Raw genomic sequence first — 45,200 nt, forward strand, 5'->3', positions numbered from 1 at the left:
GAATACATCCAGAAAATAATAATAAAAAAACATGGCAGAAGAGCAGTAAGTGTTTTCAAGTATGGATTAGATTATTTGTCAAAATTTCTTTTGACAGGATTTAAATCTTTGGAAAACAATATGTTTTACTTTTTGTCATGTACTTAACTATTTTTGATAATATTTCAAACGATTAGCCTCACATCAACGTAAGGGTTAGAAATAAATCGTAATCATAAAGTAGGTAACTTGAAAAAGTTATTCTATGATTGTAGCACAATACGAAGAAATAACTGTTCCTGTTTCGTCGCTGCTTTTTGAAACATAAATACCCAGTACATTATCTAAATAAACAGTATTGGCGCTCGTTATTTTTACATCATCTCCGGGATAAGCAATATCTTTCCATTCAGCCAGACCAAAAGTTCCGTTTTTGTTTCGTTTCACTGTAACGAATGAAGCGCCTTCTTTAGCACCTTTTGACCAATCACCGGGCATGTTGTACCCATCATTCGTTTTGTTTATAGTGATGCCTTCAAAATGCACATTTACTGTAGGAGTGATTTCGTTATGATAGCTAAAGAATTGCAAGTTGTTGAATGTTTTGGTGCTGGAATCATAGTCAACCAGAAAGGCTTGTGATACAGTATCTCCAATTTTACGGGCTGAATTACCTCCGGCCATAGTGTAGCTGTTGCCTCCATTATGCCAAATACCATATAAGGTAGGAGCATTTAAATCGTCTATAATAAAGTCGATACATTCTTGCGTTTTGATATCATAAACAAAGGCATTAACATTAATCGTATTTTCATCTGCTGCATCAGATTGGTAATTTCCAACAGCCAGCCCGCCCATAACACTATGCATGAATACATTTTTGTTATTTCCGTTATTAGGTGTTACAGTTCGCCAGGTACCGCTGCCATCTATCGGGCCGTTATAATAAAAACCAAGATTGTTTTTTGGACTTGAACTTTTAATATATGCCCCCACAATTTCTATAGTACCATTTTCGCCATTGTTTGGTCCATAACAGGAAGTATTGAAAACAATATCATCGTCATCATCTTCGAGTTTATAATGTAGCAGATGCCAGTTTTCGAGCTTGTTTGCATCTTCTAGTTTGCCTTTATAAATAAATCCCTGCCAGATGTTTTTGACTTCAGTCTGCACTTCCTGAGGTAAATCAACACCAACCAGTCCCCCAGAAATATAGACTTCATGCTGTGATCCAGATACGGCTCTGATGCCTTCAATTATGGTGTGTCTTGATGTTAGGCCTAGTGAGGGATAGTTAAAAGGGATATAATTAACCCCTTGTACGATTGTATTACTTCTTGTATGTGACATAATGTTGGTATTTTATGAAAAAATATTTATTCTGCTATACTATTTGATTCTTATTCACTGTTTAAGATGAAGGAGTATTTACTCTTAACTTTGCAATTTCGAGATCATGTAATTGTTTTGCTAATTCCTGTTTAATTGCATCGTAATCAGGATTATAAGCAAGATTAGTGTATTCTGAAGGATCATTGACCAAATCATATAGTTCATATTGCTGAAAATAGGCATTAAAGGCATCAAAATAATAGGCATATTTCCACTTTTCAGTTCTAATACAGCGAATACGATTGGCCGCTTTTACAATGTTCCAATTACTATTTGATCCTGCTTTTATATCATCATAAGTAAACAGGATACTGTCTTGTATTGGTTTTCCGTCTTCAATAATTGGAAGTAAACTGGTTCCTGCAAGTCCATCAGGCGGATTTGAAACATTGGCTAATTCTAAGAAAGTAGGCATGATATCAGCAAGCGTGGCTAAGTTCATCGAATTTTGTTCTTCAGGCTTATCAAACAAAATTGGGTTTGAAATGACCAGAGGTACACGCAGGGCTTCCTCATAAGCTACAAAAGTTTTTTGACGCAATCCACCATGTGCTAATCCCATTTCACCATGATCCGATGTAAAGGTTACAATAGCAGTATCTGCCAACCTTTCACCGTTTGAATCTTCTTTATATAATTCATCAATAAAAAAACCAATCTCTTTATCCACTTTAGTTAAAAGGGATGCATAAAAGTTGATATAATTTAGTTTGTCTTCTGTAGAATTAATTTCACCTAAACTAACAGCCATATTTAATAAAATCTGTTCCTGCACCATTGGCTTTTTATTAAGAAGCAAATGTTCATCAACAGTATCCGGTAGTCCAACCTCTCTTTTTAACCAGCTTTCGGGATAATATCCAGAGGTTCCGGCTGTTTTGGGATACGCAAGAACATCATGCGGATTTACGAGAGACAATACCAAGAGGTAAGGCTGATGATGACCATTTTTGCGTTTCTCTTTTACTTGCTTTAAATAGGCAATAGCTTCTGCAGTATATTTAGCATCATGATTAGCAAATCCACCGCCAAAATTAAGTGGGTTAACGTCTTCTCCCGCATCAGGAGCTACCCAGCCCATAGCACCATACAATGAAATATCGGCTGCGGTAAGGTCTTCATAATTTGTTTTGGTCCCGTTTGGAGCCACTCCTTTACTCATGTGCCATTTACCACGGTACTGCACATCATAGCCATCTGCCCAAAGCGTATTCATTATATTAGGCAAAGAAGTACTAAGTGTGGGCTCCTGAGGAGATAATAAACCACCTTCTGTAAGTGTTTGGCTTACACCATGTTTTGCAGGATAAATACCTGTAAACAAAGTTGTACGACTGGGAGAACACATACAAGTGTTGCAAAAAGCCCTGTCAAAACTAAAGCCATTTTTCTTAAGAAATGTAAGTGTCTGAAGGTTTTGCTTTTCCCATCCTGGTGGAAAATGCTGGGTTGCCCGTTGTTCATCAGTTATGATGAGAATCAGGTCAGGTCTTGGACCTATACTTTTTAATTTTTGCTTAAAAGTCATTTAGAATAAGTTTTAAATGATAAAAAAAGTTCGTTATTTTATTGCTTAAGAAATATACGATTGAAAATTCCAGTATTTACAGATCCGCTTGTCGCTGTACTACAAAGATATACGTCATCATTCATACCTGGAAAAATAATCCCCATAGTAGTCTCTAAAACATCTGGAAGTTCAATATAAGCTAACTCCTCTCCAGTTGAAAAACGTAATACAACAAAATTATCATGACCATTTCTAAAATCATTAATATATAAATGATCAGTAGAAGTAACGATAGCTGGTGATGCGCTTACAAAATAATTTCTCTCCCATACTTTTTCTACAATTCCATCGTCATAGAGCATGTAAGCCGCAATTTTTTCATCGGTAGGAGTAAATGTAATTATTAAACCTTGATCCTTATTACTATAAGGATCTCCACTTACTTTCCAAAAGTTAACCCCGGGAACATTACTGACTGCATCATGTGGTTGCAAAAATGTTGTAGGATTATAAACTGAATGAAGAAAAAAATGAAGCGGTTTGGTAATATATTCACCAGGAGCAGAATTGTCAGGAAAAACAACATGATTTTTCATAAAAAGTGTTCCGTTTGCCCAAGTAGTACTGTAATCATCTTTATTTCTGTAATCGGCTGTCCATTCAGAATCCAAAATAAAATCATTATCAGTAATAAGAAAACGACGTGATTGTGAAAGCGTTGGCATATAAGCATATGCAACACCAGGCAACGGCTCATCCAACATTAATCGAGCTGATTGCACTTCTATAAATTTCGCTACAATTATTTCAAGTGTGTCGGGATCAATTTGCAATACCCAACCATTTCCAATATCACTGGAAGTAAAACATTTGGTAATGATTCTTCCATTACCAAGAACCAAAAGACCATTATAAATGGTTGATTCAGCAAGCCCTGGTTTACCTTCAACGAGCGGTAATTCTAGAGTTTTAAGAATTTGCATAGTATCTGGATCAATCTTGTAAAGAATAGATTGTGCTTGAGCATATACAAATCCATTACTATGCATTAAAGCACCTCCTGGATAATTTACTGAACGATTACGACCTAGACTAAGTTCAACTATATCGGTAGCAAGCGTTACAGGATTAATTTTAGCTATATAAGCATAATGTTTACGATTACTTATTATATCTTCACTTGGATCAGATGTGACGTAAGTACTATGAGTCATATACATTTTAGTATAAGTATCCATAAGATATGGTGTCCCCCCCATAATAAATAACTGATTTTTATCGCGAGTATACCCTGTAAATGGCTGATCCAAATTAATAGACTCATTAACAATTGATTGCTTATTAAAATCAGCAGGTAATCCTCCAACAGCCGTACTTTGTGTACGCCATATATCAGCATGTTCTAACGGCCATACAGTATTGTAAAGTCCTGCGCCTGATCGTGTATGCAAAATCAATTCATTATCACTAACATTTCTATCATTTGACATAATTCTATTTTTTAAATTTGAAATTAACAAACCTTTTTTATGTATAACTTGAGTTTCCTCATTCTTAAATAAAATTAAATCAACTTGATATTTTGTATATCATCTGTGACAAACAAATTAAAATTTACTTTATGCAATTATGTTTTTGAAAATCTATATAATTCAAAAAAAATATACTTATGTGCTACATGAAAGCAATTCACTTGCATTAATATTAACTTACATTACTACTATTTATAGTGAAATAGCTATAAACTTAATCCTAGTAATTATATATCTCATTTATTTAAAACTAATATCTAAAAAAAAAGTATTCTGCATTAACGTATAAATACCTGTTTTTTTTAATGTACTAAACAAAATGCAGCCTACAATTACTTTATTATAAATCAAACAATTATAATTACATTTTTGACATAAAAAATCAACCATATCTTATATTCAACATAAAAAGAGAAAAAACAATAAATATGACACAAAATTTTATTATATATTATTTCAAAATAGTTCACGTTTTAAATTTCAAAAAAAGTGTGAAAAATTAATACTAATTTTCTAGTGCTTGAAAAGAACAAAAAAATCTAATAATGAATATCTAAATAGTATTGAATTGGAATACTACTAGACAAGAACATATTTTTCCTAAAATTCAAAAAACTATACAAAAAACAAACAAATTCCTTTCTTTTACTAAAAAAACCAACTAATTCCTTCTGCTCTTCCCCCTTTGTTTAGCATTTATTTTTTTATTATTTAAATCTAAATGCTAATTTTTTATGAAGCTCTCAGTCAACTTGTTAAAATTGAGATTCTTATTTTAACAAAATGTTATTTAGACTAAATTCACTTAAAAAATCATATTCGTAACTAAAAATGATTTTGATTAAAGTAAAAACAAAACGAGCAAGCCATTACCCCAAAAACACTATGTATTTATGAATTTAATAACATTAACGATAACCTTTGAAAAACTTAAAGTGTGACATATATCAACAAAAAAAAGTGATTATCGTCATTTATAATTTATAGCAAGTAGGAGTAGATTTGTAAAAACACTAAACAAAAATGAACCTCTCCCCACATCATGAAAATGATTTTATAACTATAAAAACATTGATGAAATCAAAAAAAATAGAAATAAATAAAATCAGACAAGTAAAAATAATTGAAAATAAAACCTTCTACTATGTAAAACACGCAATTCTCATTACTTACATTACAACCCTTATCATTTGTTTTATATTCTTCAAAATTCATTTTAACGAGATACAGTGTTTTTTTATGATTTGTATTTTGATTTTTTTATTGTTTTACCTGCTTCGTGTAAGAATAGTTTATGCCCAAATCACAGACCATTCAAAATCACACAAGGTTATTTTAACAAAAAATAATAATAGAAAAATATACCAATTGATAACCCAACTAGAAATATCCCATTTTAAAAAAAATATTTCTAATAAATAATAAAATCAATGAACCTAAACAACCCCAACTACCTACTTTTCATTGCTATAGTTTATGGTTTTATTGTTTTGAAAAAACATAAAAAAAAATGAAAGAAATATTATATTCCCATTTCGAAAATTTTATTGATTTAACAGAATATGAGTTTGAATATATTTATTCGCATCTTAAAATAAAAAAATACAAAAAACATCAATTTCTTTTCCAGGAGGGAGATGTTGTGTCCTTTGATTATTTTATCATTAACGGCATTGTCAAAACCTACTTGGTTGATGTTGATGGTAAAGAACGCATTATCGACCTATCGTATGACAATCTATGGATTAGTGATTATCCCAACTTATTTGAACAATCAGCAACTAATTTATTTGCTAGCTGCATAGTAGATACGCAAGTTTGCTGTCTATCCATAGATGATATAGATAAACTTAGCGAAGAAATACCAAGTATCCTGAAGTACTTTCGAATGCGAGGAAGACAAGGAATAATCAAAAGAGAAAAAAGAATCACTTCTTTATTAATGCTAAACATAAAAGAGCGATTGGAAATGTTTAAAAGTGATTTTTCGCCAATTTTCAACAAACTACCCAAATCAATAATAGCGTCTTATATAGGTGTTTCTAGAGAAACCCTAAGCCGTTTAAATAAAAAAAAAAGAAATAATACCCTTTACCCATACCCATTTCTTTCTCTACAAAAATCAAGAAAAAAAGACCTTATTTTGCAATAAGGTCTTTTCTATAATTATCAAATACCGATTATTTTAAAGGTATTGAAGCTAAAATTTCTAAGAAGAATTTCCAGAATTTTTGAGATGAACTAATACTTGCTCTTTCGTCTGGAGAATGTGCTCCGTGAATCGTAGGTCCAAAAGAAATCATATCCATTTCTGGATAATTGGTGCCTAAAATTCCACACTCTAATCCTGCGTGACAAGCCACTACATTAGGTTTAGCATTATTTTGTTTTTCATAAATACCAACCAACACATCCAAAATTTCAGATTTTGGATTAGGCGTCCATCCCGGATAAGCTCCAGAAAACTCTACTTCGCAACCCATCAATTCAAAGGCAGAGCGTAAAGCATTCGCCAAATCCATTTTGGAAGACTCTACAGAAGAACGTGTCAAACATTGCACGGTTAACTGCCCCTCGCCTACCATTACTTTTGCAATATTGTTAGAGGTCTCTACTAAATTGTCAAAATCGGCACTCATACGATACACGCCATTGTGAGCCGTATACATCGAACGCACAAAATAAAACTGCGCTATAGAAGGCATTACTTTGGCAGGAACCTCGGTCAGCTTTTCAAAAACAATTTCTAAGTTAGGCTCAGTCGTTTTGAACTCTGTTTTGACCTCATTCACGATTTGTTGCATATCAAAAACAAAGGCTTCATCGTATACTGCGGCAATAATCACTTTGGCCACACTCTCTCTTGGAATGGCATTACGCAAACTTCCTCCAGCAATTGAAGCAATTTGTAATCCAAAGTTATCAAACCCATCAAACAACAAACGGTTCATTATTTTATTGGCATTCCCCAAACCTTTGTGAATATCCATACCCGAATGTCCACCTTGCAGTCCTTTTAGGGTAATACTATAGCCAACAGAACCTTCTGGCGTATCCTCTTCATCGTATTCGGCTGTTGCGGTTACATCAATACCACCTGCGCATCCAATGTCGATTTCGTCATCTTCCTCGGTGTCTAAATTCAATAATATTTGACCTTGTAAAATCCCGCCTTGCAGGTTCAAAGCACCAGTCATTCCTGTTTCTTCATCAATTGTAAACAAGGCTTCAATGGCTGGATGTGGAATATCAGTACTTTCTAAAACAGCCATAATAGCCGCTACACCTAAGCCGTTGTCAGCTCCCAATGTCGTTCCCTTAGCACGAACCCAGTCACCATCAACATACATTTCAATGCCTTGGGTTTCGAAATCAAAAACGGTATCGTTGTTTTTTTGGTGTACCATATCCAAATGGCCTTGCAACACGATGGGTTTACGGTTTTCCATTCCTGGAGTAGCCGGTTTGCGAATGATTACATTTCGGATGTCGTCTTCAAAGGTTTCTAACCCCAAGCGATTCCCAAAATCTTTCATAAATTGGATTACTTGCTCTTCTTTTTTAGAAGGACGTGGTACGGCATTCAAATCAGCAAATTGATTCCAAAGTGCTTTAGGCTCTAAATTTCTTATTTCTTGACTCATTGTTTTGTCTTATTTTAAAAAATAACAGTGTAGAATAATAATTCTTCAAAGTTACAAAGTTTACCAACTACTTATTTAGGTAATGCAATAGTATTTATATTTACATTAAAAAAAATTGAAAAGAAAACACCTTTTACCGCTATTCCTATTATTTCAAATTGTACTACTTAAAATCATTCGATTTTTTCCAGAATTCATCGAACGATGGTACAGTAACGGCATTTACATCTTTATCTCGAATAGTTTGAGAATCAGTCTAGGAAAAGTTCCTTTTTCGTTTGGAGATGTTTTGTATGGTTTGCTAATTATTTGGGCAATTCGTTGGTTTTGGTTCCTCAAAAAAAATAAAACAATCCAAAGTTTAGCACCACGACAAAAATGGAAAGCCATATCGCTTTCTATTTTAAATTTTTTATCTGTAGTTTATTTTCTTTTTCATTTGCTTTGGGGACTCAATTACTATCGAGAACCGCTGTATGAAAAAATGAAAATTGAAAGAGAATATTCAGATGCAGATTTAGCATTTTTTACTCAAAAGCTAATTGCCAAAACCAATGCGATTCAGTTGGGACTAATGAAAGACAAAAATCGTAAAGTAGTTGTTCCTTATTCCAAATCTCAATTGTTTGAAATGAATAGAAATGGCTACCAAAACTTGGCTCTTGAACATTCGATGTTTCAATACAGCCATTTGAGTATTAAGAAATCACTTTTTAGTATTCCGCTGACGTATATGGGATTTGGTGGCTATTTGAATCCATTTACCAATGAAGCACAAGTGAATAGTTTGGGACCTTTGTATAGTTTTCCGATGACTGCGAATCACGAAATGGCGCATCAAATAGGTTTTGCAAGTGAAAGTGAGTGCAATTTCATTGGTTTTTTGGCTTCGATAAAAAATAAAGATGCTTACATTCAATATTCAGGATACAGTTTGGCTTTGCGCTATTGTTTGCGAAATTGGCAAGCACGAGATGAGAAGAAAATGGCCCTCTCTTTAAAAACAATACATCCTGGCATACTAGCCAACTTCAAGGAAAGTGAAATCTTTTGGCAACAGTACGATACTTTTATCGATAAAGGATTTCATATTTTTTACGACAACTTCCTAAAAATGAACCAACAAAAAGATGGAATGGAAGGCTATAGTAAATACGTAGATTTGATGGTGAATTATTTTAAGCAGCATTCGTTGTAAGTCTTATTTCTTATGAAAACAAAACACGTAAAATAGCCCCGATAGTAGTGAAAATCCTTTTATGGCAGTGTTTGCCATAAAAGATTGTAACGGATAGCGGGACGACTCGTTTTTGTATTCCAAAAAGTTGTGCTCATTTAAAAAAATATTTTTATTTGTAACAAAAATCAGTTTTGAACCACTAATAGCTATATGTCCGATAATTTAGAACAATCCTTTGTATCGCAATTGCAGGCGAACCAGAATATCATCCACAAGATTTGTAGGTTGTATACTTCTGGTGAGGACGCGCATAAGGATTTGTTTCAAGAAATCACCATTCAGTTATGGAAAGCTTTTCCCAAGTTTAGAGGAGACAGTAAGTTCTCTACTTGGGCCTATCGAGTCGCGCTAAACACAGCCATAACCTTGTATCGCAAAGACAAACGCTCGGTCGCCACAACTGAATTTGAAGCCAGACAACATTATACTCCAGAGGTCGAATATGATTATGAAGAGGAAGAACAATTAAAATTAATGTACCAAGCCGTGTACCAATTGAACGATATTGAAAAGGCATTAATTTTTATGTATCTAGAAGACAAAGATTACACCGAAATATCCGAAACATTAGGGATTAGCGAGGTTAACGCAAGAGTTAAAATGAACAGAATTAAAGGAAAATTAAAAAAAATACTAAATCCATTAGCCTAATGAAAGAACTGGATTTGTTAAAAAAAGATTGGCAAAAGAACGATGCTTCTTTTGAACAAGTGACCGAAAAGGACATTTACAAGATGATTCATAAAAAATCTTCTTCGATTGTGAAGTGGATTTTGATATTGAGTGTTTTGGAATTGGTGTTTTGGTTTGTACTTGGCCTTGGAGTAAATATTGATGACTATTTCAAGAAAATGAAGCATGAAGAACTGACCATTTATTTCACAGTCTATAATTTTGTTAGTTATATAGTTTTGTTTGTTTTCATTTATTTGTTTTATAAAAATTATAAAATCATATCCACGACTGCTTCTACGAAACAATTAATGCTAGACATCATCAAAACAAGAAAAACAGTTAACTATTATGTTTATTACAATCTTGGTCAATTAGTATTATCGTTGTTTATTGGTTTTTATATTGCCTTCAAATACAATCCAGAAACAGTTGTACTTACTGATAAAATAGGCAGCAATTTTACGGTAATGATCATTACTTTCTCAATCTTAATAATTTTTATTATATTGATATTGGGAATTTTTTGGTTATTCTATCGTTTGATTTATGGTAGATTATTGAAACGTCTATTGGACAATTACAAAGAATTGAAGAAAATAGATTTATAAAAAAAGCGGTCAAAATTTTGACCGCTTTTTTTATATTAATAATCCCATTTTCGCATTTTATCGAGTTCTTTTTGAGCTTCCAATTCTTCCGCAGGAATAACTTTTAAAAAGGAAGGATGCTGCTCGATTGCGTATTCTACTTTTTCTACAATCTCTTCAATTGTTTCGTTATCATAATCAATTTCTAAAGGTTCTTTGATGATGAACGATTGCAAGATTCCCTTCTTTTTTAATCGCAAGCCCTTTTTGTCAAAAGAACGTCTAAACCCATCAATTACTATTGGAACTACAATAGGTTTATGTTCTTTGATGATATGCGCAGTTCCTTTACGAACAGGTTTAAAGGACTTTGTTGTTCCTTGAGGAAACGTAATCACCCAGCCATCTGCCAAAGCAATCTTGATATTCTCCGTATCATTAGGATTTACTTCTCTTTTTTCAGTAACGTCTTTTCCTTTGGATCGCCAAGTTCTTTCTACAGTTATTGCACCTACATAGGCTAAGATTCTTGGAAGTAATCCCGCACGCATAGTTTCTTTGGCAGCAACATAGTAAATGTTCATTTTTGGTTGCCACAAATAACAAACGTTTTTGATGGTATCATCTCTTCCGCTTAAACTCGCGTTAAACACATGAAACATAGCTACAACATCGGCAAAATAGGTTTGATGATTGGAAATAAAAAGCACATTAGTGTCTGGTAAATTACGAATGACTTCTGAACCTTCAATTTGCAATTCATTGAAACCACGATACCTTCTATGGGTAACAACACCAAAAATTCGGATTAACCATTTCTTTATAAAAAGTATGTGACCAAAAGGATTCCTTTTAAATAATCCCATAATAATTCTTTTTTGAAATTGGAGTGCAAAGATACGACATATTTTCTTAACGTTTAGAAAACGCTAAACTTGCAATAAATTTACAATAAATCAAGAAAAACAGCACTTATTTATGATTTTTTAAGTACAAAACGCAAGACTTCTTTTAACTCACTCAGCATCATAGCCGTAGCCCCCCAAACTATATGTTCCTTAATTTTGAATGCAGGAATTGCAATATTAGTAGCATAAGAAGTTGTTAGTTTCGTCTCATGTAAAAGCGCATCACTTAAAAAATCAGACAATGGTAATTCAATTATACTCGCCACCTCTTTCGGTTCTAATACAAAATTTAGGGTCTCTTTTGCAATTCCTAAATAAGGATGCACTAAAAAATTACTAGGCGGAATATACAAAGGTGAAAAAGGTCTGATTACTTTTATTTGCTCACGCGAAACTCCAATCTCTTCCTCGGATTCTCTCAAAGCAGTAGTTTCGTATTCCAAATCTTCTTTTTCAAACTTACCACCAGGAAAAGCAATTTGAGCCGAATGAACGCCTTCATAAGAATTTCTTTCAATCAATACCAGATGCGTTTGCTCTTGTTTGGGGTACAACAACATCAAAACCGCAGCTTTTCGAGGATTTTTATCTGCATAACTAAACGCTTTCAACGATTCGATTCGTTCTTTTGGTGCCATTTTTATATGTGAAGCAAAAGCAGGAAGCGGAGCCTCAAGTATTTGAGGGATATATTGCTGAAAATCTTGAAAATTCATAGGTAAAACTTATTTTTGCAAGCATTCAATAAATATACTATAGTTTTGTTTGGAATACAAACCAAACTTTCTAAATTCAATTTAAATGTACAGTAAAGCAGAAAATCAACGGTTAAAACACGATTTTTGGGTGGCCTTCGCCGAGAAATACCCAAGAAAATGGGTATTGTATGATACAAAAATTAAAGATTTCTCTTTTAAATTTTTTGCAGATAATAAAAAAGCCCAAGTACTCATTGATATCGAGCACCGAAATGATGACTTACGTTCTCAATATTTCGAAAAATTCGAAGCTTTGAAAGCTATTTTGGAAGATGAATTCATCAAAGATTTGGTCTTCGAAAAAAACTATACTTTAGAAAATGGAAAAACCATCAGTCGTATTTGGGTAGAAAAAAGTGGGTACAGTATGAGTAATCGCAGCCACTGGGAATACATTTTTGACTTTTTCTTCGAAAAAATGAATGCTTTAGAACTTTTCTATCTCGAATATGATGAGTTTATAAAAGACATTGAAAAAGAATAAGGGCTTTTGGTTTGTGGTTTATAGTTTGTTGCGTCTAAGCAAATTACTATCCACTAGAACTAAGGACTAAGAACTGAAAACTAAAATCACTATTCACTAAATATTATACAAATAAATCCTATTCTCATAGTTGATATACAACTGCTTGCGATTCCCTTGTTGTTTACGGGTAATAATCATCAAAGTACAAGCATCGCCATTTTCATCTTTGCATTCAAAAGAGTAAATAATATCTGTTTTGTTTTCTTCAATTTCTGCATATGAAAGAATGTTATACAATTGAAGCATTGGGGTGTAGACTACAATTCGATGTTTAGAAGTATCTAACGTAATTGGGATATTGATTAAATCCAATTCGGACCAATCTCCCCATTTTCCCTTCTCATTTTTCTGCAAAACACTATAACCAGAAGTTTGAAACTTATAGGTTTGAGCGTTCGACAGCTGAAAACAAAAAAATAGGACAAAAGACAAAAATAAAATAGTAGGTTTTGACATGAGGAGGCGTTTGGGGTTGGAGTTAAAATTGGAGTTGTCCGATTTCAATTTGGGCTTGTTTGAACTCGGCAATCATAGTATCTATTATTTCTTTTACAGGTTGAATCTCGGTAATTAATCCCGCAATCTGACCAATTTCTAATTCGCCCTCGACCAAATCACCTTCAAACATCCCGCGTTTGGCTCGAGCTCTACCTAGCAATGCCACTAACTCTTCTTTGGTAGGACATTTTGCATACAATTCTTGTACATCATTATAAAACTTATTTTTTAACAAACGAACAGGCGCTAATTCTTTTAATGTCAATTGGGTATCCCCTTCTTTTACATTCACAATTACTTCTTTAAAATTATCATGAGCTGAAGATTCTACCGAAGCAGCAAAACGACTTCCTACTTGAACACCATCGGCGCCCAAAGCCATTGCCGCAAGCATTCCCCTTCCTGTGGCAATTCCGCCAGCAGCAATCAATGGAATGTTTATTTTTTGCTTCACCATCGGAATCAAAGTTAGTGTAGTCGTTTCCTCTCGCCCATTGTGCCCTCCAGCTTCAAAACCTTCGGCAACAACAGCATCTACTCCTGCTTCTTGTGCTTTCAAAGCAAAGACCGAACTACTTACCACATGCACCACTGTAATTCCTTTTTCTTTCAAAAATGCGGTCCAAGTTTTGGGATTTCCAGCTGAAGTAAAAACAATTGTAACACCTTCTTCTACTATGATATTCATTATTTCTTCCACATTCGGATACAACATCGGAACATTGACACCAAAAGGCTTATCTGTGGCTTTTTTGCATTTTTGAATGTGTTCTCTAAGTACCTCAGGATACATAGAACCAGCACCAATGATGCCTAATCCTCCCGAATTACTAACGGCGCTTGCCAATTTATAACCACTGTTCCAAATCATTCCTCCTTGAATAATTGGATATTGAATGCCAAAAAGCTTTATAATTGAATTCATTGAATTGTAAATTAATATTTGATGATTTTTCCTTGAGCAGAAAAGCTTTTCCCCTGAATAGTGTACAAGTATACGCCATTCCACAAGGTTTCTACAGAAAAAGAAGGTGTTGATTTTGTAAAAGGGACCTCCATTATTTTTTGTCCCAATAAAGAATAAATAGTAAGCTGCACCTCGTCTACTGTCGAAGGTAAAGTCACATAAACAGTTCCCTTGGCAGGATTGGGATACAACGAAAATGAAGCATTCTGAATGTCTATTGTCGCTAGAAGTCCTTTATTTACAGCCGCACTAAAATCAGGAATTCCATAGCCTAGTTGCGGCGTTGGAGTCGTATACTTATCCGAAGATTGGATAATCAAATCTCTGATTTCTTTATTGGTTTTATCGGGTAAAGCTTGCCATAAGCACGCCACAATCCCAGCCAAAATTGGACTCGAAAAAGAGGTTCCATTGGCTGTACCAATATTTCCAAATTCATCCGAAACTACAGAAGCTTGTCCTTGCGCCATCACTTCTGGCTTAACCCTACCATCAAACGAGGGACCAATCGAACTAAAAGAAGCTCTGGACTTACTGGCTGTTACTGCTCCAATCGTAAGAACAGAAACTGCATCTGCTGGAGCAGCAATATTGGGATTAGTTGTGTTCCCTGAATTTCCCGCAGAAGCCACCACAAGCATACCTCTACTAAAAGCAATCTCGGCTCCTCGGCTAATAAATGTTGTGGCGCCATTCATGTCGGCGTACGTATAGTTGTACTTGGGATTATCAAAATCAAAATACCCCAACGAACTATTAATGATATCCACACCCAAACTATCTGCTTTCTCTGTAGCTTCTACCCAGAGCGTTTCTTCAATAGGATTTTCTGAAGCATCATTCTCAGTAACAAAAAGATAATAAGACGCATCAGGAGCCGTTCCTACCAAAGCTTGATCTTGATTCCCGCCCATAGTCGAAAGCACCAACGTACCGTGATTGTCTCCAGTATAGTAATTCGCACTTCTATTTACATAATTATAACCACCCAAAATCTGATTATTATCTCTCAATTTTTTAAACGGCAATTGAGTGTCCACCCCAGGAAATCCAGCATCTAAAACCGCTATAATTTTACCGCTACCCGTGTAATTTTGTTGATGCAATAAATGCCCATTCAACATCTGAATTTGATTAGCTGAAGTGCCATAATTATACGTAATTGCGGTGTTGTATTTTTTTTGAACCTGCTGTGATTTTGAAGTAACAATTGTTTTTCCAGTCGTATTTAAGGTCTTATCCGCGAAGCTGATTTTAGCAACAAAAACTAAATTTTTAAGGAAAGTAATGTCCGCTTGACTACCGCGAACATGTAACGCATTTAGCCATTTTGATTGCCCCATGACAGTGATTCCCGCCGACTCTTTTACCGCTTTTATATACGAAGCCGGAATCGGAACATCCTTACTGTCAAAGGCAATTTTTTGTCGCGTTCTTCTATCAATAGCCCGTTGTGAAAGCATCAATTGAGGATTGTCCAAATAGTTTTGAACATTGGTTTTATCACCAAAATACACCCAAGCATCTTGTTGTGAAAAAACCAAAAAAGATTGGAATAAGAAAAATAAAAAAACTATTTTTTTCATGCCGAAATGTACTCAAAAAATCATTATAAATTAAAATTTTAAGTATTTTTAGGAGCACAAAATTTGGGATTTCATCACGTTTGGTCCCGCTGTCCTTCCTATCTTTTTATCCCGAAAAAGGATAAAAAGGATATTCCCTCCCATCGGGGCTAGGCGACACTATCTTTTTTTCAGAAGATTTTTTTATAGTTTTTACTAAAGACCAATCACTAAGGCCTAAGAACTAATCACTAAGGACTAAGGACTAATTACTAAGAACTAAAACTAAGCTATAACCCCAGAACCTAACAATTCGTCCTCTTGATACCAAGCCACAAATTGTCCTTCAGTAATAGCCGACTGTGGTTCATCAAAAATCACATACATTCCTTTTTCTTCTTGATGTAACGTAGCTTTTTGCAACGGCTGACGGTAACGAATTCTCGCCATTACTTCTTTAGACTCACCCACTGACAAGGCTAAATCGGTACGAATCCAATGTGTTTCAGAGGCATCAATAAACAGTCCTCTTCTAAACAATCCAGGATGATTGCTAGATAAACCAGTATAAATTGTATTGGTCACCACATCAGTAGCAATAACAAACAAAGGCTCTGTTGTACCGCCAACGTTAAGCCCTTTTCGTTGACCCACCGTAAAATAATGAGCGCCTTGGTGTTTCCCAACTACCTTACCCATTTCTGGAGTATAAGTAATTTTATGAGACAAAGAATCAAGAGTCTCAGTTTCATCAGAGGATGAATACACACTGTGATTTTTGTCTATTTGAATAATTTGACCTTCTTTGGGTTGCAATTTTTGTTGCAAAAACTCTGGCAAACGTACTTTCCCAATAAAACACAAACCTTGGGAATCTTTTTTCTCTGCGGTAACCAATTCCATTTCGGCCGCTATTTCACGAACTTGAGGTTTTGTTAATGCACCAATTGGAAACAAAGATTTAGCCAACTGTTCTTGCGACAATTGACATAAAAAATAAGATTGGTCTTTGTTATTATCAGCTCCTGCGATAAGGTGATACAAGGGTTTCCCGTCTATTTCAGTAGTTCGCTTTTGGCAATAATGTCCAGTAGCAACATAATCTGCTCCTAAACTCAAAGCAATTTCTAAAAAAACAGCAAATTTAATTTCGCGATTACACAATACATCAGGGTTTGGAGTACGTCCTTTCTCATATTCACTGAACATATAATCCACAATTTTTTCTTGGTATTGTTCACTAAGATCAACTGTTTGGAAAGGAATCCCTAATTTTTCGGCTACCAATAAAGCATCGTTGCTATCTTCTAACCAAGGGCATTCATTGGATATCGTTACTGAGTCATCGTGCCAATTTTTCATAAATAGCCCAATAACTTCATATCCTTCTTGTTGCAACAAATAAGCAGCAACACTAGAATCTACGCCTCCTGATAGACCAACAACCACTCTCTTTTTCATCAAAACCCTTTTTTAAAATAGGGTGCAAAGTTACAAAACATTTAGCACAGAAATTATCTAAGCAAAAGTTAATTCTTTTTTCGCTTAGTAAGGCCTTCAGGATAGCTCATGTTTCGCTTTTTAACCAACTTATCTTTTTCGTAAAATTCCCAAACACCTTCTTTTTTACCCAATACAAATTTTCCTTTGGAAGCAATAAAACCATTAGCATCTCTAAAAATTGAGAAGCCATTATACTGTCCCTTTTGATAAATTGTTTCTTCTAAAACGATACCTTTATCAGAATAAATTTTGCAACTCCCGTGTTTAAGTCCATCTACGTAGTGAGTTTCTTCAGCTACTTTACCATCAGGAAAATAAACCGTTCTCAATCCTGACAATTTCCCTTTTTCATAAAATTCTTTGGTCATTATCTCTTTCGAATTGAAGTGATAATAAATCCATTCTCCTTCAAAGAGTTTATTAACCACCTTGCCTTCACTTACCTTAAACTTATTTTGATTGTAAAAAATAGTATACGCTGAATTGTCTTTTTCGTTAAACTCGCGAGTGGCAATCACATCTGTTGCTTTCGTATCATCAAAATATTTAAAAACACCTACTTCTTTACCGTGAGAAAAAGTACCTTCATAACGCAACCTTTTGGATTCTTCATAATACCCTCTCCAAAGTCCATTTTTCTTTCCATCACTATCAACTTGATTAGTTATCGTGGTTTGTGCTACCATAACTGAAACTTGCATAAATAAAATCAAAAGCCATTTATTCATAATCATGTTTGTAAAATTTATATATAAAAAATTGTATTGCTTTTCAAAGTAAAATTAACACAAAACGGGAAATTTTAATCATTAGTGTTATCTGTAAACAAAAAACTTCCGTTTAGACGGAAGTTTTTTGTTTACAGATAATCTAAAATAATTATTTTTTCTTTTGTTGAGCCGCTTTTTGAGCTTCAGCTTGTTCCATTGCTTCTTGTAATTTGCGTTGGAACCTTCCTTGTTTTTTAGGCTCTTTCAACTTGTTTTCTTGGATTTGAGCGTGAATTTTATCTCCATCGATAAAATATCTTTTGATTACCAACATAATTAAAATAGTAACCAAGTTGGAAATAAAGTTATACAAACTCAAACCTGCTCCATAACTATTGAAGAAGAATAACATCATCAATGGTGATACATAGATCATAATCTTCATCATTTTAGCCATATCTGGCATACCTTCTTGTTGTGGTGCAGCCATTTGTTGATCGCCAGATGTCATTTTCATATAGAAGAAAATTGCAATCGCTGCCAAAATTGGAAACAAACTAATATGATCCCCGTACAATGGAATATGAAACGGTAATTTTACAATTTCGTCAAAAGAAGACAAATCATCTGCCCATAAAAACTTTTGTTGTCTTAACTCAAAAGCTGAAGGGAAAAACTGAAACGAAGCCATCAAGAAAGGCATTTGTATCAATGCTGGTATACAACCTGCCATAGGATTGACTCCCGCTTTGTTGTACAACTTCATTGTTTCTTGTTGCTTTTTCATTGGGTCTTTTTTGAATTTCTCACCCAATTCAGCAATTTCTGGACGCAATACTTTCATTTTGGCTTGTGACAAGAACGATTTGAAAGTAATAGGCGACATTGCCAATTTGATTAAAATGGTAAAAAGAATAATCGCAATACCATAAGCTATATAAGAACCTAAGAAACCAAATAAAGGCACGAAGATAAAACGGTTGATCCAACCGATGATTCCCCAACCTAAAGTGATGATTTTTTCTAGATTTTGATCGTAACTAGCTAAAGTCTTATAATCAGATGGCCCTAAGTACCAGTTTAATTTATAATCTAATTCACCATTGGTAAAAGCCAAAGGTAAGTTCGCTTTGAATGATTTTGTAAAAGTAGTATCAACTTTTTCATCATTCATAAGATTAGTAGAAACCAATTGTGCTTTCTCAAAAGGTGTTTTTGAAACTAAAATTGAAGTAAAGAAATGCTGTTTGAATGCAATAAATGTAGGCTTTTCAAGAGTTTCTTCTTCTTTAGCACCTAATCCAGCATAATCAACTTTACCTTCTTTATGTTCAAAATAAATCTCAGTATATTTATTTTCATAAGAAATGCTCTTTTCATTTCTGAAAGCTTTCAAATCCCATTCTAAATCCAAAGGTTTAGCTGTATTCAATACTTGGTTCAAGCCTTGAGAACGTACATCAAAACCAATCATATAATCGTTTGGTTTCACTACGTATTTATATTCTAAAAACGAATTCGGACCTGATTTTAACTTCATAGACAACACTTGATCAGCTCCTATTTTGGTTAAAGTAGGTTCGAAAAACAAATCTTTGGTATTCAATGTTCTGTTATCATTGGTTTGCAAAACAATATTCAAATTAGCATTATTGTTTTTTATCAATTCTACCAACTGACCAGACCCTTTTTTGAATTTTTCAAAGTTTTTCAAAGTTGCCTCAGCGATATAACCACCTTTATTAGCAATTTTTAATTTTATCACTTCATTTTCAATCGTAGTAAAATCATTTTTTGCAGAAGGCAAAGTCGCAGAATAAGCAAAATTTCCTAATGTTTTTTGCAAAGCTACCAATTGAGTAGAATCGCCAGTGGCTACTGCAACAGTTGCTTTTTCAACTGCTTTATTTGCCAATTCTTTTGCTTTTTGAGCTTTCAAAACCAATTCTTTTTGGGCTTTTTCAGCCGCAACAACTTTAGGATCGGGTTGGTTTTGGTACATAATCCAAACCAAAATTCCAAAAATCAATATAAAACCGATAATTGAATTAATGTCAATCTTTTTTTCTTCCATTATTATCTATGTTCAAAATTCAAAACTGAAGTAGTTTACTCCAGTTTAGTGTTAGAATACAACTTAAATGCTTTGTTACAACTATTGTATTATTTCTTTTTGGCTTTTACTGCTGCGGCAACAAAACTCACAAAAATTGGGTGAGGATTCGCAACCGTACTTTTATACTCTGGATGGTATTGAACACCTATAAAGAAAGGATGATTTTCAATCTCAACGATTTCTACCAAACCAGTATCAGGGTTCACTCCAGAAGCAATCAAACCAGCTTTTTGCAATTGCTCTACATAAGCACTATTGTACTCATAACGGTGACGGTGACGCTCAGAAATCTCGGTTTTACCATATATTTTGTGTGCTAATGAGTCTGGTTTTATTTCACATTTCCAAGCTCCTAAACGCATTGTACCTCCTTTATCCGTTACTGTTTTTTGGTCTTCCATCAAATTGACAACCGGATGAGGCGTATTCTCATTCATTTCAGTAGAATTGGCGTCTTTGTAACCCAAAATAGTTCTTGAGTATTCTATAATCGACATTTGCATTCCTAAACATATACCAAAAAATGGAATGTTATTCTCACGAACATAACGCACTGCTTCAATTTTACCTTCAATTCCTCTTTCACCAAAACCTGGTGCTACTAAAACCCCATCCAAACCAGCTAATTTCTCAGCAATATTTGAAGGGTCCAAATGCTCTGAATGAATCGAAATCACATTTACTTTTGTTTCATTCGCTGCTCCTGCGTGAATAAAAGCTTCCAAAATAGATTTGTAGCAATCTTGCATTTCGACATATTTCCCAACCAAACCAATATTTACGGTATGCTTAGGATTTTTTAAACGTTTCAAGAACGTGTTCCAATTTTTTAAATCTGGAGCTGCTTTTTTAGGTAAGTCCAATTTCTTTAAGGCTACTACATCTAGACCTTCTTCCAACATTAAATTAGGTACTTCATAAATAGTAGAAGCATCAATAGATTGAATAACTGCTTCTCTTTTTACATTACAAAACAAAGCCAATTTGTTGCGAATATCATCTGCGATTTCGTGTTCTGTTCTACAAACTAAAATATCAGCTTTAATTCCGCTCTCCATCAATGTTTTCACAGAATGCTGAGTAGGTTTAGTTTTCAATTCCCCAGCTGCTGCTAAGTAAGGAACTAACGTCAAATGAATAACAATAGCATTATTTTCACCTAAATCCCAAACCAATTGACGAACTGACTCGATGTATGGTAAAGATTCAATATCCCCTACAGTTCCACCAATTTCAGTAATCACAATGTCATAATCGCCTGACTTACCAAGCAATTGCATTCTATCTTTAATTTCGTTGGTTATATGAGGAACTACTTGAACCGTTTTTCCTAAAAATTCCCCTCTTCTTTCTTTCTCGATAACCGAAAGGTAAATTCTACCCGTAGTAACGTTATTCGCTTGAGAAGTAGGAACGTTTAAGAAACGTTCGTAGTGACCTAAATCTAAATCTGTTTCGGCTCCATCATCGGTTACGTAACATTCTCCGTGCTCGTAAGGATTTAGCGTTCCTGGGTCAACATTAATATACGGATCGAATTTTTGAATAGTCGTTCTGTACCCTCTTGCTTGTAATAATTTCGCCAATGATGCCGCTATAATTCCTTTTCCTAATGAAGAAGTCACACCGCCAGTAACAAAAATATATTTCGTTTGATTCATTCTGTTGTTGTTTGTAATGTAGTTGTGTAAAAAAACGTGGCAAAAGTACAAATTTAATTGGAATACTTACCCGCTTCAATCGGTAGATTTTTAGAATTTAACCACAATAAAAAAGACACCTCAGGATTTAGAATACTAACTAAAGTATTGCTCTAATTCCTGAAGTGTCATTTTTAAGGTTTAGGATATTTCTTTTTTATATTCCGAATTAACTCTTCTAATCCGTTGGCTTTTAACTCATAAATTAATTGTAGTTGCTCGCCTAAAATACCTTTAGGAAAGCCTTTATTTCTGTACCAAACAATATAATATTCTGGGATATCAATAAGATACCAACCTTCGTATTTTCCAAAAGGCATTTTAGTGTGTGCCAATTGAATCAAGTGTTTTTGATTTTGATCCAAAACAATAACTAATTGGCTTGCTTGATTGTCATATCCGAATCGTAATACAAGATATAAACGCCTTTATTCGTATACCCGCCATTTTCTTTTTTGTAGTATTCAAAACGGTTTTCTACTTGTTCCGTTGCAGCACTTTCAATAGTTTCTTGAAACGTTTTGTCCTGAGCCATTCGCATTAGTGTATCAAACGTAAGATCAAAACCTCTTGTTGCAAATGAACTAGGATATACTTTGTTTTCCTTACGGTATTTTTGTTCAAATATTCGGGCTTCATCCGTTTCATTTTCACGAGTTGCCGATGGATACATCAACTTTAATTTTACCAAATTATCAAATGAAATTTCGTCTGTATCCAAAGTAGGATTAGTTTCTAGGGTAACTAATTGTACTTTGTAGGTTTTCATTACAGACAACAAAGTTGCTATAGTTGCTTTGATCATCATGGTACTACCCGTTTCAATGATAACATAATTCATTTTATCTTTTTGCAACAAACCTTTCAACGCCTCAGCATTTACACCACCAGTTGGAGTAAGTGGTGCAATTTTCACCTCTTTTTGGAACTGATTAAAATAGTTTCGTGCAGATTCTTTTTTCTTATCTACAACTGCAATTATATTCCCTTCCTTGCTTTTCATGAAATCAAAAACAGCATTTTTAATTACATCGGCCGAAACAATAGATTGATATAAATTTGGAAATGCTTTTCCAGTCTCTTTTGATAATGGCGAAATTACCGCTACATCAGTCCCGCTAAGCAATTCAGCTGTTTTCTCTACGTTATTTTGATAAAACGGACCAATAACAACTTGAGCATTTTCAACATCATTACTTTTAATTATAGAAGAAACCTGAGAACTCATTTTGGTCTCTTGAGAATCAAAAACCTGAACATCCACATCAATACCTAATTGCTTGGCAGAATCTACAGCAATCAAAGCACCCGAATAAAAATCCAACGTCATGTTTAAAAACTTGTCTTTCTTTAAACGTTCAGTTGTTGAATTAACAGTGTCATTGGCAATTTTTGCAATATTGAAAGGCAACAACAAAACCAGCTTTTTTCTGTCAGCGGCATTTTGTTTGCTCAATTGAGTAATGCCTTTTTTAGCTTCTGGTTGCGTCATCAGTTTTACAGCTGCTGGTAACTTAATCAACATTCCTTCCTGAACACCATTTTTCAATTCAGGATTTAAAACAATCAACTCTTCTTGTGACAAACCTGAAGTTTTAGTCAAACTATACAAGGTTTCTTTTGGTTTAACAGTATAATTTTGCACATCAGAAGACGTAGATTTTGAAGTAAGTTCTTTTTTATCCGCGACATCCTCAATTTCTTTTACTTCTTTAGCACGATTTCCCTTAATCAATAAATTAAATCCAACTGGAAGATTGGCTACCACTTCTGGATTTTTTTTCTCCAATTCTTCAATGGTGATATTGTATTTCTTGGCAATCGAAAACTTAGTTTCTTGAGGTTGTACCAAATGAAAAACGGGAGTTACAGTTTTCGGAGCAGTAGTTGTTGTAGCTTTAGTCACAACACCATTCGGAATAACGAGTTTTTGTCCAATTTGCAAACCGTCATTTTCTAAAAAAGGATTCGCTTTGAATAAAGTCGCTTCGGTAACATTATACTTTTTTTGGATTCCGAATAAAGTCTCTTTTGGGGCTACCTCGTGCGTTACTTTTTTAGACACAACCGTTGGGCTAGTCACCGTTTTAGACTGAACTTTAGCTCCTGCTTTAGGTATTAGTAAAAGCGTATTTTGGCTAATTCCTGCTTGAGCATCTGGATTCAATTGATAGATGTCGTACGGACTTACTTTGTACTTCTGAGCAATTTGTGCGATGGTTTCGCCTTTAGCTACTTTATGAGTGCTTGCTTTGTCTTGAGCAAACAAACTTCCTATAAAAAACAAACCACAAAGCCAAATCTTACTATAATATTGCATCCGAATAAATTATAAATTAGTACCGTTCAAAGATAGCAAAACGGCATCAAATTTTATTCCAAAATCTGATACCGTTTTCGCATTAATTATTGTAATTTCTCTTAAAAAAAGAAACTCGACAACTTATTTTATTCCCACTCGATTGTGGCTGGCGGTTTAGAACTAATATCGTAAACCACACGATTAACTCCTTTTACTTTATTGATAATATCGTTAGACACTTTCATCAAAAATTCATAAGGTAGGTGAACCCAATCCGCTGTCATACCATCCGTAGATTCAACCGCTCTAAGCGCTACTACTTTTTCGTAAGTACGCTCATCACCCATTACGCCAACACTATTTACAGGCAACAAAATAGCACCTGCTTGCCAAACTTTGTCATACAATCCCCAAGATTTTAAACCGTCGATAAAAACTTTATCTACATCTTGTAAAATTTGCACTTTTTCTAAAGTAATATCTCCTAGAATACGAATAGACAAACCTGGCCCTGGGAAAGGATGTCTTCCTAATAATTCTGGATCAATTCCTAAAGTAGCTCCTACTCGACGTACTTCATCTTTGAAAAGCATACGCAAAGGTTCTACAATTTTCAGTTTCATATAATCTGGTAATCCCCCAACGTTATGGTGCGATTTGATAGTTGCAGAAGGTCCTTTTACCGAAACAGACTCGATAACATCAGGATAAATTGTCCCTTGCGCTAACCAAGTAACATCTTCAATTTTATGTGACTCATCATCAAAAACTTCTATAAAAGCATTTCCGATGGCTTTTCTTTTTTGTTCAGGATCTGTTATTCCAGCAAGTGCATCATAAAAACGCTGAGAAGCATCCACTCCTTTTACGTTTAATCCCATTCCTTCGTATTGATCTAAAACACTTTGGAACTCGTTTTTACGAAGTAAGCCGTTGTTTACAAAAATACAATATAGGTTTTTCCCAATTGCTTTATTCAATAATACCGCAGCTACTGTTGAATCTACTCCACCAGAAAGACCAAGAACCACCTTGTCATTTCCGATTTTTTCTTTCATTTCGGCTACAATTTCTTCTACGAAAGCGTTTGGTGTAAAGTTTTGAGGCACTTCGGCAATTTTTACCAAGAAATTCTCCAACATTTTAGAACCATCTGTAGAGTGAAAAACCTCTGGATGGTATTGAATTGCATAAGTAGTTTCGCCTTCAATTTTGTAAGCTGCAAATTCTACATCGTGAGTACTTGCTAATTTAATAGCATTGGTTGGTAAAGCTTTGATACTATCGCTATGACTCATCCAAACTTGGCTGTTCTCAGAAACACCTTCGAAGAAGATTTCATTTTCTTTGATGAAAGACAAATTGGCTCTACCATATTCTCTCGTATTAGAAGCTGCTACTTCTCCACCGCTAAAATGCGCTAAATATTGTGCTCCGTAACATACGGCAAGCATAGGAAGTTTTCCTCTAATTTGAGATAAATCTGGATGTGGTGCATCTTCTGAACGAACAGAAAATGGACTTCCGCCAAGAATTACTGCTTTGTAAGATGATAAATCACTAGGAAAGTGATTGTAAGGGAAGATTTCGCAGAATATGTTTAATTCTCGAACTCTTCGCGCAATAAGCTGAGTGTATTGCGATCCGAAATCTAAAATAAGTACGTTGTGTTGCATGCGCAAAAATACTTCTAAATTTCGGAATTGAAAAATTGAATTTTGAAAAATTTTAATTTTGTAGAAAAGAATGAAATCTTACTCTTTTACCAAGAGTATAGTTCCTTTAAAACCAGTGGCTAAGTTGTCCCAATAATTTTTAGAAAGTACTTTTTTCTGGTCGTCTATAATGATGATTTCGGCAGTATTGCCACCACTAGTTCCTGTATTTAGCGCCTCGAAATCTAGTTTATTAAAACCTTCACTCAATAAAATTTTGATATCTGTAAAAGCATCACCAAGAAAAACTTGCTCTTTTAGTATTGTCGCATTTTGATATACTCGAAGTAAGTCGCCATCTACATAAATAAAATCACGAACTCTTACAATCACAAACTTGGACTTGGTATTAATTTGACCAAAATCAAAATTACGACGAAGCAAAGGCATATTATTTTCGTTCAACGTTTTATCGACGTCTTTTTGCATCTTTTTTAAATACTCCTCGCCCACGTTGATAAACTTCTCTTTGGGAAACATATCCACATCGTTCGACTTTGTGATTGAAGTTGATGCTTTATTGGGATTTTCTGGCGAATTAAACACGTTAGGTTGTTCAATTTTGGGCAACTCGGCTGGTGGAATTACTTTTTTCTTTGGTGCTGCAGGAAATTTAGCTGGCGGAATCGGTTTGAATTTTGGACCAAACTCTGCTTGAGCATTTCCTTTGAATGCCAAAACCAAGAATAAAAAAAGGAATAGAAAATGTTTCATTCGCTAAGATGCTTTTGTAATTTCGATTGATTGCAAAGGAAAAATCCCTTTCTCTTTACAAAACTAACTTATTTCTTATTTTATACTAAGGTATTAGAAATATCTTAACATTTAATAGGTGTTTTCTATGTTTGTTTCTCGTTGTTCCTAGAAATATATTGAAAATGTATCCAAAAAGACTCTTTGTTTCCTGCTAGCCCCGGGAGGAGCGGCATCCTTTGCTGCCGGGGTTCGGCGGCAAAGATATAGCGTATCACGGGACGATGATGGCAAAAATGCGCTTTGCTACTGCTCCAAAAAAAGAAACAAATGTAACTTTTAACGTATTCGAATCGTTTTTTTATTGAACGATGATTGCCTAGTTTTGTTGTTCTATTAATAACCAAAAAGTAATTTTAAATTAGGAAAATGAAAAGACAAAATATTTTGACTGGCTCACCGTGGGAGGATAAAATGGGGTACTGCCGTGCGGTTCGTATTGGAAACATCATTGAAGTTTCGGGAACTGTAGCGATTGTGGATGGCGAAAAAGTGAAGGCGAATGATGCGTATGCACAAACGCTGAATATACTAGAAAGAGCTGAAAAAGTATTAGAGGATTTGAATGTGGGGATGAAAGATGTGATTAGAACTCGCATTTTTACTACCGATGTTAGCACTTTTGAGGATGTGGCTAGAGCACACTCCACTTTCTTTAAAGAGGTGAAACCTACGACTGGTTTTTACGGCATCAATCAATTGGTAGCGCCAGAATATTTGGTTGAAATTGAATTTACGGCTATTGCTGCTGAATAGTGTTCAAAATTTATATTGAATGCTTACATTAGCCACATTATTTGCTTTTGTTTCTCACTATGACTTTTGACGCGATAAAAAATAAAGGGCTTACTTTACTCCAATGGATTTTCGTTTGTGTAGTGGTAGGCTTTTTTTCTGGATCGGCATCTGCGATTTTTTTGTTGGCTTTAGAAAAAGTTACACAAATTAGAACGGATAATTTCTGGATTATTGGCTTCTTACCTTTGGGTGGATTTGCCATTGGGTTGTTGTATCATTACTACGGAAAATCAGTTGTCAAGGGCAATAATTTAATTTTGGAAGAATACGACACACCGCAACAAACCATACCCTTCAGAATGGCGCCTTTGGTTTTGATTACCACCTTACTCACGCATCTTTTTGGAGGTTCTGCGGGACGCGAAGGCACAGCGGTGCAAATGGGTGCAGCGATTTCGGACGGAATTCAACGCTGGTTTAAATGGGCTGTTATTGACCGAAAGACTATGTTGGTTCTCGGTATCAGTGCGGGTTTTGCTTCTGTTTTTGGAACACCAATTGCGGGAGCAATCTTTGCTATGGAAGTACTTAGTTTTAAAAAAGTAACTTTTAAGACCGTCTTTTTATCTTTTGCAGTGGCTTTCATTGCCTATTATACTGTTGAATTATGGCCGGTAACTCACACTCACTATACCATTCCGATTGTGCCTGAATTTTCGCTTGCTACTATTTTATGGACGGTTTTCGCAAGCGTTCTCTTTGGACTTGCCGCACTACTCTTTTCGCGTTCGACTCACTTTTGGGGTCATTTATTTAGCAAAACCATTTCGTATCCCCCTTTTCGACCTTTAGTGGGAGGTTGTATTTTGGCTTTGGTGATTTTTAATTTTTCTGTAGAACCTTATATTGGTCTAGGAGTACCCGTGATTGTTGACGCTTTTAGTACGGTAAATCCTTGGTATGCTTTTTTATTGAAAATTCTATTTACTGGTTTCACCTTAGGCGCTGGTTTTAAAGGAGGTGAAGTTACTCCTTTGTTTTTTGTGGGTGCTACTTTAGGAAGTGCCTTATCGATTGTTGTTCCAATGCCTATTGCGCTTTTGGCAGGAATGGGATTTGTGGCTGTTTTTTCGGGTGCCACACACACGCCGATTGCTTGTAGCTTAATGGGAATTGAGCTTTTTGGCTTAGAAAGTGGCGCTTACATAACTTTGGCGTGTGTCGTTGCTTATTTTTGCTCAGGAACAGTAGGAATTTATAAATCGCAAATTGTAAAAGGGCCAAAAGTAATTTTTATAGAAAAAATTGAAGTTTTATTAAATAGAATCAAAAAAAAGAACATCATTTAATACAAAGAAATTATGTTTTTTTTTTGTAGAATTGTTCTTGTTTTAAAAACTTAAAAAATCAGAATGGCTTTTGGATTCCCAGCATCATCATCTCAAGTTTTTGCATTAAATAATGTATCAAAAAAAACGTTTACCCTCTTAACAATTGAGATTAGTAAAAACCTCAAATGGAATTGTATCAGCTTAGAAAGTGATTTGGTTTTTGAAACGAAAAATGATAAAGATACTTGGAATGAAATTGTCGTTTTTTCTTTTATTGATGACACCATTTTAATCAAAAGCTCAAGTAACGGGAACCAAATTTTTGATGCTGGAAAAAACAAAAAAAACATTGACTCTTTCTTAGAAAATTATTACGATTCAATAGGTAAAAACTCCAGTATTGATGACTTGTCTTATGATAAAATAACATCCTCCGTTACATCTGAAAGCATAAACAAAAATATTAACGATACAACTATTACTTCATTTTACACTTATTTATCGCTATTTGTACCAACTAATAATTATTTCATCACTCCCCTTATTATTCTCGTTAATATTTTACTATTCTTTTTAATGGTATTTAATGGTGTTTCTTTTTTTTCTCCAGAAACACAAGACTTAATTGATTGGGGTGGCAATTACGCTCCTCTTACCATCGAAAATGGCTGGTGGCGGTTAATATCTTCTTGCTTTTTACACTTCGGTTTTTTTCATTTAATCCTAAATTGTTATGCATTAGGATACGTAGGTCTTTTACTTGAACCCTACTTTAAAAAAATTTCATATCTATGTATTTATCTGTTTTGTGGAATTCTTTCAAGTTTAACTAGTCTTTATTGGAATGACAACATAGTTAGTGCTGGAGCATCTGGAGCTATATTAGGAATGTATAGTCTTCTAACAGTATTGATGATCTCTAAGCAAATAAAAAATAAAAAAAGTTTAAGCTTAATTACGGCTATAATATCTTTTATTATTTTAAATATTTCAGGAAGTTTCAAAGAAGGGATTGATGGGGCAGCACATATCGGTGGTCTAGTGACTGGTTTAGTATTTGGATTTATATTAGTGCTATTGCACAAGAAACCAAAAATTGCCATAGGTTCGATTTCAATTCTTACCGTTGTATTTTCTGTAGTTATTTTTAATTACTGCAGACAAACGAAAGTTTATATTTATCAATTTTTTGAATATGAAAAAGAAATGCAGGACTTTGTCGATATGGAGAAAATGGCTCTTTCCTCTTATGGTAATTTCTTTGATAATTCTAAAGAACAAATTTTAAGTGACTTGAAAGATAGAGGAATTTACTATTGGGACGAAAACATTGCTTTAATAAAAAAATTAGACAAATTATACTTACCCAAAGAGATACATATTCAAAATGAAAATCTACTAGAGTATTGTGAGTTGTATAAAGAATACTATCAATTAACCTACAACAAGGTAAACGAAAACACTGCTGAATATAATCAAGAATTAGAGGATATTGAGAAAGAAATCCAGACTATTACCAAAAGGATAAAAGATAAAAACTAGTCCCACGATTAATACATATATTCTAATATCTCAAATAACTCTTAATGATTTTTACATTAGATAAAAAAATGTAATTTCGCAACTTATGAAATGAACATCACCTCTAATGGAGTTCAACACCAAATAACTAAACAATCTGGTCAAAAATAGAAAAGAGAAGAAGTTATTTAGTGTTCTTAAAAAAAAAATCAAAATTACGAATGACAATACAAGATATTCAAGCCGTTCAAGAGTTATTAGCAACACCAAAAAAAATTGCCATTATTCCGCACCGAGGGCCAGACGGCGATGCTATGGGTTCTACTTTGGCGCTGTATCATTTTCTACTTAAAAACAACCACCAGCCGGTTGTGATGGCTCCCAATGAATTTCCGGATTTTTTGGCTTGGCTACCTGGTTCTGAAACAGTAGAAGTTTACGAAAAAGAAAGAGTAAAATGTACGGCCATCTTAAATGAAGCGGAACTAATTTTTACTTTAGACTTTAACGCTTTACACCGCACGGGCGAAATGGAAACGGTTTTGAAAACACTTACCGTTCCGTTCATTATGATTGACCATCATCAAAAACCTGATGATTATGCCACAGTGATGTATTCGGATACACAATTTGGGTCTACTTGCGAAATGATTTACAACTTCATCACCTATTTAGGTCAAAAATCAAGTATCGACAAAACCATTGCAACTTGTATTTACACAGGTATTTTAACAGATTCAGGGTCTTTTCGTTTTCCAAAAACAACAGGGAACACCCATCGTATTGTGGCCGATTTGATTGATTTAGGAGTTGAAAACACCGTTGTCCCCACATTACTTTTTGATAATAGCTCCTATAATCGTTTGCAACTATTAGGAAGAGCTTTGCAGAATATGCAATTGATTCCTGAGAAACAAACTTCTTATATTACCCTTACCCAAGCCGAATTGAATGAATTTCATTTTGTAAAAGGGGACACCGAAGGTATAGTCAATTATGGATTGAGCATTAAAGGAATTGTATTCTCGGCTATTTTTATTGAAAATCAAGAAGAAAAAATCATCAAAATCTCTTTCCGTTCTCAAGGTGCTTTTGATGTCAATGAATTTGCTAGAAACCACTTTAATGGCGGAGGCCACATCAATGCTGCGGGAGGAAAATCTGAGGAATCGCTTAGTGCTACCGTAGCTAAATTTGAAGAATTGGTACATCAACTTAATATATAATCGTATGAACAGTACAAAAAACAGCCTTTTAGTCGTTTTATTCGCTTGCTTTCTTTGGAGCTGCGAACAAAACCAAGAAGCCCGCAGACCCCTTTCGCAAGCTTCAGGAAGTTTTATGAAAAAATCAATAGAGCGCAATAAAAAACTAGTAGCTTCTGAGGAAGACCGAATTCAAGCGGTCATCAAAAAAAATACTGGAATAGAATTTTTAGCTTCCAAAAAAGGATATTGGTACCATTTTTCGAAAAGAAATATGCTAGATACCCTTACACCAAAAAAAGGAGATGTTGCTTTTTACGACTACGAAGTAAAAGATTTGAAGGGAAATATAATTTACACCAAAGAAGAAACACAGCCTCAAACCTATTATGTAGACAAACAAAACATTATGATGGGGCTAAGAGATGGAATAAAATTGATGCGTAAAAAAGAAACTTTTGTATTCTTATTTCCTTCTCACATGGGATACGGCTATCATGGCGATAACAAAAAAATTGGCACTAACACTCCTCTATTGTGCACCGTAACCTTACGAAATTTTATGTCCGAAGCCGAACTTAAAAAACAAGAAATCCTTAAAGCCAAAGCTTTATTAAAACAACAAACGATTGCAAAAGATACCCTAAATCAATAAAAAACCTAAAATCAATTTATTAAAATGAAAAAAAGAATTGTTCTTGGATTACTAGCCTTAACGACTTTCTTCTCTTGTAAAAATGAAGAAAAAAATGATTTACCAGATGGTTTATATGCCAAAATTGAAACCAATAAAGGTGATATCATCTTACAACTTGCTTATGATAAAGCACCAATTACCGTGGCTAATTTTGTAACACTAGCCGAAGGAACCAATGAATTCATTACCGATCCCAATTTGAAAAATCGTCCGTATTATGATGGTTTAAAATTCCACCGTGTCATCGAAGATTTTATGATTCAAACTGGAGACCCTTTAGGTACAGGTTCTGGTGATGCAGGTTACAAATTCAAAGATGAATTTTGTGAATTTAAATTTGACAAAGGCGGTGTGTTGGCTATGGCCAATAATGGACCAACAACCAATAGTAGTCAATTTTTCATTACTCATTTAGAAACACCATGGTTAGACGGAAAACACACTATTTTTGGTCAAGTAGTTGGCAACGGAATGGAAGTAGTTAACCAAATCAAGCAAGGTGACTTTATGAAAAAAGTGACCATCATCAGAAATGGTGAAGCGGCGAAAAAATTCAATGCTGTAAAGACGTTCCACGATTATTACATCGTTGAAGCTGAAAATCAGAAAAAAATACAAGCCGAATTAGACGCTTATAATGCACAATTCAAAGCGGTACAAGATCAAAAAGTAGCCGATTTCAAAGCCTTAAAAGCAAAAGCTACAAAAACCAATACAGGTTTAGAATATGTGATCACTCAAAAAAGCAATGGTAAGAAACCAGCTGTCGGCGCTAATGTGTATATTCACTATGCTGGATTTTTAGAAAACGGAAGCCTTTTCGATAGTAGCATTGAAAGTGTTTCAAAAACTTTCGGAAAGTTTGATGCCGCACGTGCCGCAGCCAAACAATACTTACCAATTCCTTTTGAGTATGGTAAAAAAGATGGTTTAATTCCCGGATTCATCGAAGGAATTGAAAAATTAAAATTTGGTGAAAAAGCAACTATTTTCATTCCATCTAATTTAGGGTATGGTGCTCAAGGTGTAGGACCAATTCCACCTAATGCCAACATTATTTTCGAAATTGAGTTATTAGAAAAAATGTAGTTTTTAGTACTTAGTGATTAGCTTTTACTAAACACTATTTACAACAACTAAGGACTATGGACTAAGGACTAAAAACCAAGAACTAATTTTATAAACCATCAATACAAATGAAATCAAAATTGCTTTTTTTGTTATTCTTCGGGATAGTAAGCATCAATGCACAAGTAAAAAAAGTAGCCACTCCTGCTAAAAAACCAGCAGCGAAAACTGCTATTAATCCAACAAAAGTTGCGCCTGGAGAAGGATTATTTGCTACCATCGAAACCAACAAAGGAACCATTGTTTTGGCGCTTGAGTTTCAAAAAACTCCGGTAACCGTAGCTAATTTTGTAAGTTTAGCAGAAGGAACTAATCCTTATGTAAACAAGGAAAAATTAAAAGGAAAACCTTTTTATGACGGATTAAAATTCCACCGAGTAATTAAAGACTTTATGATTCAGGGTGGTGATCCAGAAGGCACTGGTTCTGGAGATCCAGGATACAAATTCAAAGACGAATTCACCGATTTGAAACACGACAAAGGCGGTATTTTATCTATGGCGAATTCTGGTCCCGCAACCAACGGAAGCCAATTCTTTATTACGCACAAAGACACGCCTTGGTTAGACGGAAAGCATACCGTGTTTGGTCACGTAACCGAAGGAATGAATGTAGTGAATACCATTGAACAAAACGATGTAATAACCAAGGTTACCATTACCCGTAAAGGTGCATTAGCTAAAAAATTCAATGCTGCTAAAGTTTTCACAGACTATTATGCCAATAAAGCAGAAGATGCCAAAAAACAAGCCGCTATCGATGCCGAAAATAAAGCTAAAAAAATAGCTTTAGAGGCCGAAGCTAAAAAGGCCTATGAAGCTAAATTTGGTCCAGTTATAAAAGCTAAAGCCGATTACATTGCCTCAGTTAGAGCGTCAGGAACAAAAACACCTTCAGGATTAATCTATCAAGTCATTCAAAAAGGAAGTGATGTAAAACCTGTTGATGGTTCTACGATATACTTTCACTACGCTGGTTATTTTGAAGATGGTAACTTGTTTGACAGTAGCTACGAAGAGGTGAATAAAGCCTACGGGAAATTCGATGCGAACCGTGCAGCTCAAAAAGGTTACCAACCTTTTCCTTTCGTTGCTGGCAAAAAAGAAGGTATGATTCCGGGATTTATTGAGGCATTAAGTTTAATTCATTTAGGAGAAAAAATGATTGCTATTATGCCATCTAATTTGTGCTATGGCGAAAGAGGCGCTGGCGGAGTAATTCCACCTAATGCTAATCTTGTATTCGAATTAGAAATAATGGATAAAAAGCCAGAAACGAAGTAATTCTTTTTGGAACAAAATAAAAAACCGATAACAAGTAAAATGTTATCGGTTTTTTTATGCTTAGAGAAATTTATTTCTTTCCAAATTTCCAGTCAAATTCGTCTTTTTGATTGATAATCGCACCAATCTCAAATTTTACCACTTCTTCAAATTCAGTTTGAAGAATAAACCAATTGTCTTCATTGAAGTAATTTTCAAACGTATCAAATTCTTCTTGCGTAAATTTAGTAATTCCTTTTGCAGCCAACTCTTTTTTAACAGATGCAATAGGTTTATCAATAATCAAATTACCAAACAATTCTAATTTTGGACTCGAAGCTACGATATAGCCTAATCTCAACTCTTCTTCTTGATAAAAAGTCAAACGCATTTTCAATTTGTTGTACACCAAAATCACGTTATCATCTTCGTCTTTGTAATTGCGGTCTGGCTTACCATAAATGGCGGTCACATCGTTTTGTTTCATCCCGAACAAAAGCTGATCAATCCCGCTTTTTAAATTTATTTTCATATGAAATTGTGTTTAAATTGTATAAATAAAGCGCAAAGGTATTTCCATTTTTTGGGATAACCATCCAATTCCAAAAAATAAAATCGAAACATTATTTTTTATTAGGAGCAGATGCAAAAGGCTTTATCAGGCTACATCGTCCCGCTTTCCGTTGCAATCTTTGCTGCCGAACCCCGGTATCAAAGGATTTCCACTACAATCGGGGCTAAATAGAAACATCGCACCTTTTTGGAAAGAGATTACAATTGCTTTTCCAAATTCATTTTCACTTTTTCGAACCACTCGTCTTTCAAAATACTCAAAATAATACTATCTCTACGTATTGCGGGAGTATGCGTAGGCATATGACTTCGCAAAATACCTTCCACCGTACAACCAATACGTTTCATAGCTGCAATACTGCGTTGATTGTTCGCATCGGCTCTAAATTCTACGCGTTCCATTCCTAAAGTCTCGAAAGCAAAACGAAGTAACAAATATTTGCAATGTTTGTTGAGTCCCGTTCCTCTAAAATGCTTTCCGTACCAAGTGTAGCCCAATTGCAGCGTTTTGAATTCAAAATTGATGTCATAAAAACGTGTGCTTCCAGCATATTTCCCTGATTGTTTATCATAAACGATATACGGAAATTCTTTCTGCGTTTCCTTTGCCTTTACCGCTAATTGAATATACTTTTCGAGATTGGCTTGACCATCAGCTTTTACTAACGAGAATTCCCAAGTTTCGGGTTCGTGCAAAGAAATATCCATAAGACATTCCGCATCAGTAACTTCCAAAGGACGTAACAACACTCGGTCATCTTCTAGAAGGTTTTTAGAAAATAAATCAAAATTCATAAAGTGATTTTTATAATCGTTAAAGATAAAAAATACCTTCTCCTTCCAGTAAAATAAACGCTTTTTATAACCGCAAAAGCAAATAAATTAACAATTTGCTTCTAAATTAAATGCTTAAATTCGTTTCATAGTAAAGTAATCAAATCATTTTTCTTTTATGAAATCAAAAATGTTCTCTCTTTTTTTGGCTTGTTTCCTAAGTCAATTTTATGTTAAAGCACAAACCAAATCCAACACCGATTTTAACGTTCCGTTTGAAGAATACGCCTTGCCTAATGGTCTTCGTGTAATTCTGCACGTCGACAAATCAGATCCTGTGGTAGCTGTAGCTTTGACCACACACGTGGGATCTGCAAGAGAAATTCAAGGAAGGACTGGTTTTGCTCATTTGTTTGAACATTTATTATTCTTAGAATCTGAGAATCTAGGCAAAGGCGGCTTAGATAAAATGAGTGCTCGAATTGGTGGTGAAGGCGCTAACGGCTCCACTAGTCGAGACAGAACCAACTATTTTCAAACCGTACCCAAAGACGCTTTGGAGAAAATGATTTGGGCCGAAGCTGACAAACTAGGTTTTTTCATCAATACTGTAACCGAATCTGTTTTGGCTAAAGAAAAACAAGTGGTAAAAAATGAAAAACGTCAAAGCTATGACAATCGCCCTTACGGAAACAACGCAGCAGTAATCAATAAAAATTTATATCCTGCAAACCATCCGTACAATTGGGAAGTGATTGGTTCACTAGAAGATTTACAAAATGCTACACTCGATGACGTCAAAAATTTCTACAACAAATGGTATGTTCCCAACAATGTAATCTTGACCATTGCCGGTGATTTTGAACCCAAACAAGCCAAACAATGGATAAACAAATATTTTGGTGAAATCAAAAAAGGACCTGCTGTTCCTAAAATGGCAAAACAAGAAGTAACACTTACCGAAACCAAAAAACGCTATTTTGAAGATAATTTTGCTCGAGTTCCTCAATTAACCCTTGCCTGGCCAACCGTATATGAATACCATCCTGACAGCTATGCTCTAGAAGTACTAGCTTCTTATTTATCCAAAGGAAAAAAAGCACCTTTGTATCGTTCTTTAGTAGAAAACAAAAAAGTAACGGATGCCGTTGGAATCTACCAATACAATTCAGAAATCGGTGGACAATATATGCTTACCATAAGAGCATTTGATAAAACCGATTTAAATGTTGTAATGGAAGGTATCGAAGAAGGATTCGCTCTTTTTGAAAAAGAAGGTATTAGTCAAGAGGATTTAAACCGAATCAAAGCCAAACAAGAAACGGATTTTTATTCTAGTTTATCGAGCGTATTAGGCAAAGGATTTCAGTTGGCACAATACACTATTTACACCGACTCGCCTTCTTATATCAAAGAAGATATCGAGAGAATTCAAGGAGTTACCGTTGAGGATGTTATGCGAGTTTACGAAAAGTATATTAAAGGAAAACATTTTGTAGCTTCTAGTTTTGTACCCAAAAATCAGACAAACTTGGTATTGAAAAATTCGGTAGTAGAAAACATAGTCGAAGAGAAAATTGTTGCTGGTAACGAAGCCGAATTTGATGCCAATGTAACCGCAACCTATCCAAAAACCGCTTCAAGCTTTGACCGAAGCATCGAACCTCCTTATGGCGAAAGCCCTGCAGTAAAAACACCAGCCGTATGGAAACAAAAACTTTCCTCTGGCTTAAATATATATGGAATTGAAAACAATGAAGTTCCTTTAGTAGCTTTTAATTTGCAAATAAAAGGAGGCCTTTTATTAGAAAAGAAAAACAAAATTGGAGTATCGAATCTATTGGCTAGTTTACTCACCAAAGGAACCCAAAACAAAACTACAGAAGAATTAGAAAATGCTATTGAAATCTTGGGCGCTTCCATTCGATTGGATGCTACAGATAATGCTATTGTAATTTCAGGATCTTGTTTATCCAAAAACTATGACAAAACTATGGAGTTGGTTCAAGAGATTATTACTCAACCACGTTGGGATGCTACCGAATTTGATTTGATTAAAAAAAGTACACTAAACCAAATTAACCAACAAAAAGCTGATCCAAACAGTATTGCTAGAAACGAATTTAGAAAACTACTTTATGGTCCAGAAAGTCCGTTGTACACTGTTTTGATTGGTACTGAAGAAACGGTAAACAACATCATTCTAGAAGATCTAAAAAAGTATTATACTGAAAATTTTTCGGCCTCGATAACCAATTATCAGATTGTGGGAGCTGTTACAAAGTCACAAGTTTTGAACACCATCGAACGCTTGAATAACAATTGGAGGGCCAAAAAAGTTATCATTCCAATGCCAGTGATTGTAGATAAAAAATCAAAATCAACACTTTATTTTTATGATGTACCAGGAGCAAAACAATCAGTTTTACGTATCGGTGGAATTGCATTAGCAGCTACAGATCCAGAATATCATTTGGTAGATGTTTTGAATTATCGTTTAGGCGGTGGTGGATTTGCCTCACAACTTACCCAACAATTGCGCGAAGAAAAAGGATACACTTATGGAATTAATTCAAACTTCATTGGAAGTACCTACAAAGGCACCTTTGTAATTACGAGTGGCGTACGTTCTAACATTACTTTTGAGGCTGTATCATTAATAAAAAATATTGTGGCTGACTACGGGAAAAACTTCTCTGAATCTGATTTAGAAATCACAAAAGGCTATTTGATTAAGAGTAATGCAAGAGCTTTTGAAACCTTGGACGCCAAACTCAATATGCTCAATGATATTTGCAATTATAACTATCCCAACGATTATGTAAAACAACAAGAAACAGAAACTAAAAACGTGACGGTGGCTGATATAAAGAAACTAGCCAATAAATACCTTAATGCAAACGAAATGATATACCTAATTGTAGGTGATGCTGCAACACAACTGGAAAAATTAGAACAAATTGGTTTTGGAAAACCAGTACTTTTGAATCCTAAACAATAAAAATTATTTCATTAGGATAGAACTTAGCCCAGACCGTAGTGGAAAGCCCGGAGCAAAAAAAATTGATTTTTCTTGTTCTAAAAGAGCGACTAACAGAAGCTCCTTTTAGAATATAGAAAAATCATTTTTTTTGTGAGGACTTGTAACGGAGCGCTGGAATTAGCTCCTAAAATTATTCGTTGAACTCGTCGTAGCGAACGGGAACTTGAGGGTCATATACTGGACATTTGAACTCTTCGAGCGTGTCGGCCAATAAATTCATCGTTTTCCCATCGGTGCCGTAGCAGTCGATTTGAATGCTTTGCGGCGTGGTTTTGACCTGAAAAGCGCCTTTGCCTTTGGTGTTTTTCCAACTGCTGTCGTCTACTTTTTCCCAAGTTGCGAAAACACTATTCAACCGATTCAAAATAACTTCGACAGGTAAATCTTCTAAACCCTCAACGATTTCTTGTTCGACCAAGGCTTCGTAAACCAAATGATGATTGAGGTAAATGCCCTCTTGATAACGCCAAAAAAGTAGTTCGTACATGGGGAAAGGGGTTAAGGTTTTAAATAGTTTAAGATTGTTTAAAGTTTAAGGTTGTTTAAAAGATGTAATCGTTAGTTGCTAAAACAACTTTAAACTTTAAACTTTTAAACAATTTAATATTCGAAAGTACCGTATTCGCTGTTGATGGTTAGTTTTTTGGCATCAGAAGCTTCTACTCTACCTACAATTTTCGCATCGACATTGAACGATTTTGAAATCGCAATGATGTCTTGTGCAATAGCTTCTGGCACGTATAACTCCATTCGGTGACCGCAATTGAATACTTGATACATCTCTTTCCAATCCGTTTTGGATTGCTCTTGAATCAGTTGAAACAAAGGCGGTACTGGAAATAAATTGTCTTTTATGATGTGCAAATTATTGACAAAATGCAGGATTTTAGTTTGCGCTCCACCGCTACAGTGTACCATTCCGTGTACTTCGTTAGCAGAATATTTATCTAAAATAGCCTTTATGATTGGCGCATAAGTTCTAGTTGGTGATAAGACCAATTTACCAGCATCTATAGGTGAATTTTCAACAGCATCTGTCAATTTTACTTGACCAGAATAAATCAATTCTGAAGGAACAGCGGCATCGAAACTCTCAGGATATTTGGCCGCCAAGTATTTCTCGAAAACGTCGTGACGGGCAGAAGTTAATCCGTTACTTCCCATTCCTCCGTTGTATTCTTTTTCATAAGTAGCTTGACCAAAAGATTCCAAACCTACAATAACATCACCAGCTTGGATATTGGCATTATCAATTACTTTAGAACGTTTCATTCGTGCGGTAACCGTTGAATCAACAATGATAGTGCGAACAATATCTCCAACATCGGCCGTTTCACCGCCTGTAGAATGAATAGTCACCCCAAAAGTAGCCAGTTCCTGAATTAATTCTTCAGTACCATTAATAATCGCCGAAATAACCTCAGCAGGAATTAGATTTTTGTTTCTTCCGATAGTAGAAGAAAGTAAAATATTGTCAATAGCTCCTACACACAATAAATCATCAATATTCATAATTAATGCATCTTGTGCAATGCCTTTCCAAACAGAAATATCCCCAGTTTCTTTCCAATACATATACGCTAGTGAGGATTTTGTTCCAGCACCATCGGCATGCATAATCAAGCAATAATTTGGATCTTGGGTAAGGTAGTCAGGGACAATTTTACAAAATGCTTGTGGAAATAAACCTTTATCGATGTTTTTAATAGCATTATGCACATCTTCTTTGGATGCCGAAACACCACGTTGTGCATATCTTTTAGAAGTATCTGAACTCATGAAATTAGTTTGTGTTGATGTGGTGCAAAGATAACCAGTTTTTTTAAATTCTTGGTTTAAACCAGAAGTTGGATTACAAAAAAACCGATAGATCCTAAAATCATATCGGTTTTCAAAACAAAATTAAAAAAGGGAGTCTAAAATTAGGCTCCCTTTAGAAGTAACTAATACTTTATATTACTTAGTAAACAATAACTCTCTGTATTTGGTTAAAGTCCATAATTCATTATCAACTAACAATTCTAGTTTGTCACAATGGTTACGAATTTCTTCAAAATAAGGTTTTACTTTGTTACAGTATGCTTCAGCCATTTCCTGAGCATCAGCCAAGTTGTTGGCAACTTTTCTTTCGTTAGTCATCAAAGCGACTTTAGAATTAATCCCTTCAATATGACCTGAAATTTCTTTTATAAGAAGGATTTGTTCTTTTGCAACATTTTCGTAATCCGATCCAAAAATATCTTTTAATCCTTTTACATTTTCGATTAAAGTATTTTGGTAACGAATTGCTGTTGGAATTACATGATTCTTAGAAATATCACCTAAAACACGTCCTTCAATTTGAATTTTTTTAGTGTACTCTTCTAATTCAATTTCATAACGAGCTTCAACCTCAACATGATTCATAATACCTAACTCAGCAAATAAATCTAAAGCTTTTTTAGAAGCTCTCGCTTTCAATGCCTCTGGTGTAGTTTTGAAGTTACTCAATCCTCTTTTTGCTGCTTCGTTAGCCCATGCTTCACTGTAGCCATCTCCTTCAAAAAGAATCTTTTTAGATTGTTTGATATACTCTCTTATTACATTGAAAATAGCATCATCTTTTTTCATGTCTTTCTCTTCAATGAGAGCATCAACTTCTATTTTAAAATCTTTTAGTTGTTTTGCCACAATAGCATTCAAAGTAGTCATTGCGTTAGAACAATTTGCAGAAGAACCTACAGCTCTAAACTCAAATTTATTTCCAGTAAAGGCAAATGGAGAAGTTCTATTTCTATCCGTATTATCTAAAAGTACGTCTGGAATTTTACCAACTACGTTCAATTTTAAGTCTGTTTTTTCTTCAGGAGATAATTTTCCGGCCGTTACACCTTCTAATTCAGCTAATACTTTTGTCAATTGTTCCCCAATAAAAACAGAAATAATTGCAGGTGGTGCCTCATTGGCTCCTAGTCTATGATCATTACTAGCCGTAGCGATAGAAGCTCTTAATAATTCTTCATAATCATTAACCGCTTTGATAGTGTTCACAAAGAAAGTTAAAAATTGTAAGTTGCTCATTGGTGTTTTACTTGGGCTTAACAAGTTCACTCCAGTATCCGTAGCCAATGACCAGTTGTTGTGTTTACCAGAACCATTAACGCCTTTGAATGGTTTTTCGTGCAATAACACTTTGAAATCATGTCTTTCAGCTACTTTACCCATTACATCCATCAATAAACAGTTGTGGTCTACTGCTAAGTTAGTTTCTTCAAAAATTGGCGCTAACTCAAATTGGTTTGGTGCAACCTCATTATGACGTGTTTTTACTGGAATACCTAACAACATGCACTCTTGCTCAAGGTCTCTCATAAAAGTTAGGGCACGTGATGGAATAGAACCAAAGTAATGATCATCCAACTGTTGTCCTTTTGCCGAAGTATGTCCTAATAAAGTTCTACCAGTCATCATTAAGTCAGGACGTGAATTTGCCAAAGATTTATCGATTAAGAAGTATTCTTGCTCCCACCCTAAAGTTGCAGTTACTTTCTTTACGTTTTTGTCAAAATACTTACACACTTCGGTAGCTGCTTCATCCATTGCAGATAAAGCTCGTAATAATGGGATTTTGTTATCTAACGCTTCACCAGTATACGAAATAAAAATAGTAGGTATACACAAAGTTGTGCCATAAATAAAAGCTGGTGACGTTGGATCCCAAGCGGTATAACCTCTGGCTTCAAAAGTATTTCTTATCCCTCCATTTGGAAAACTAGAAGCATCTGGTTCTTGCTGAACCAATTGTGCTCCACCAAATTTTTCTACTGGATCACTTCCATCATAAGAAGTTTCAAAAAAAGCATCATGTTTTTCAGCAGTAGTACCTGTTAATGGTTGAAACCAATGCGTATAATGAGTAACGCCTTTAGCTAAAGACCACTCTTTCATCCCCATTGCTATGTAATCTGCAATTTTTCTGTCAATTTTTGTCCCATGCAAAATGGCACCTTTAACAGCTTTATAAGCATCAGAAGTCAAATATTGCTTCATTGCTTTATCATTAAAAACATTCGAACCAAAAAGAGATGATTTTCTATCTGATTCCTCAAATTTTACTGGCTTTCTATTCGATGCTTCGCTTAAAGCTTGAAAACGTATTGTAGACATAGTAATGGTTTTTAGTTGTTATTACTTTATTTTTTTTGTAACAAATATAAGCAATTACACTTTTAGAGTCGAATATTAAAATTTAATAAATTGGACGAAAAATAAAGAAAGAAGAAAAACAAACTACCACTCAATAACCAAATAACAGAAAAATTTTTAGACTAAAAATATGAATCAAACTTAAAAAAATTAAAGATAACCAAACAAACAATCTCCAAATTCAAAACAATAAATATTCATAAAAACAAACAACTTTCAATATAAAAACCACTTTTTTACAAAAATATAACAAAAAAAAGTAGTTATTTTACATAAAAAACATCTATTTATCAATAAAAGAACGTATTAATACCAAAAAAAAAGACGAATATTACGAATTTGTTTTTTTAGCACACTTAAAATTGCTTTTTTAAAAATATACCCCCTTCAAAATTACACTTAATTAAAATCCTTCAATAAAACCCCAATTATCACCCCCTATTTTTTAGTAGTAAAAAAAATAAATTTATATTTGACCCAGAAAAAAAATAAAACAAATTCATATAGTTATGGCTAAAATTAAATTAGAGTATATCTGGTTAGACGGATACGAACCAACACAAAATTTAAGAAGTAAAACAAAAGTTGAAGAGCATGAAAATTTCCAAGGAACTTTAGAAGAACTAGGTAACTGGTCTTTTGATGGATCCTCTACAAAACAAGCCGAAGGCGGATCATCTGATTGTCTTTTAGTACCTGTTGCCATTTATCCTGACCCAACTCGTATTAACGGTTGGTTAGTAATGACCGAAGTTATGAACGCTGATGGTACTCCTCACCCATCTAATGGTAGAGCTACTATTGATGATGATGGAGATTTCTGGTTTGGTTTCGAACAAGAATATTTCATCATGGACACTAAAACATTATTACCATTAGGTTTCCCTGTAGGTGGATACCCTGCACCACAAGGTATGTACTATTGTTCAGTTGGAGGAAAAAATACTCACGGAAGAAAATTAGTTGAAGAGCATGCTGATTTATGTATTGCAGCAGGAATTAACTTTGAAGGAATTAACCAAGAAGTAGCTTGCGGACAATGGGAATTCCAATTATTTGCAAAAGGTGCTAAGAAAGCAGGAGACGAAATTTGGGTAGCACGTTACCTTTTAGATCGTTTAACTGAGAAATACGGTTACTATATCGAGTACCACCCAAAACCTCTAGGAGACACAGACTGGAATGGTTCAGGAATGCACGCTAACTTCTCTAACGAAGTTTTAAGAACATGTGGTTCTCAAGAAGTATACGAAAAAATATGTGAAGCTTTCCGTCCAGTAACTGCTGAACACATTGCAGTTTATGGAGCATTTAACGATCAACGTTTGACTGGTAAACACGAAACTGCATCTATTCACGATTTCTCTTACGGAGTATCAGACAGAGGTTGTTCTATCCGTATTCCTTTAATGACTGTACAAAAAGGTTGGAAAGGTTGGTTAGAAGACAGAAGACCAGCATCTAATGGTGATCCATACAAAATTGCCGCAAGAATTATTAAAACAGTTAAATCTGCTTTGTAATTTCTACAAATACTTTAAATAAAAAGTGCTAGCTATTATAGTTAGCACTTTTTTTATGTGTATAGAATTTAAGTACAATATGTGGCCATCTTCATCTAGCTACTAATATTATAATGAATCATGCTACTCCACTTTTTATAGCATTAATTGTAATTGAAGTAATGAATGTTTTATTTACTGTTGATAGCGTTCCGGCTATTTTAACCATAACCTCAGACCCTTTTTCAGTATTTTACCCTAATACTTTGCCATTCTAGTTTTACCGGTAATGTATTTATCCTTAGCGAATATGTTTGTTAAATTTAGCCATTTATAATACAGCTTGATTGCCATTTTGAGCTTTGTGGGTTTAAAAATACTACTTCATGATTATATCGAAGTTCCTGAATGGGCTTCACTTGGTTTTATCGCCTTATCACTACTTACTGGAGTATTAGTTTCATTAAAACTCAGCAAAGACGAAGATATTATTGAAGAAACTAAAGCACAAAAAAAGCTATGAAGTTTGAACAGAGCCACTGAAAAACCACGTCAATTTTGATAGACCTCGTTTTTAGATAAAAAAAACGCTTATAATTGGATTTTAATCTTCCTTTTATAAGCGTTTTTCCTTTGTGATTAATTTTTTAATGGGATT

General features: G+C 34.5%; 38 protein-coding genes. 16 read left to right on the forward strand and 22 right to left on the reverse strand.

Annotated features, from left to right (window positions below; translation table 11 throughout):
- Positions 1 to 237: 237 nt before the first annotated feature.
- From WFZ86_RS18525 to WFZ86_RS18535, 3 genes are all read right to left on the reverse strand, one after another.
- Positions 238 to 1,332 carry a hypothetical protein gene (locus WFZ86_RS18525; RefSeq protein WP_342693319.1) on the reverse strand — a complete coding sequence of 365 codons (1,095 nt, stop codon included), beginning with the start codon at positions 1,330 to 1,332 and terminating at the stop codon, positions 238 to 240.
- Positions 1,333 to 1,393: 61 nt separating this feature from the next.
- A complete protein-coding gene (locus WFZ86_RS18530) occupies positions 1,394 to 2,902 on the reverse strand; it encodes a sulfatase family protein (protein ID WP_342693320.1) in 1,509 nt (502 codons plus the stop codon).
- Between the two features lie 38 nt (positions 2,903 to 2,940).
- Complete coding sequence (locus WFZ86_RS18535; RefSeq protein WP_342693321.1) at positions 2,941 to 4,374, reverse strand: hypothetical protein; 1,434 nt, start codon at positions 4,372 to 4,374, stop codon at positions 2,941 to 2,943.
- A 1,552-nt stretch (positions 4,375 to 5,926) separates the two neighbouring features.
- Between WFZ86_RS18535 and WFZ86_RS18540 the strand changes: the two genes are divergently transcribed.
- Complete coding sequence (locus WFZ86_RS18540) at positions 5,927 to 6,568, forward strand: Crp/Fnr family transcriptional regulator (RefSeq protein WP_342693322.1); 642 nt, start codon at positions 5,927 to 5,929, stop codon at positions 6,566 to 6,568.
- A 28-nt stretch (positions 6,569 to 6,596) separates the two neighbouring features.
- On the opposite strand, the gene WFZ86_RS18545 is transcribed toward WFZ86_RS18540, so the two are convergent.
- Positions 6,597 to 8,060 carry an aminoacyl-histidine dipeptidase gene (locus WFZ86_RS18545; RefSeq protein ID WP_342693323.1) on the reverse strand — a complete coding sequence of 488 codons (1,464 nt, stop codon included), beginning with the start codon at positions 8,058 to 8,060 and terminating at the stop codon, positions 6,597 to 6,599.
- Between the two features lie 115 nt (positions 8,061 to 8,175).
- Between WFZ86_RS18545 and WFZ86_RS18550 the strand changes: the two genes are divergently transcribed.
- From WFZ86_RS18550 to WFZ86_RS18560, 3 genes are all read left to right on the forward strand, one after another.
- Positions 8,176 to 9,258: a DUF3810 domain-containing protein gene (locus tag WFZ86_RS18550; RefSeq protein WP_342693324.1), complete on the forward strand. Its 1,083-nt coding sequence runs from the start codon at positions 8,176 to 8,178 to the stop codon at positions 9,256 to 9,258.
- Between the two features lie 192 nt (positions 9,259 to 9,450).
- Positions 9,451 to 9,951 (forward strand): RNA polymerase sigma factor, encoded by a 501-nt coding sequence (locus WFZ86_RS18555; protein WP_159683336.1) that lies wholly within the window; start codon positions 9,451 to 9,453, stop codon positions 9,949 to 9,951.
- The gene (locus tag WFZ86_RS18560) at positions 9,951 to 10,583 is read left to right on the forward strand and encodes a hypothetical protein (RefSeq protein ID WP_342693325.1); all 633 of its coding nucleotides are present in this window, start codon (positions 9,951 to 9,953) and stop codon (positions 10,581 to 10,583) included. Before WFZ86_RS18555 ends, WFZ86_RS18560 begins: the two co-directional genes overlap by 1 nt.
- A 35-nt stretch (positions 10,584 to 10,618) precedes the next feature.
- Here the strand turns inward: WFZ86_RS18560 and WFZ86_RS18565 are convergent, their stop codons facing one another.
- Both WFZ86_RS18565 and WFZ86_RS18570 read right to left on the reverse strand, forming a co-directional pair.
- Positions 10,619 to 11,428 carry a lysophospholipid acyltransferase family protein gene (locus WFZ86_RS18565; RefSeq protein WP_342693326.1) on the reverse strand — a complete coding sequence of 270 codons (810 nt, stop codon included), beginning with the start codon at positions 11,426 to 11,428 and terminating at the stop codon, positions 10,619 to 10,621.
- A gap of 110 nt (positions 11,429 to 11,538) precedes the next feature.
- A complete protein-coding gene (locus tag WFZ86_RS18570) occupies positions 11,539 to 12,186 on the reverse strand; it encodes an NUDIX hydrolase (RefSeq protein WP_342693327.1) in 648 nt (215 codons plus the stop codon).
- 85 nt (positions 12,187 to 12,271) lie between these two features.
- On the opposite strand from WFZ86_RS18570, the gene WFZ86_RS18575 reads away from it, so the two are divergent.
- Complete coding sequence (locus WFZ86_RS18575; RefSeq protein WP_342693328.1) at positions 12,272 to 12,712, forward strand: DUF4268 domain-containing protein; 441 nt, start codon at positions 12,272 to 12,274, stop codon at positions 12,710 to 12,712.
- Positions 12,713 to 12,808: 96 nt separating this feature from the next.
- On the opposite strand, the gene WFZ86_RS18580 is transcribed toward WFZ86_RS18575, so the two are convergent.
- The 11 genes from WFZ86_RS18580 to WFZ86_RS18630 form a co-directional block, all read right to left on the reverse strand.
- Entirely contained in the window at positions 12,809 to 13,210 is a 402-nt protein-coding gene (locus WFZ86_RS18580) for a hypothetical protein (protein ID WP_035717258.1), read from the reverse strand.
- Between the two features lie 22 nt (positions 13,211 to 13,232).
- Positions 13,233 to 14,177, reverse strand: a complete 945-nt coding sequence (locus WFZ86_RS18585) for an NAD(P)H-dependent flavin oxidoreductase (protein WP_342693329.1) — start codon at positions 14,175 to 14,177, stop codon at positions 13,233 to 13,235.
- A gap of 11 nt (positions 14,178 to 14,188) precedes the next feature.
- The gene (locus tag WFZ86_RS18590; RefSeq protein ID WP_342693330.1) at positions 14,189 to 15,805 is read right to left on the reverse strand and encodes a S8 family serine peptidase; all 1,617 of its coding nucleotides are present in this window, start codon (positions 15,803 to 15,805) and stop codon (positions 14,189 to 14,191) included.
- Positions 15,806 to 16,069: 264 nt separating this feature from the next.
- On the reverse strand, positions 16,070 to 17,245 hold the full coding sequence (mnmA, locus tag WFZ86_RS18595) for a tRNA 2-thiouridine(34) synthase MnmA (protein ID WP_342693331.1): 1,176 nt from the start codon (positions 17,243 to 17,245) through the stop codon (positions 16,070 to 16,072).
- Between the two features lie 68 nt (positions 17,246 to 17,313).
- On the reverse strand, positions 17,314 to 18,015 hold the full coding sequence (locus tag WFZ86_RS18600; protein WP_342693332.1) for a toxin-antitoxin system YwqK family antitoxin: 702 nt from the start codon (positions 18,013 to 18,015) through the stop codon (positions 17,314 to 17,316).
- A 151-nt stretch (positions 18,016 to 18,166) separates the two neighbouring features.
- On the reverse strand, positions 18,167 to 20,071 hold the full coding sequence (yidC, locus tag WFZ86_RS18605; RefSeq protein WP_342693333.1) for a membrane protein insertase YidC: 1,905 nt from the start codon (positions 20,069 to 20,071) through the stop codon (positions 18,167 to 18,169).
- An 89-nt stretch (positions 20,072 to 20,160) separates the two neighbouring features.
- Entirely contained in the window at positions 20,161 to 21,774 is a 1,614-nt protein-coding gene (locus tag WFZ86_RS18610) for a CTP synthase (RefSeq protein ID WP_300978573.1), read from the reverse strand.
- Positions 21,775 to 21,947: 173 nt separating this feature from the next.
- A complete protein-coding gene (locus WFZ86_RS18615; RefSeq protein ID WP_342693334.1) occupies positions 21,948 to 22,178 on the reverse strand; it encodes a DUF3820 family protein in 231 nt (76 codons plus the stop codon).
- Between the two features lie 8 nt (positions 22,179 to 22,186).
- Positions 22,187 to 24,133, reverse strand: a complete 1,947-nt coding sequence (locus WFZ86_RS18620; RefSeq protein ID WP_342693335.1) for a PBP1 and LysM peptidoglycan-binding domain-containing protein — start codon at positions 24,131 to 24,133, stop codon at positions 22,187 to 22,189.
- Between the two features lie 128 nt (positions 24,134 to 24,261).
- Positions 24,262 to 25,791: a glutamine-hydrolyzing GMP synthase gene (gene guaA / locus WFZ86_RS18625; protein ID WP_342693336.1), complete on the reverse strand. Its 1,530-nt coding sequence runs from the start codon at positions 25,789 to 25,791 to the stop codon at positions 24,262 to 24,264.
- Between the two features lie 78 nt (positions 25,792 to 25,869).
- Entirely contained in the window at positions 25,870 to 26,544 is a 675-nt protein-coding gene (locus tag WFZ86_RS18630; protein ID WP_342693337.1) for a hypothetical protein, read from the reverse strand.
- Between the two features lie 408 nt (positions 26,545 to 26,952).
- Between WFZ86_RS18630 and WFZ86_RS18635 the strand changes: the two genes are divergently transcribed.
- From WFZ86_RS18635 to WFZ86_RS18665, 7 genes are all read left to right on the forward strand, one after another.
- Complete coding sequence (locus WFZ86_RS18635) at positions 26,953 to 27,339, forward strand: RidA family protein (RefSeq protein WP_342693338.1); 387 nt, start codon at positions 26,953 to 26,955, stop codon at positions 27,337 to 27,339.
- A gap of 59 nt (positions 27,340 to 27,398) precedes the next feature.
- On the forward strand, positions 27,399 to 28,670 hold the full coding sequence (locus tag WFZ86_RS18640) for a chloride channel protein (RefSeq protein WP_342693339.1): 1,272 nt from the start codon (positions 27,399 to 27,401) through the stop codon (positions 28,668 to 28,670).
- Positions 28,671 to 28,733: 63 nt separating this feature from the next.
- A complete protein-coding gene (locus tag WFZ86_RS18645) occupies positions 28,734 to 30,194 on the forward strand; it encodes a rhomboid family intramembrane serine protease (RefSeq protein ID WP_342693340.1) in 1,461 nt (486 codons plus the stop codon).
- Positions 30,195 to 30,394: 200 nt separating this feature from the next.
- Positions 30,395 to 31,399 carry a DHH family phosphoesterase gene (locus WFZ86_RS18650; RefSeq protein ID WP_342693341.1) on the forward strand — a complete coding sequence of 335 codons (1,005 nt, stop codon included), beginning with the start codon at positions 30,395 to 30,397 and terminating at the stop codon, positions 31,397 to 31,399.
- Positions 31,400 to 31,403: 4 nt separating this feature from the next.
- Positions 31,404 to 32,033 (forward strand): gliding motility-associated peptidyl-prolyl isomerase GldI, encoded by a 630-nt coding sequence (gene gldI, locus WFZ86_RS18655; protein ID WP_342693342.1) that lies wholly within the window; start codon positions 31,404 to 31,406, stop codon positions 32,031 to 32,033.
- A gap of 24 nt (positions 32,034 to 32,057) precedes the next feature.
- Positions 32,058 to 33,164 (forward strand): peptidylprolyl isomerase, encoded by a 1,107-nt coding sequence (locus WFZ86_RS18660; RefSeq protein WP_342693343.1) that lies wholly within the window; start codon positions 32,058 to 32,060, stop codon positions 33,162 to 33,164.
- Positions 33,165 to 33,271: 107 nt separating this feature from the next.
- Complete coding sequence (locus WFZ86_RS18665; RefSeq protein WP_342693344.1) at positions 33,272 to 34,486, forward strand: peptidylprolyl isomerase; 1,215 nt, start codon at positions 33,272 to 33,274, stop codon at positions 34,484 to 34,486.
- A gap of 70 nt (positions 34,487 to 34,556) precedes the next feature.
- Here the strand turns inward: WFZ86_RS18665 and WFZ86_RS18670 are convergent, their stop codons facing one another.
- Both WFZ86_RS18670 and WFZ86_RS18675 read right to left on the reverse strand, forming a co-directional pair.
- Positions 34,557 to 34,997 carry a hypothetical protein gene (locus WFZ86_RS18670; RefSeq protein WP_342693345.1) on the reverse strand — a complete coding sequence of 147 codons (441 nt, stop codon included), beginning with the start codon at positions 34,995 to 34,997 and terminating at the stop codon, positions 34,557 to 34,559.
- A gap of 239 nt (positions 34,998 to 35,236) precedes the next feature.
- On the reverse strand, positions 35,237 to 35,833 hold the full coding sequence (locus WFZ86_RS18675) for a GNAT family N-acetyltransferase (protein ID WP_342693346.1): 597 nt from the start codon (positions 35,831 to 35,833) through the stop codon (positions 35,237 to 35,239).
- A 157-nt stretch (positions 35,834 to 35,990) separates the two neighbouring features.
- On the opposite strand from WFZ86_RS18675, the gene WFZ86_RS18680 reads away from it, so the two are divergent.
- On the forward strand, positions 35,991 to 38,813 hold the full coding sequence (locus WFZ86_RS18680; protein WP_342693347.1) for a M16 family metallopeptidase: 2,823 nt from the start codon (positions 35,991 to 35,993) through the stop codon (positions 38,811 to 38,813).
- A gap of 172 nt (positions 38,814 to 38,985) precedes the next feature.
- Here WFZ86_RS18680 and WFZ86_RS18685 read toward each other — a convergent pair whose 3' ends face one another.
- The 3 genes from WFZ86_RS18685 to WFZ86_RS18695 form a co-directional block, all read right to left on the reverse strand.
- Entirely contained in the window at positions 38,986 to 39,342 is a 357-nt protein-coding gene (locus WFZ86_RS18685; protein ID WP_024981137.1) for a hypothetical protein, read from the reverse strand.
- A gap of 113 nt (positions 39,343 to 39,455) precedes the next feature.
- Positions 39,456 to 40,634 carry an AIR synthase related protein gene (locus WFZ86_RS18690; protein WP_342693348.1) on the reverse strand — a complete coding sequence of 393 codons (1,179 nt, stop codon included), beginning with the start codon at positions 40,632 to 40,634 and terminating at the stop codon, positions 39,456 to 39,458.
- A gap of 177 nt (positions 40,635 to 40,811) precedes the next feature.
- Positions 40,812 to 43,001: a glutamine synthetase III family protein gene (locus WFZ86_RS18695; protein ID WP_342693349.1), complete on the reverse strand. Its 2,190-nt coding sequence runs from the start codon at positions 42,999 to 43,001 to the stop codon at positions 40,812 to 40,814.
- 548 nt (positions 43,002 to 43,549) lie between these two features.
- Between WFZ86_RS18695 and WFZ86_RS18700 the strand changes: the two genes are divergently transcribed.
- The 3 genes from WFZ86_RS18700 to WFZ86_RS18710 all read left to right on the forward strand — a co-directional run bounded on the left by WFZ86_RS18700 (position 43,550) and on the right by WFZ86_RS18710 (position 45,065).
- Positions 43,550 to 44,563, forward strand: coding sequence for a glutamine synthetase beta-grasp domain-containing protein (locus WFZ86_RS18700; RefSeq protein WP_342693350.1), 1,014 nt, complete (start codon positions 43,550 to 43,552; stop codon positions 44,561 to 44,563).
- 161 nt (positions 44,564 to 44,724) lie between these two features.
- Positions 44,725 to 44,820: a hypothetical protein gene (locus tag WFZ86_RS18705; RefSeq protein WP_342693352.1), complete on the forward strand. Its 96-nt coding sequence runs from the start codon at positions 44,725 to 44,727 to the stop codon at positions 44,818 to 44,820.
- A 65-nt stretch (positions 44,821 to 44,885) separates the two neighbouring features.
- Positions 44,886 to 45,065, forward strand: coding sequence for a hypothetical protein (locus tag WFZ86_RS18710; protein ID WP_342693351.1), 180 nt, complete (start codon positions 44,886 to 44,888; stop codon positions 45,063 to 45,065).
- The last annotated feature ends 135 nt before the right edge of the window (positions 45,066 to 45,200 follow it).

This window comes from Flavobacterium polysaccharolyticum (genome assembly GCF_038739875.1).
Taxonomy (GTDB): domain Bacteria; phylum Bacteroidota; class Bacteroidia; order Flavobacteriales; family Flavobacteriaceae; genus Flavobacterium; species Flavobacterium polysaccharolyticum.

Coding starts and splice junctions, on each gene's coding strand:
- WFZ86_RS18645 (WP_342693340.1), top strand. CDS start 28,734: ATGGCTTTTGGATTCCCAGCATCATCATCTCAAGTTTTTGCATTAAAT.
- WFZ86_RS18570 (WP_342693327.1), bottom strand. CDS start 12,186: ATGAATTTTCAAGATTTTCAGCAATATATCCCTCAAATACTTGAGGCT.
- WFZ86_RS18535 (WP_342693321.1), bottom strand. CDS start 4,374: ATGTCAAATGATAGAAATGTTAGTGATAATGAATTGATTTTGCATACA.
- WFZ86_RS18700 (WP_342693350.1), top strand. CDS start 43,550: ATGGCTAAAATTAAATTAGAGTATATCTGGTTAGACGGATACGAACCA.
- WFZ86_RS18685 (WP_024981137.1), bottom strand. CDS start 39,342: ATGTACGAACTACTTTTTTGGCGTTATCAAGAGGGCATTTACCTCAAT.
- WFZ86_RS18660 (WP_342693343.1), top strand. CDS start 32,058: ATGAAAAAAAGAATTGTTCTTGGATTACTAGCCTTAACGACTTTCTTC.
- WFZ86_RS18675 (WP_342693346.1), bottom strand. CDS start 35,833: ATGAATTTTGATTTATTTTCTAAAAACCTTCTAGAAGATGACCGAGTG.
- WFZ86_RS18695 (WP_342693349.1), bottom strand. CDS start 43,001: ATGTCTACAATACGTTTTCAAGCTTTAAGCGAAGCATCGAATAGAAAG.
- WFZ86_RS18585 (WP_342693329.1), bottom strand. CDS start 14,177: ATGAATTCAATTATAAAGCTTTTTGGCATTCAATATCCAATTATTCAA.
- WFZ86_RS18590 (WP_342693330.1), bottom strand. CDS start 15,805: ATGAAAAAAATAGTTTTTTTATTTTTCTTATTCCAATCTTTTTTGGTT.
- guaA (WP_342693336.1), bottom strand. CDS start 25,791: ATGCAACACAACGTACTTATTTTAGATTTCGGATCGCAATACACTCAG.
- WFZ86_RS18530 (WP_342693320.1), bottom strand. CDS start 2,902: ATGACTTTTAAGCAAAAATTAAAAAGTATAGGTCCAAGACCTGACCTG.
- WFZ86_RS18610 (WP_300978573.1), bottom strand. CDS start 21,774: ATGAATCAAACGAAATATATTTTTGTTACTGGCGGTGTGACTTCTTCA.
- gldI (WP_342693342.1), top strand. CDS start 31,404: ATGAACAGTACAAAAAACAGCCTTTTAGTCGTTTTATTCGCTTGCTTT.
- WFZ86_RS18680 (WP_342693347.1), top strand. CDS start 35,991: ATGAAATCAAAAATGTTCTCTCTTTTTTTGGCTTGTTTCCTAAGTCAA.
- WFZ86_RS18600 (WP_342693332.1), bottom strand. CDS start 18,015: ATGAATAAATGGCTTTTGATTTTATTTATGCAAGTTTCAGTTATGGTA.
- WFZ86_RS18705 (WP_342693352.1), top strand. CDS start 44,725: ATGAATGTTTTATTTACTGTTGATAGCGTTCCGGCTATTTTAACCATA.
- WFZ86_RS18555 (WP_159683336.1), top strand. CDS start 9,451: ATGTCCGATAATTTAGAACAATCCTTTGTATCGCAATTGCAGGCGAAC.
- WFZ86_RS18565 (WP_342693326.1), bottom strand. CDS start 11,428: ATGGGATTATTTAAAAGGAATCCTTTTGGTCACATACTTTTTATAAAG.
- mnmA (WP_342693331.1), bottom strand. CDS start 17,245: ATGAAAAAGAGAGTGGTTGTTGGTCTATCAGGAGGCGTAGATTCTAGT.
- WFZ86_RS18640 (WP_342693339.1), top strand. CDS start 27,399: ATGACTTTTGACGCGATAAAAAATAAAGGGCTTACTTTACTCCAATGG.
- WFZ86_RS18540 (WP_342693322.1), top strand. CDS start 5,927: ATGAAAGAAATATTATATTCCCATTTCGAAAATTTTATTGATTTAACA.
- WFZ86_RS18620 (WP_342693335.1), bottom strand. CDS start 24,133: ATGCAATATTATAGTAAGATTTGGCTTTGTGGTTTGTTTTTTATAGGA.
- WFZ86_RS18580 (WP_035717258.1), bottom strand. CDS start 13,210: ATGTCAAAACCTACTATTTTATTTTTGTCTTTTGTCCTATTTTTTTGT.
- WFZ86_RS18690 (WP_342693348.1), bottom strand. CDS start 40,634: ATGAGTTCAGATACTTCTAAAAGATATGCACAACGTGGTGTTTCGGCA.
- WFZ86_RS18670 (WP_342693345.1), bottom strand. CDS start 34,997: ATGAAAATAAATTTAAAAAGCGGGATTGATCAGCTTTTGTTCGGGATG.
- WFZ86_RS18560 (WP_342693325.1), top strand. CDS start 9,951: ATGAAAGAACTGGATTTGTTAAAAAAAGATTGGCAAAAGAACGATGCT.
- WFZ86_RS18650 (WP_342693341.1), top strand. CDS start 30,395: ATGACAATACAAGATATTCAAGCCGTTCAAGAGTTATTAGCAACACCA.
- WFZ86_RS18545 (WP_342693323.1), bottom strand. CDS start 8,060: ATGAGTCAAGAAATAAGAAATTTAGAGCCTAAAGCACTTTGGAATCAA.
- WFZ86_RS18630 (WP_342693337.1), bottom strand. CDS start 26,544: ATGAAACATTTTCTATTCCTTTTTTTATTCTTGGTTTTGGCATTCAAA.
- yidC (WP_342693333.1), bottom strand. CDS start 20,071: ATGGAAGAAAAAAAGATTGACATTAATTCAATTATCGGTTTTATATTG.
- WFZ86_RS18665 (WP_342693344.1), top strand. CDS start 33,272: ATGAAATCAAAATTGCTTTTTTTGTTATTCTTCGGGATAGTAAGCATC.
- WFZ86_RS18575 (WP_342693328.1), top strand. CDS start 12,272: ATGTACAGTAAAGCAGAAAATCAACGGTTAAAACACGATTTTTGGGTG.
- WFZ86_RS18525 (WP_342693319.1), bottom strand. CDS start 1,332: ATGTCACATACAAGAAGTAATACAATCGTACAAGGGGTTAATTATATC.
- WFZ86_RS18635 (WP_342693338.1), top strand. CDS start 26,953: ATGAAAAGACAAAATATTTTGACTGGCTCACCGTGGGAGGATAAAATG.